The following is a 52,336-nucleotide window of genomic DNA, read 5'->3' as shown; positions in this document are numbered from 1 at the left end:
GGCCCGCGCGGCGACGCAGGAGTCCGCAACCACCGCATGAGCCCCTCCGCCCGGATGGGATCCGGTGGTAGATTCTGGACACCACCGGCGGGGCCACCGCACCGCCCGGGCGATGCCGCCGCGCCGCACTCGTGCCGAAGAGGAGCCCGCAGATATGAGCACCACCGAGCTGAAGGCCGAGTACTCAGGCGTCGGCGTCTGCCCAGGACGGGTCGTCGGACCGGTCCTGTCGATGCCGGACCCCGTCTCCCCACCCGGTGAGGCACGACGTGACGCCTCCGTCGGCGAGGAGCAGGCCGTCGAAGCGGTCACTCGGGCGACGGCGGCCGTCGCCGCCTCCCTGAAGGCCCGCGCGGCCGAGGCCGAGGGGGACGCCGCCGGCGTCCTCGAGGCCACCGCCATGATGGCCACCGACTCGATGCTGCTGAAGGCGGCTAAGAGGCGGATCGCCGACGGCGCCACCTCGGAGCGCGCCTTCTGGGACGCCGCCGAGGAGGTCACCGGGATGTTCGCCAAGCTCGGCGGAAAGATGGCCGAACGTCAGCGCGACGTCCGCGACGTCCGGGACCGGGTGGTGGCGGAGCTGCGAGGGGTCACTCCCCCGGGCATCCCGCACAGCGACCGACCCTTCGTCCTGCTGGCCGAGGACCTCGCTCCGGCAGACACGGCCACATTGGACCCTGCGAAGGTCGTCGCTCTCGTCACCTCCGAGGGCGGACCGCAGTCCCATACTGCGATCATCGCGCGGTCGCTGAGCCTGCCGGCCGTGGTCGCCGCCCGCGGGGTGTTGGAGGTCCCCGACGGCACCGAGGTCCACGTCGACGGCGGCGCCGGTGCGGTGCACACCCAGGTCACCGAGGAGCTGCGTGCCGAGGTCGAGGCCTTCGCCGCGCGCCGTGCGACGATCCAGGCCTTCGACGGCGACGGCCGGCTTGCGGACGGCACGGCCGTGCCGCTGCGCGCCAACGTGGGCAACGGCGCCGACGCCCGGGCGGCGGCCGAGCAGCTGGCCCAGGGGGTCGGACTGTTCCGCACCGAGTTCCTGTTCTTCGACCGCGACTCCGAACCCGGTCACGACGAGCAGGTCGCCGCCTACCGCGAGGTCTTCGAGGCGTTCTCCGGCCGTGAGGAGCCGGCCGGCGACGCTGAGGAGCAGGCCGGCGGTGAGGGGAGCGCCGCACCGAAGGTCGTGCTGCGCACCCTGGACGCCGGTGCTGACAAGCCGCTGCCCTTCCTCACCGACGCCGAGGAGCCCAACCCCGCCCTGGGGGTGCGCGGCTTCCGCACCGAACGCTCCGTACCCGGTGTGCTGGCCCGGCAGCTGGCCGCCGTCGCTGAGGCCGCCGCCGCGGTCCCCGACGTGGAGGTCTGGGTCATGGCCCCCATGATCGCCACCGCGGACGAGGCCGCCGAGTTTCGCCGCCTGACCGAGGAGGCGGGTCTGGAGACTCCGGGAGTCATGGTCGAGGTGCCGGCGGCCGCACTGTGCGCCGACCGGATCACCGCAGAGGTCGACTTCGTGTCCATCGGGACCAACGACCTCACGCAGTACACGATGGCCTCGGACCGGATGCTGGGCTCACTGGCCGAGCTCAACGACGCCTGGCAGCCCGCGGTGCTCAATCTGGTCGGTGCGACCGGTCAGGGCTCCTCCGGGCCGGTCGGAGTGTGCGGCGAGGCGGCCGGCGACCCTGTGCTCGCTCCGGTGCTCATCGGACTCGGCGTGACATCCTTGTCCATGAGTCCGGCCTCGTTGGCCGATGTGGCCGCCGTGCTGCGCACACTGACCGCCGAGCAGACCCGCGAGCTCGCCGCGGTCGCGACCGCAGCGCGCGGATCGGACGAGGCCCGGGCCGCCGTCGCCGAGCGCATCCCGGCCCTGACCGAGCTCGGGCTCGGCTGATCCGGAGGACCGGCGCGCGGGTGACCGCCGTCGGCTCCGGTCGGAACGTAGAATCACAGCACCACGACACCATCACGACTACATCAGCACGACGGCACCGTCGAGAAGGAGCATCACCATGGCAGAGAGGACCGCGACGATCGGTTCGAAGGCCGGCCTGCACGCACGGCCCGCAGCAGTCTTCGCCGAGGCCGCCGGCCAGCAGCCGGTGGAGGTCAGCATCGCCAAGGCCGACTCCCCGGAGGAGAAGTTCGAGGCCGGAAGCATCCTGGGCCTGATGGGCATCGGCGCCGAGCACGGCGAGAAGGTGGTGCTCACCGCCGAGGGCGACGGCGCGGAGGAGTCCCTCGACAAGCTCGTCGAGATCCTGGAGACCGAGCAGGACGACTGACCCGGACGGGCGGCGTCCCCCCTCAGTCCCAGAAGTCGGTGAGCCGCGCGTCGCGGCCGTCGAGCTCGGCCCACGGGCCGTCGACCTCGAACCGGGCCAGCCCGGAGGTCGGGAACGAGCCTGCCATCCGCAGGACCGGGTCCTCCTCCGACTCCGGTGCCGCCAGACGCATCGACAACTCCTGGACACCCGGCATGTGGGCGACCACCAGCAGCGTGCGCACCGTCTCCGGAGTCTCATTGATCACCGCGAGCATGGTCGCGGGATCGGCCAGGTAGAGCCGCGGGTCGAGGTAGGGGGTCGAGGCATCCTCCCCCAGTTCGTGACAGACCCACACGGCGGTCTGTCGGGTGCGCATGGCATCCGAGCAGATGATGTGGTCGGCATGGAAGCCCTCGTCGGCGAGCCTGCGACCGACCGTCCGGGCCTGGTCGGCCCCGCGGTCGGTCAGGGTGCGGGCGGCATCGTCGCCGTCGAAGGCGTGGCCGGCCTTCGCGTGGCGCAGGATCAGCAGCTGAGCGGGCGCAGTCATGCCTCCAGGCTACCGAGCGGATTCAGATGCTGTACTCGGGTGCGGCCCAGACGACGACCTCGGGGTGCTCGTAGAAGCGGTATCCCTGCCCTCGTACGGTGCGCACGGTGTTGGCCAGGCGTCCCAGCTTGGAGCGCAGGCGCCGGATGTGCACGTCGATGGTCCGCTCGTTGGGCATCTGGTCGGGGTCGGTGCTGCGCCACAGCGTGTGCAGCAGCTCCTCCCGGCCGACGGTGCGCGTACCGTTCTCGACCAGGAAGTTCAGCAGCTCGAACTCCTTAAAGGTGAGGTTCAGGGCCTCGCCGTCGAGCTTGACCTCCCGACGCGAGAGGTCGATGAGCACACCGACGTTGCTCGGCGTCTGCGGAGCGGCCACGGCGACCGGTTCGCCCACGCGGTGTGTGACCGTCGGATCTCCGAGCGCCTGGCGGACGACGTCGAGATCGCTGCCCTCGGCGGCCGCCGAGGCCATGGCCATCGCGATGTGGACCTGGGAGTCGGCGGACAGGGTCTCCACGTAGTCGCGCAGTTCGGAGGCGATCTTGTGCAGCGAGGTGCCGGCGGCCGAGGCCGAGTCCTCGTCGAGGCCGACGTAGACCACGAAGCCGCGCGCGACGACGTCCGACTGGACCATCTGGGGCCCTCCTCCGTTGTGGGCCATCACAGGAACCGGGGCGTCCGATCCACGGCGGCGGCCGCGGTCGGGCCCGCTGCGGACCCGGCGGGCGAGCTCAGCTCGGCGCGCGGCGTTGCGCACTGAGATGTGCACGTACCCGGGGCTGTTGACCTGTTCCTGGTGAGCGGACATATCACTCGGTTCTGTTCGACAGACGGCGTTCGTCCGGGACCTCCGCGGACGGGCGTCCCAGCACTGTGCCTCCCAGAGTCGCCGTCACATTCCAGATACGCAAGTAATATTGGAGCATCTGTCCCACATCCTGAGACGAACCCCGTGTTTGTGACGAGAGGCACACGCCGAGGCGCAGTCGGAGCGGCTCACCGCGCACTGAGGCGACGGGTCACTCCGTGAGGCCGTAGAGCCTGTCTCCGGCGTCGCCGAGCCCGGGGACGATGTAGGCGTTTTCGTCCAGACCCTCGTCGATCGCACCCAGGAAGAGTTCGACGTCGATGTCGCCGACCTCCCGCTCCAGCCGCTCGATGCCCTCCGGGGCGGCCAGCAGGCAGATGCAGCTCACCCGCGCGGCGTTGCGCTGGGTGAGGAATCGGATGGACTCGGCCAGGGTGCCGCCGGTGGCGAGCATGGGGTCGAGCACGAAGACGTGGCGTCCGGTGAGGTCGTCGGGCAGACGCTCGGCGTAGGTGATGATGTCGAGGGTCTCTTCGTTACGGGCCATCCCCAGGAACCCGACCTCGGCGGTGGGGATCATCGCGGTCATCCCCTCGAGCATGCCCAGTCCGGCCCGCAGGATGGGCACCACCAGCGGCGTGGGACCGGCCAGCTGTGTGCCCTGGGCCTCGGTCATCGGGGTGGTGATGGTGACCGGTTCGGTGGCGATGGTCGCGCTGGCCTCATAGGAGAGCAGGGTCACCAGCTCACCGGTCAGCTGCCGGAAGTGGTTGGAGCTCGTCTCCGCCCGGCGCATCTGGGTGAGCTTGTGGGCGATCAGCGGGTGTTCGACGACCTGTACGCGCATGGGACCAAAGTATCAGCACGGACACGCCGTCCCGTCCGGGAGGGATACCCTGGGCCTCGATGGACAGCTCCTCGCCCCGCCCCTGGGATCCCCGCGACCACGACGCACAGCGTCGCCTCCTGTCGCAGTGTCTGGAGCTGGCCGCGCAGGCCGCCGAGGCCGGCGACGTCCCCGTGGGAGCCGTCGTCGTGGACCCGGAGGGCACGGTGATCGGCGAGGGCTTCAACACGCGTGAGGCGCAGAACGATCCCGCCGGACATGCCGAGATCGTCGCCCTGCGGGAGGCCGCTCGGCGGACCGGGTCCTGGCGCCTGCTCGACTGCACCCTGGCGGTGACGTTGGAGCCGTGCCCGATGTGTGCCGGCGCGATCGTCCAGACCCGGGTGCGCACCGTGGTCTTCGGCGCCTGGGACGAGAAGGCCGGAGCGGCGGGATCGGTCTTCGACGTGCTGCGCGAACCACGGCTGAACCACTGGGTCGAGGTGCATCCCGGCGTGCTCGCGGATCGGTGCGCCGTGCAGCTCGGCGACTACTTCGCCGCCAGGCGCAGCTGAGCGCCCCGCCCCCGTCCTCCCCGCGTTCATCTGCACGTGAGAGCCTGATGACGGACCGATGCCGTTCCCATCTCTCACTCTCACGAGGAGGCCACCATGATGAAGGCTCTGCAGTACGTCGAAGTCGGCGGCGCGCCGGAGGTTCGCGAAGTGCCCGTCCCGGATCCCGGTCCCGGAGAGGTGCGTCTCCGGGTGACCGCCGCGGGTGCCTGTCACTCCGACTCCTTCGTCATGGGGCTCACGGAGGAGCAGTACGGGCAGTTCGGCTACCCGCTGCCGATGACGCTCGGGCACGAGGGCGTGGGGGTCGTCGACGCCCTCGGTGCCGGAGTCACGACGGTGACGGAGGGCGATGCGGTCGCCGTATACGGGCCGCAGGGCTGCGGACGGTGCTACTCCTGCACCTTGGGCCGTGAGAACTACTGCCCGCATGCGGCCGCACTGGGCATCACCCCGCCCGGGCTCGGGTCCGACGGCGCCATGGCCGAGTACATGGTCGTCCGTGACCCGAGGGTCCTGGTGCCGCTGGGAGACCTCGATCCGGTCGCCGCCGTCGGGCTCACCGACGCGGGACTGACGCCGTACCACGCGATCCGCGGCTCGCTGGATCGCCTCGGGCCGGGAAGCGTGACGGTGGTCATCGGCGTCGGCGGTCTCGGACATGTCGCCCTGCAGATGCTCCGCGCCCTGTCGTCGACGACGGTCGTCGCCCTGGACATCTCGGATGAGAAGCTCGAGTTCGCCCGGTCGAGCGGGGCCCACCACGCATTCCGATCCGACTCCGACGCCCCGGCGCTCGTGGCGGAGATCGCGGGGTCGCGACCGGTGGCCGCGATCTTCGACTTCGTCTCCAGCCAGCCGGTGGCGGACATGGCCTGGTCCATGGCCGGCTTCGAGACCGATGTGGTCCTGGTCGGCGCGGGCGCGGTCAGGTCCAGACTCGGGCTGCTCGGCCAACCCTGGGGGTCCCGTGCCCGCGCACCGTACTGGGGCACCCGACCCGAGCTCATGGAGGTCCTCGAGCTGGCCCGCACCGGGCAGGTGCACGTGGACACCACGGTGTTCAGCCTCGAGGACGGGCCGGAGGCGTACCGGCGCCTGCATGACGGTGAGCTCCGCGGCCGCGCCGTCATCGTGCCCTGACCTGCACCGGAGCCTGGTCGACGCGTCTGCCGTCGGGGCCCTTGTTAGAGTGAGCGCGTGCTCTCCGACGACCTGAACCGCGCCGAAGCCCAGATCGCCCGGTACCCCGACCACCCCGAACCGGGGGTGCTATTCCGTGACATCAGCCCGCTGCTGGCCGACGGCACCTCTCTGCGGGCCGTCACCGACGCGATGTACCAGCCGTTCGCCGGCGAATTCGACATCGTCGCCGGCGTGGAGGCCCGCGGTTTCCTCCTGGCCGGGACCATCGCCGCCCTTGCGGGCACCGGCGTGCTTCCGATCCGCAAGGCGGGCAAACTCCCGGAACCGGCCGCGTCGATCGAATACACCCTGGAGTACGGCTCAGCCCGCATCGAGGCGCCCGGGGTGCTGTACCCCGGAACCCGAGTCCTGGTGGTCGATGACGTCCTGGCCACCGGCGGGACGTTGACGGCGTCCCAGCGCCTGGTCCGAGAGCTCGGCGGTGAGCTGGTCGGCGCCACGGTGGTCCTCGAGCTCGAAGGACTGGGCGGCCGCGACGCGGTCGGCGACCACGTCCACTCCGTCTTCACCGCGGCGACGGCATGACCCGTCCCCCGGACGGCCGGATCCGTCCGGCGCAGCTCACCGATCACCCGGCGGTCTGCGCCGCGGAGCAGGCCGCGGGGAAGCTGTTCCTGGACTATGACCTCGTGCGCATCGCCGAGGACGAGCCGGTCGATGCGGCCTCGTTCCGCGCCCATGTGGAGGCCGGGTCGGCCTACGTGTGGGAGGTCGACGACGTCGTGGTGGGCTACCTGCTGCTGCGGACCGTCGACGACAGCGCCCACATCGAACAGGTCACCGTGCACCCGCAGTCCGCCCGACGCCGGATCGGCGCCGCACTCGTGGACTTCGCCGAGACGTGGGCCCGCCGACGGGGGCTGGCGGCGCTGACGCTGACCACGTTCACCGAGATCCCCTGGAACGGCCCCTACTACCGTCGGCTGGGGTTCACCGAGGTGGCTGCCGCGGACCAGGGGCCGGAGCTGGCCGCACAGGTCGAGCATGAGGCCTCGCTGGGGCTCACCGTCCGGCCCCGCGCAGCCATGCGCCGAGAGCTCGGGCTGCGCTGAACGCCCGTCAGCCATGAAGTCGGCCCCCGCCCGACCTGTTCATGCAGGTCGGACAGGGGCCTCAGCTGGCGGTGACGGTGGGATTTGAACCCACGGTACGGGGTTACCGTACACGACATTTCGAGTGTCGCACCTTCGGCCGCTCGGACACGTCACCTCAGACCAGACGATGTTACCGGAGGCGCGGTTTCGGCTCCAAACCGAGGCTCTCGGACCCCGAACCTGGGCGGAGGGAGGTGCGGTGGGGTAGATTCTCTCCATTACTCGCAGGCATCGACATCGGAGGGGAACCATGTCCGAGCCGCACACCGATCAGGAGCGCGCCGCCGACCACGGGGAGAGGACGAGACGTTCACCCTGGAGGTGGTACCTCGACGTCCCGCTGATCTGGAAGCTGGGCGTGGCACTGGTGGCCGGCGTCGTCGTCGGCCTGATCGTGGGTCCGCCGATCACGGTCATCGAACCGTTGGGGGAGATCTTCCTCCGCCTGCTGATGATGCTGGTGATGCCGCTGATCCTGCTGACGCTGATCTCCGGAGTCGCCTCCGTCTCCCCGAAGACGCTGGGCCGGGTCGGGGGCAAGATCTTCGGCTTCTACATCATCACCACGGCCTTCGCCATCTCTCTGGGCATCGGTCTCGCGCTGCTCATCTCCCCCGGTGCGGGCCTCTCCCTCACCGGTGACGAGGAGGCCGAGTCCGAGGAGGCGCCCGGCATCGCCGAGGTCTTCACCGACATCATCCCGGACAACATCTTCGCCGCACTGTCCGAGGGACAGATCCTGTCGGTGATGTTCTTCGCCATCATCGCCGGCATCGCGCTGGCCTACATGCAGGACAGCGACGACGACCGGCTCACCGAACTGGCCTCACTGATACGCCGCATCACCGACGGCGGCCTGGAGATCGTCTTCCTCCTCATACGCGGAGTCCTGCAGTACTCGCCGATCGGCGTGTTCGCCCTCATCGCCGTCGCCGTCGGGGAGACCGGCGCCGACGCACTGCTCCCGCTGGCCACGCTCACCGGAGTGATGTACGGCGGGATCCTCCTGCAGATCGCCGTGTACACGGTGATCCTGCTGCTGTTCCGCGCCCACATCGGCCGATTCTTCAAGGCCGCCAAGGAGCCGATGCTCACCGCATTCGTGACCCGTTCGTCCGGCGGCACGCTGCCGGTGACCACGCGGGCCGCCCAGCAGCTGGGGATCCGCAAGGGCGTCTACTCGTTCACCCTGCCGTTCGGCGCGACGGTCAACATGGACGGCACCGCCATCTACGTGGGCGCAGCCACCGTATTCGTCGCCAACGTCACCGGCACCGATCTCACCGTGATGCAGATCGTGACCATCGCCCTGGTCGGGGTGCTCGCCTCCGTCGGCACCGCAGGGGTGCCGGGCGCCGGCCTGATCATGCTGACGATGACGGTCACCTCCGCGGGGCTGCCGATGGCTCCGGTCGCCCTGGTCGCAGGGATCGACGCCATCCTCGACATGGGACGCACCATGTGCAACGTGACGGGCGACCTGGTCGGCACCCGGGTCGTGGCACAGACTGAGGAAGGCATGCTGGTCGACGGCACGACCTTCGACGAACCCGACGACCTGCCCTAGGGCCGACGATCAGGTGCCGACGGCCGCGCTGCGCTCCCGCGGAGTAGTCGTGAACGCGACGGTGATCCAGTGGTTCGGGTCGTCGTCGGACAGGCGTCGGCGGACGTCGGCACGGATGCGGTCCCAGTGCTCCAACGGTCGGGCCGGGCCGCCCGGCGCCGCGTGGAAGATCATCTCGACCTGTCGGGCCCGCCCCACCTGGGCGACATACACCCGGTGGTCGACGAACCCCTCCGCCTCGGCGACCTCCGCCGCCAGGTCCTCGGCCTCGGCCCGCAGCTCCGGCGGCGTGACCAGGGCCATCTCGGCGACGGCACGCCGAAGCACCGGAAGCGGCACCGGGATGAGCACCCCGGCGACCACCAGCAGCACTACAGGATCCACATAGGGCATCAGGTGCTCGGCGCCGGTGCCCTCGAGCAGCATGCCGATGAGGAAGGCGACGAGAAGGGCTCCGGTCACGCCGCCGGCCATCAGCCACCCCTTGACGTCCATGGCGACGAGGGCTGAGTCCAGGCGGCGGTTCGCCCGGTGCTCCGCATATCCGACGGCGGCGGTCAGCACCAGCACGATCGCCGCATAACCCACCGCGGGACCGAACTCGATCTCCCGACCTCCGGAGAGCAGGGCCGCCACGGCCTCGGCCATCGCGTAGACGGCCACGGAGATCATCAGCACGGCGTTGACCATGAGCAGCAGGGGCTCGAAGTGCCAGAAGCCCATGGTGAAGCGCCGGCGCGTGCGCTCTGAGAGTCGGTTCGTCGTCGAGCGGGCGATGAGCCCGGCCAAGGTGATGGCGAGGATCGACATGACCGCGTCGAGCAGCGAGAAGACGCCGTCGAAGATGATCGCCGCGGATCCGGAGAGCACGCCGAAGGTGATCCCCAGCGCCGAGAGGATCAGCACGGCGACCAGAGAGACCTTCAGCGCCTGCTGTTCGGTGCGCACCAGCACTCCTGAGACGTCGGGGGCGTCGCTCGTCAGGACACGGGCGACGGGGACCCCGGCACTCTACCAGCGGTGTCGCGGCCCGACGCGAGCGCGATCAGTGCGGGTGCTGGTCTCCGGATCCGTCCTGGCGCCCGCGGCTTCGGCCGGACATACGGATCACCCTGCGTGCCAGGCGGACGAGTCGGCGGATGAGAAATGCGTACTGCATGCCCCCATCGTAGGGCATCCGCGCCTCACCGCAGGTCAGAGACTTCTGCGCCGCCGGCGCGCCGCAGTCAGTCCTGCGGCTCGAAGGTCATGTAGACCTCGTCGTCGTCGACCGAATCGGCGGTCACCAGCACGTCGATCTCCTCACCGTCCACCGTGACGGTGCAGTCGGTGGTCTCGCCCTCCTCCGCGGCCAGTCCGCCGTCGCAGGAGGCGTCCGAGACCTCGACTCCGTAGGTGCTCTCCATCTCCGTGGTCATCGTGTCCTCGATGTCCGATGCCGGCACTTCCCCGCCGCAGCCCACCAGCAGCAGCGTAGCGGCGGCCAGCGGCGCGATGCGTGTCAGGCGCATAGATCGTCCTCCCCCTGGAACGGCGTTCGATGGGCCTCATCCTAATGCCCGACGGCTCGGAACGGGTATGAGTCCGGCCGCCGTGGGGTCTCAGCGCGAGGGGATGCCCGAGGGCGAGACGACGACGTCGACCCGCTGGAACGACTTCAGGTCCGAGTAACCTGTCGCCGCCATGGCGCGGCGCAGACCGCCCATCAGGTTCGAGGAGCCGTCGGTGCGCCGACTGGGTCCCCACAGCACCGATTCGAGGGGACCGACTGTGCCGACGGGGGTCCGGTGGCCGCGCGGAAAATCCGGGTGCACGGCCTCGAGTCCCCAGTGCCGACCGCGTCCCGGCGCCTCCTCGGCGCGGGCCAATGTCGTACCCAGCATCACGGCGTCGGCTCCCATGGCGAGCGCCTTGACGATGTCTCCCGAGGTGCCCAGTCCGCCGTCGGCGATGACGTGCACGTACCGACCGCCGGACTCGTCGAGGTAGTCGCGGCGTGCCGCGGCGATGTCGCTGATCGCGGTGGCCATCGGGACCCTGATGCCCATCGAGCGGCTCGTGGTGGTCGCGGACCCTCCGCCGAATCCGACCAGCACTCCGGCCGCACCGGTGCGCATCAGGTGCAGCGCCGGGGTGTACCCGGCCGCACCGCCGACGATCACCGGCACGTCGAGCTCGTAGATGAACTCCTTGAGGTTCAGCGGGTCGCCCTCCTGGGCCACATGCTCGGCAGAGACGGTGCTGCCGCGGATGACGAACATGTCGACCCCGGCCTCGACCACGGTCCGGTAGAACTCCTGGGTCCGCTGCGGAGTCAGCGACCCGGAGACGACGACGCCGGCCTCACGGATCTCGGCGAGCCGGCGGGAGATCAGCTCGGCGCGGATGGGCTCGGCGTACAGCTCCTGGAGCCGACGGGTGTTCGCCGGGGAGATCTGCTCGTCGGCCAGCGCCGCGATCTCCTCGAACACCGGTTCGGGGTCCTCGTACCTGGTCCACAGGCCTTCGAGGTTGAGCACCCCGAGTCCTCCCATACGGCCCAGCGCGATGGCCGTCTGCGGAGACATCACCGAGTCCATCGGGGCCCCGATCACCGGCGCTCCGAAGGTGTAGGCATCGATCTGCCAGTCCAGGCTGACGTCCTGCGGGGATCGGGTCCGTCGGTTGGGCACGATGTTGACGTCGTCCAGGGCCCAGGCCCGACGTCCGTTCTTGGCCAGACCGATCGGGATCTCGTTGGTCACCTGTGCTGCTCCTCTCGGCCGCGCGGGCCGCGGCTCCAGTCCTCCATGGCGTGTGCGGCGGCCCAGAAGTGCCCCTCGTAGGCGCAGCCGCGTTCGAACGCGGCCAGCATCCGACTGCGGAGCGACTCGTCGGCCGCCTCGTAGAGCTCGTCGAAGATGCCGATCGCCTCTTCGACGGCGCGGTCGAACTCCGGGTCCGCGTAGACCTCCACCCACGTCCGGTACGGGTGGTCCTCCATGCCGTCCCCGATGGTGGCCACCAGGTGCCGTCCGACCTCCGCGTAGACCCAGAAGCAGGGCAGCACCGCGGCGACGGCGACCTCGTAGTCGTCCACCGCGGCCTCCGCGATGAGCCACGAGGTGTAGCCGAGGGTGGTGGGCGAGGGGGACGGCTCACCGTCCACGGTCATCGTCCGGGCGAGGGAGGAGAACTCCTCGGAGCTCATCAGCTGGGACTGCATGGTCTGCTCCTCGGCGATCGTGTCCGAGGTCGCCCGGGCCCAGAACCGCAGCTGCCCGGCGGTCCGGGCGCGGGCGGCCAACAGCGTCATCGCCCGTCCGTAGCCGGCCAGATAGGCCGAGTCCTGCAGGATGTAGTGGACGAAGGCCTCGCTCGACAGCGTCCCTGCGGCGAGCTCGTGCAGGAACGGCAGCGCGGCGATCTCCTCCAGGGCCTGCTCTGCGTGCCGCCACGCGGTGAGGCCGTGGGCTCCGGCGCGCAGGGCCGGGTCTCTCACGTACTGCGGTGTGGGGGGTGAAGTGGCCATGGTGCGTCGTATGCCTTCCGTCGGGGGCGCGGGATCGGCTCAGCGGCGGTAGTTCGGGGCTTCGACGGTCATCATGATGTCGTGCGGGTGGGACTCCTTGAGCCCGGCGGAGGTGATGCGGACGAACCGCCCCTTCTCCTTGAGGTCGGAGACCGTGTGCGCACCGACGTAGAACATGGTCTGGCGCAGACCGCCGACCAGCTGGTGCAGCACCGCGCCCAGCGGTCCGCGGTAGGGCACCTGCCCCTCGATGCCCTCGGGGATGAGCTTCTCGTCGTCGGGGACGTCGGCCTGGAAGTAGCGGTCCTTCGAGTAGGAGGTGTTCTTCCCGCGGGTCTGCATCGCGCCCAGGGACCCCATCCCCCGGTATGCCTTGAACTGCTTGCCGTTGTAGAACACCAGGTCGCCCGGGGACTCGGCCGCGCCGGCGAGCAGGGAGCCGAGCATCACCGAGTCCGCTCCGGCCACCAGTGCCTTGCCGATCTCCCCGGAGTGCTGCAGTCCGCCGTCGGCGATGAGCGGCACGCCGGCGGGGATCGCCGCCTTCGAGGATTCGTAGATGGCGGTGATCTGGGGGACTCCCACCCCGGCGACCACACGGGTCGTGCAGATGGATCCCGGTCCGACCCCCACCTTGATCGCGTCGGCTCCGGCGTCGACCAGAGCCTGCGCCCCTTCGCGGGTGGCGGCCTGTCCCCCGATGACGTCCACGTCGGCGGCGTGCGGCTCGGCCTTGAGCTTGGCGATCATGTCCAGCACGCCCCGGGTGTGCCCGTTGGCGGTGTCCACCACCAGGGCGTCGGCGCCGGCGTCGATGAGCGTCATCGCCCGCTCGAAGCCCTCACCGAAGAAGCCGACGGCGGCGCCGACCCGCAGCCGGCCCTCGTCGTCCTTGGTGGCGTCGGGGTACTGGTCCGCCTTGTCGAAGTCCTTGATCGTGATCAGACCGGTGAGCCGGCCCTCGTCGTCGACCAGGGGGAGCTTCTCCACCCGGTGCTCGGAGAACAGCCGGATGACCTCCTCGCGGGAGATGCCGACCTTCGCGGTGATCAGCGGCTGGGGGGTCATCTTCTCGTAGACCCGGGTGGTCAGGAAGTCCTCGTAGGGGACGAAGCGGATGTCCCGGTTGGTGATGATGCCCAGCAGCCGTCGGTCCTCGTCGACCACCGGCAGGCCGGAGACCCGATAGTGGGCGCAGATGTCGTCGAGGTCCTTCAGGGTGGCGTCCGGGGTGATGGTCACCGGGTCCGAGATCATCCCCGACTCGGAGCGCTTGACCTTGTCCACGTGGCGGGCCTGCTCGTCGATGGAGAGGTTGCGGTGCAGGATCCCGATCCCGCCCTGCCGGGCCATGGCGATGGCCATGGGGGCCTCGGTCACGGTGTCCATCGCGGCCGAGGCGACCGGGGCGTTGATCGTGATGCGCCGGGTCAGCCGTGTGGAGGTGTCGGCGTCGGAGGGGATGACGTCGGTGGCGCCGGGCAGCAGGAGCACATCGTCATAGGTGAGGCCGAAGAACCCGAAGGGGTCGTGGTGGTCTGCGGGGGCATCGGTCACAGCAGCGGCCTTTCGGTGGTGCGTCTGATCTCGGCGGATCTGCGGGCGGCCCGACCGGAGGCCCGGCCGGAGACCAGTCTACTGGCCCGGCGCGCGCCCCCGCTCGCGAGGCGTCCGCCCTGGGCTGAACGAACTCTTAGCACTCTGCTTGACCGAGTGCTAAGGCGGTCATAAAGTGAGGACCGACGCCCGAAGTCACCGGGCGTGCCTGCGGCTCCGGGCCCGTCAGCCCAGGGCCGTGAGCCTGACGGAGAGCCATCCGGCACCGCGACGACGGTTGGCCATCCCGAGGCGCACGGCATCAGTCGCCCGAGCCAGGCGTCGGACTCCGACGTCGTCGGGCCTGTGCATCGTACCGATCCGCTGATACGCAAAGGAGAGAACAGCAGTGTCTGTCTCCATCAAGCCCCTCGAGGACCGCATCGTCGTCCGCCCGCTCGAAGCCGAGCAGACCACCGCCTCCGGCCTGGTCATCCCCGACACCGCCAAGGAGAAGCCCCAGGAGGGCCAGGTCGTGGCCGTGGGCCCCGGCCGCTTCGACGACAAGGGCGACCGCCTGCCCGTCGACGTCTCCGAGGGCGACGTGGTCATCTACTCCAAGTTCGGCGGCACCGAGGTCAAGGTCGGCGGCGACGAGCTGCTGGTCCTCAACGCCCGCGACGTGCTGGCCGTCGTCGAGAAGTGATCCTGCGCCGGCCCCAGTGCCGGCGGATCCACCACACATCTCGTCTCATCAAGGAGAACGCATAGCTATGGCAAAGCAGCTTGAGTTCGACGATGCCGCACGCAAGGCCCTCGAGGCCGGCATCGACAAGCTCGCCGACACCGTGAAGGTGACCCTCGGCCCGAAGGGCCGCAACGTCGTCCTGGACAAGTCCTGGGGCGCACCGACCATCACCAATGACGGGGTGACCATCGCCCGCGAGGTGGAGCTCGAGGACTCCTACGAGAACCTCGGCGCCCAGCTCGCCAAGGAGGTCGCCACCAAGACCAACGACGTCGCCGGCGACGGCACCACCACCGCGACCGTGCTCGCACAGGCCCTGGTCAAGGAGGGTCTGCGCAACGTGGCCGCCGGTGCCGCACCGGGCGACATCAAGCGCGGCATCGAGACCACGGTCGCCGCGGTGACCCGCCGTCTGCACGAGATCGCCCGTGACGTGGAGGGCAGCCAGGTCGCCCACGTGGCCGCGATCTCGGCGCAGAACGACGAGGTGGGCGAGCTGATCGCCCGCGCGTTCGACGCCGTGGGCACCGAGGGCGTCATCACCATCGAGGAGTCCTCGACGACGTCGACCGAGCTCGACATCACCGAGGGCATGCAGTTCGACAAGGGCTACCTGTCCCCGCACTTCGTCACCGATGCGGACCGCCAGGAGGCCGTCCTCGAGGACGCGTACGTCCTGATCCACTCGGGCAAGATCTCCAACATGCAGGAGTTCCTGCCGCTGCTGGAGAAGGTCCTGCAGGCCAAGAAGCCGCTGTTCATCATCGCCGAGGACGTCGAGGGCGAGGCCCTGTCCACCCTCGTGGTGAACAAGATCCGCGGCACGCTGTCCGCAGTGGCCGTGAAGGCTCCGGGCTTCGGCGACCGCCGCAAGGCCATGCTGGAGGACATCGCCACGCTGACCGGCGGTCAGGTGGTGTCCCCGGACCTGGGCCTGAAGCTGGACCAGGTGGGCACGGAGGTGCTCGGCACCGCCCGCCGGGTCACCGTGACCAAGGACGCGACGACCATCGTCGACGGCGCCGGATCCTCCGAGGACGTCGAGGCTCGTGCCGCCCAGATCAAGGGGCAGATCGAGCAGACCGACTCCGAGTGGGACCGGGAGAAGCTGCAGGAGCGGCTGGCCAAGCTGGCCGGCGGCATCGGCGTCATCAAGGTCGGCGCGGCCACCGAGGTGGAGCTCAAGGAGCGTAAGCACCGCATCGAGGACGCCGTGTCCTCGACCCGTGCCGCGCTCGAGGAGGGCATCGTCGCCGGCGGCGGCACCTCGCTGATCAATGCGCTGGCCGTGCTGGACGAGGACGAGTCCGTCAGGGCGCTCTCCGGCGACGCCGCGGCCGCGGTGGGCATCGTCCGCCGCGCCCTGGTGCAGCCGCTGCGCTGGATCGCCCAGAACGCCGGCGAGGACGGCTTCGTCGTCGCCTCCAAGGTCGCGGAGCTGGAGCCGAACCACGGCTTCAACGCCAAGACCGGCGAGTACGGCGACCTGATCGCCGACGGCGTCATCGACCCGGTCAAGGTCACCCGGTCGGCCCTCCAGAACGCGGCCTCCATCGCCGCACTGGTGCTGACCACCGAGACCCTGGTCGTGGAGAAGAAGGACGACGAGGAGGAGTGACCGCTCCCCCGACGTCGGGAGCCTGACTCCCCGGCGGCAGGACGGAGGCCCCGCATAGGACGCATGAGTCCGGTGCGGGGCCTCCGTCGTGCGCGCCGATCCCCTGCCGCCCTCTCCCCCGCCGCATCAGCCGTCGGGGGAGCGAATCTGGTCACGACTCGCCGACTCGGGGCACGAGGTTCTCTCCCTCGACGGGTAGGGGGAGGCGGCCGTGTCTCAGGTGTAGGTGTTGACGATGTGCACGTCGCACTGGGCGTTGTGGGCCACGGAGGAGGCCACGCTGCCGAGCACTCGGGCCATGCCGCGCATGCGCTGGTTCCCGACCACGATCATCTGCGCCCCCTCGGACTCGGCCAAGGCCGCCAGGGCCTCAGAGGGACGACCGCGCGCGGCGCTGGGACGGATCTCGACGTCGTCCCGACGCAGCCGCCGGGCCACCTGCTCAGCGACGTCGTGGGCCGTCCCCGACTCGGAGACGCGGTACTCGTCGGAGCCGACGACCACCGTCTGCGTACGTTCCTCGCTGTGGGCGGTGACCACCAGCAGCGACACCTGCAGGGCGGCCGCGAGGTCCCTGGCACGTTCTGCGGCCCTGAGCGCCGTGTCGGAGCCGTCGACTCCGACGATGACCGGTCCGGTGGTCTGAGATGTCATATCTTCCTTCCCTCCTGGGCTGAGCCGTCGACGTCGTCGTCGTGGCCTCCGTCGACACCACAGTGTTCCAGATCACTCCACAGAGCGGAAACCGACCCACCGCCCCGCGGAACGGCCCCTCGCCTCTGCCCCCTGAACACGAACGTCTCCCCCGGATGCTCGTGTCTCCCGTGCTTCCACGGGGGACACGAGCATCCGGGGGAGACGCACGGTCGGTGACCCGGAACGGGTCACCGGATCATCGGATCACCGGTCCGAGCCGACGCGACGGTCGGAGTCCAGCGGCTCCGGGTCGTCCATGAGGCGGCCGGCGCGGCGGTCGGCGAGGTACTGCTTCATCTCCTCCTTGACCTTCGGCGCGAGGATCACCAGACCGATCACGTTGATGAAGATGCACATGAACAGTGCGGAGTCGGCGAAGTCGATGATGTTGCTGAAGGTCATCATGCAGCCGACGACCACGAAGAAGCAGATCAGCAGACGGAAGATCATGTCACCGACCTTCGACTTGCCGAACAGGTGCCTCCAGGCCTGCATGCCGTAGTAGGCCCAGGTGATCAGGGTGGAGAAGGCGAACAGGAAGACCGCCATCGCCAGGACACCCGGGAACCACGGCAGCACCGTGGCGAAGGCGTCGGAGGTGATGGCGACGTCGCCCATGTCCTCACCGTCCAGAGCCTCCTGGTAGGAGGCCGGGTTGGCGATGATGATGATCAGGGCGGTCATCATGCAGATGACGACGGTGTCGATGAACGGCTCGAGCAGCGCGTTGAAGCCCTCCGAGACGGGGCGCTTGGTGCGCACCGCCGAGTGGGCGATCGGCGCCGAACCGATGCCGGCCTCGTTCGAGAACGCCGCACGCTGGACACCGATGAGGATCACACCGAGCACACCGCCTGCGATGCCCTCCGGGTTGAAGGCGCCCTCGATGATCGCGCCGAAGGCGGCCGGCACGTTCTGGAAGTTGATGGCGATGATCAGCAGACCGGCGGCGACGTAGACCAGAGCCATCGCGGGGACCAGCTTCGAGGTCACAGAACCGATGGACTTGATGCCGCCGATGATGACCAGGGCCACCAGGAGGGCGAAACCGATGCCGAAGAGGAACGCGGCCATGTCGCTGCCGAAGATGCCGTCCTCGCCGCCGGTGACCGCGCGGACCTGGGAGAAGGCCTGGTTGGCCTGGAACATGCCGCCTCCGGCCACTCCGAAGAGGATGATGGCGATGGCGAAGAGGCCGGTGATGATGGCGACCGGGATCCGACCGAGCTTCTTGAACGCGACCGGCAGGTACTTGAACGGACCGCCGTGGACGGTGCCGTCCTCATCGATGGTCCGGTACTTCACACCAAGGGTGCACTCGACGAACTTGGTGCACATGCCGAAGAAGCCGGCGATCATCATCCAGAACGCCGCTCCGGGACCGCCGAGTGTGACCGCGACGGCCACACCGGCGATGTTCCCGAGGCCGACGGTGGCCGAGAGCGCCGAGGTCAGCGCCTGGAAGTGGCTGACCTCACCGGGGTCGGTCGGCTTGGACCACTTGCCCCTGACCACCTCGAGGGCGACCTTGGGCGAGCGGAACTGGACGAAGCCGAAGTAGATGGTGAATCCGATGGCCGCGAGGATGGACCAGAGGACGACGACCGGGGCGTCGTGACCACCGATCGGGATGGTGCCGAAGATGATACCGGCGAACCATTCGGTGATACCGGCGAACCAACCGTCGATCGTGTCGGCGATGCCCTGTGCGCCGGTTTCGACCTCCTCCTCGCCCACGGCGAGGATGAGTGACTCTTGTGTACTCATTCAGTTTTCCCCTCAAGGATTGCGCGGTGACCGTGTGCTGGAGATCACACGATGCCATGATGCTAGGAGAGTACCCCCTAGACGAGTGACAATCTACTCACGACGCGTTTCAGAGAGATTTCGCCGATGCGGATTCATCTGGTCGTCATTCCAGACAGCCGGCGTCCGGGCCGGGACTCCTCCCGTTCCGGACTGCAGGAGTCACCACCGCTGAAGGTCGCCGTCCTCCCCACCGTTCCTCACCGAGCCGTGCTGCGGATATCGCGCCACGTCAGCGAGGAGTACCGTATGCAGAATGACGACGACCGACTCCTCCGTGCGGCTGCCGACCAGTCGCCGGTTCTTCGTGTGGGAGGTCGCCGTCGTGCTGGCCCTGTCGCTGGGGCGCAGCGCGGTCTACTCGGTGGTGGCGCTGGCCGAGCGACTCACCGAAGGGGCGCTCGGCGAGCAGCAGGCGACACTGCACAGCGCTCGGTCGGAGCTCGCCGTCTTCGACGTCGTCTACCAGCTCCTGGACATCCTGTTCGCCCTGGTGCCCGTGGTCCTGGTGCTCTACATCGTCTGGCTGCACGGACAGAATCCGTTCCGACGGTTCGGCTTCGATCTGCGCCGACCCGTGAGCGACACGCTGCTGGGCATAGGGCTGTTCGTGCTCATCGGGGCCGGCACCCTCGTGGTCTACGGGGCGGGACGCAGCGCGGGCATCACCGCGGAGCTCATCCCCGCGGACCTCGGCGACGAGTGGTGGAACGTGCCGCTGCTGCTGCTCTCCGCCGCGCGGCACGGCCTGATCGAGGAGATCGTGCTGATCGCCTACGTCTTCGACCGCTTCCGTCGGATCTGGCCCCGCACATCGATGTGGGTGATCATCGTGGCCGCGGCCGTGCTGCGCGGCTGCTACCACCTGTACCAGGGCATCGGCCCCGGCATCGGCAACCTGCTCATGGGGATCATCTTCGGGTGGATCTACACACGATACGGCCGGGTCATGCCGCTGGTGATCGCCCACTTCCTGCTCGACGCCGTCGCGTTCCTCGCATTCCCCCTGGTGATGGGAGCGGTCGGGGTCCGCTAGCGCTGCGTCACCTCAGCCCCGGACGGCCCGGACCAGCGCCTCGATGGGGCCGCGCAGCTGCTCGAAGGACTCGTCGTAGGCGCCCTCCCCCATCATGTACGGATCCAGGATGTCGTCGTCGGACCCTCCGGACCGGGCCGAGGCACGGAGGTCGTCGAGCCGCTGCGTCAGGAACGCCAGGCGCTCGGGAGGGCGGGCCTCGGGGCCGACCGACTGCTCGAGGTCGTCTTCACCCAGACCGTCGAGCAGCCGCGCCGCCTCACGCAGGGTGAAGATCCGGGCGCCCGCGTCGGGGGCGTGGCGCAGCAGCTCGCGACGGTGGTCCCGCGTGGCGGTGAGGATCAGATCGGACTCGCCGATCAGAGCGGCGTCGACCTGATCCCCCGCCGTACCCTCGGCGTCGGCCCCGTAGGCCTCCACCCGGCGCCGCATCGGCTCCTTCATCTCCTCTCCGACGTGGGCGAAGACCCCGGCGCCGAGGACGCGCACCGCGTCGTCGGCGAAGTGGTGTGCGAGGAGGCGCTCCATGGCGGGCGAGCGGCAGATGTTGCCGGTGCAGATGGTCAGGATCGTGAACTGGTCAGCCATGGTCCCATCCCATCACAGGCTCAGGACCCGCTCCGCCGCGTGAAGGGTCGCACCGCGGTATGCCGTCCCGAACAGCGCCCGGTGGGCGGCGAGGCAGAACAGCTGGTGCATCGGGATCCTGTCCCGCCACCCCTGGCGGAGCGGAACCTCGGACTCATAGCCGACCATGGCGTCGTCGAGCCCCGGCAGCCCGAACAGGTGGAGGAATCCGATGTCGGTCTCCCGATGGCCCAGGTGGGCGGCCGGGTCGATGAGCACGGCTTCGACGTGCGTCGGCCCGCCCTCGCCCAAGCTCTCCCCCTCACCCTCGTCCTGGGCGCGCCACAGGACGTTGCCCGCCCAGAGGTCGCCGTGGATCAGCGCCGGCGGTTCGTCGTCGTCGAGCTCTCCGGAGGCGATCCGGCCCCTCGCGGCCCGCAGGAGGCGCAGCTCGTCGGGGTCGCCGGATCCGTGCAGCAGCTCGATGAGCGGATCCAGCCGCTGGGAGGCGTGGAAGGCGCCCCAGCCGGGGGCCGTCGACGCACCCATGGGCAGAGGATGGTCGGCGGGGCCGAACAGCGGTGCGGCGCCGGTCGGATGTTCGGGAGGGAGCATGCCGAACTCCAGGTCCGCATCGTGGGCCAGCGAGCGGTGGGTCCGGGCCAGACGCCGACCGAAGTCATGGGCGGCCGCCTCGTCCGGGACGGCGGGCTCGATCCGTTCGAGGGTGAGTCGACCCGGCCGCACCGCCTGCACCTGTGCGACGGCGACTCCGTCCACCGACCGCGCGGCCTCGTCCAGCCAGCGCAGCCCGGCGGCCTCGATCAGGGCCGCCTCCGGGTGCCCGGCGGGCGTCTCCTTCTCGAACACGGTCATCCCTCGATGCCGAGCTTGGCGAGTACGATCTCGCGCACCTTCCCGGCGTCGGCCTGCCCCTTGGTCTCCTTCATCACCGGGCCGATGAGCGCCCCGATCGCCTTGAGCTTGCCGCCGGCGACCTTCTCGACGACGTCGGGGTTCTCCGCCATGGCCTTCTCCACCGCGGCGGTGAGGGCGCCGTCGTCGGAGACCACCTCGAGGCCTCGGTCTTCGACGATCTGCGTCGGCGCGCCCTCGCCGTCGACGTGCAGCTCCAGCACCTGGCGCGCGATCTTGTCGTTGATGCGCTCCTCGCGGATGAGCCCGTCGAGTTCGATGATGGTCGCCGGCTCCACCCCGAGCGCGGCAGGCTCGAGGTCCCGCTGGTTGGCCAGACGGGAGATCTCTCCCATCCACCACTTGCGGGCGGCGGCCGGCGAGGCCCCAGAGTCCACCGTCTCCTCGATCTGGTCGAGCAGACCGGCGGCGACGACGTCGCGGAACTCCTGATCCGAGTATCCCCAGGCCTCACGCAGCCGACGACGGCGCTCGGCGGGCGGCTCCGGAAGCGTGGCGCGCAGGCGCTCGATCCAGGCGGCGTCGGTCACCACGGGCACCAGGTCCGGCTCCGGGAAGTAGCGGTAGTCGTCGGCGTCGGACTTCGGCCGACCGGAGGTGGTGGTGCGCGTGTCCTCGTGCCAGTGGCGGGTCTCCTGCGTGATGGATCCTCCGGCCGAGAGCACCCCGGCGTGCCGACGCATCTCGTAGGTCACCGCGTGCTCGACCGCGCGCATGGAGTTCACGTTCTTCGTCTCGGTCCGGGTGCCGAACGTCGAGGCGCCCTTCGGCATCAGCGAGACGTTCGCATCGCAGCGGACGTTGCCGCGCTCCATACGCGCATCCGAGATGTCCAGAGCCCGGACCAGGTCGCGGATCGCTGAGACGTAGGCCCGAGCCAGCTCCGGGGCGCGCTCCCCGGCACCCACGATGGGCTTGGTCACGATCTCGATCAGCGGCACCCCGGCACGGTTGTAGTCCACCAGGGAGCTCTCGGCGCCCTGGATGCGCCCCGAGGATCCCTGGTGAGTCAGCTTGCCGGCGTCCTCCTCCATGTGGGCCCGCTCGATCTCCACCCGGAAGACCTCACCGTCGTCGAGCTCGACGTCGATCCAACCGTCGGAGGCGATCGGCTCGTCGTACTGGGAGGTCTGGAAGTTCTTCGGGGTGTCCGGGTAGAAGTACTGCTTCCTGGCGAATCGGCAGTGCTCGGCGATGGTGCAGTTCAGCGCCAGGCCGAGCCGGATCGCCGACTCGACGGCGGTCCGGTTGGCCACCGGCAGCACGCCGGGCAGACCCAGGTCCACCTCGTTGACGTTGGTGTTGGGCTCATCGCCGAAGGCGTTCGGCGCCGAGGAGAACATCTTGGTTGCCGTGTTCAGCTCGACGTGGACCTCGAAGCCGAGGACCGGGTCGAAGGTCTCCAGCGTCTCCTCGAAGGACAGCGGCCGGGCCTCTGCGGTGGTGTCAGTCATCTGCGGTCCTCACTCTCCGGAGGTCGGGGTCGCGGCGGCGGTCGGCTCGGGCACCTGGGCCCACAGCGGACCGTCCTGGCCCTGCATGAGCCGTTCGATCACCGCGCCGACGTGGTAGGTCCGGGCATCCTCGCGCACCGGCGCCAGCACCTGCGCACCCACGGGCAGGCCCTCGGCCAGGCCGATCGGGACCGAGATCCCCGGGACGCCGGCCAGGTTGGCCGGGATGGTGGCGACGTCGTTGAGGTACATGGCCAGCGGGTCGTCGAGCTTCTCGCCGAAGCGGAAGGCCGTCACCGGCGACGTCGGGGTGACCAGCACGTGGACGTCGTCGAAGGCGGCCTCGAAGTCCCGCTGGATCAGCGTGCGGACCTTCTGCGCGGAGCCGTAGTAGGCGTCGTAGTAGCCGGCTGAGAGGGCGTAGGTGCCCAGGATGATGCGGCGCTTGACCTCGTCGCCGAATCCGGCCGCGCGGGTGGCACCCATGACCCGTTCGATGGTGACCGGTCCGTCCTCCGGGAGCTCCCGGGTGCCGTATCGGACGCCGTCGAACTTGGCGAGGTTCGAGGAGGCCTCGGAAGCCATGATCAGGTAGTAGGCGCCCAGGGCGTAGTCGAAGCTGGGGCAGTCGACCTCCACGACCTCCGCCCCGGCCTCCCGCAGCGCGTCCAGGGTGTCCTCGAAGCGGGCGGCCACCCCGTCGGAGTTGCCCTCCCCGCGCAGCTGCTTCACCACTCCGATCCGCAGGCCGGCGACGTCGTCGCGGCGGGCGGCGTCGGCGAAGGGGGCGACCTCGTCGGGCAGGGAGGTGGCGTCCTTGGGGTCGTGGCCGGCGATCAGCTCGTGCAGCAGCGCCGCGTCCTCCGCGGTGCGGGCGCACGGGCCGATCTGGTCCAGAGAGGAGGCCATGGCGATGGCTCCGTAGCGGGAGACGGAGCCGTAGGTGGGCTTGGTGCCGACGGTGCCGGTCAGCGCCCCGGGCTGACGGATCGAGCCGCCGGTGTCCGTGCCCAGCGCCAGGGGCGTCTCGAAGGCGGCGACGGCCGCGGCCGACCCGCCGCCGGAGCCCCCGGGCGTCCGCTCCAGGTCCCAGGGGTTGCGGGTCGCGCCGTAGGCGGAGTGCTCGGAGGAGGACCCCATGGCGAACTCGTCGAGGTTGGTCTTTCCGAGGATGGGCATCCCGGCCTCACGGATCCTGGTCACCACGGTGGCGTCGTACGGACTCATCCAACCGTCGAGCATCTTCGACGCCGCAGTGGTGGGCTGCCCGACGGTGACGATCAGGTCCTTGACCGCGATCGGCACACCGGCCAGGGGGTGCAGGGCCTCGGCCGCGGCTCCGCCGGAGGCGCGGACCGCGTCCACCTCGGCGGCGGTGGCCAGGGCCTCCTCGGCGGAGACGTGGAGGAAGGCGTGGACGCCGTGGTCCCCGCCGTCGACGGCGGCGATCCGGTCCAGGTGGGCCCGTGTCAGCTCCACGGAGGTGATCTCGCCGGTCCGGAGCTTCTGGGCCATCCGGGCTGCGGTGAGGCAGATCAGGTCGTCGCCGGAGTCGGTGCTGCTGTGCTCGCTCATGTCTGGGATCACTCCTCGTCCAGGATGGCCGGGACCCGGAAGCGCCCGTCCTCGGAGTCCGGGGCGTTGTGCAGGGCCTGCTCGGCGGTGAAGGTGTGACCGACGACGTCGTCGCGGAGCACGTTGGTCAGCGGCAGGGGGTGGCTGGTGGCGGGCACGTCGTCGGAGACGGCCTCGGAGACCGTCTTCACGGAGTCGACGATGACCCCCAGTTCGGAGGCCATGCGGTCCAGCTCCTCCTCGGTCAGACTCAGATGCGCCAGCTTCGCCAGATGCTCGACGTCGGCGCGCGAGATCTCAGACATCCATCTCCTCGATCGGCTGTTTCGGCGGGTGCGTCGCGGGCTCGGCGTCGCGCCGGTGCGGCGGACGCGGCGGGCCGCGGTGTCAGTCGGCCAGTCTAGTCGCTCCCGCGCCCTGCGGCTCCGGCCGCCGCCGGCCGCAGCAGGTGCACGAAGGTCGGGAATCGACCGATCCCGTCGATGACCAGGTCACGGTCGGGGCGTCGGACGAACCCCTCGGCGATGTAGAGCGCGTGGGCGGCGACCATGGTGTCCATCGAGCAGATGACCATGGCCTCGGCTCCGTCCTCGGCGGCGAGTCTGAGCAGGTGCCGCACCAGGGCGCGTCCCACTCCCCTGCCCTGGAAGGCCGGGTCCACGGCCAGGACGCGGAACTCGAGCTCCCCGGGGCGCGCCAGTTCGGCGAAGTCACCCTCGGCCCGCGCCAGGACCACGGATCCGGCGACGGCGCCGTCGACCTCGGCGACGAAGAGCTCCCCGCCGCGCATCCGCGCCTCGGCATCCGAGATGACGGTGAGGTAGCGGGAGTCCTGCACGAGGTGCCCGCCGTCGAGGTAGGCGGCGCGCGAGATCTCGGAGATGCGCGGCAGGTCCGTCTCTCGGGCGCGCCGGACGTGGACGTGTGTCGTCGTCATCGGCGTCCCAGCGGCGCGGGGTCGAGCCGATCGCCCGGGGCGCCGAGGTCTCCGGCGATGAGCCAGTCGGGCCGTTCGTCCGAGTTCGGGTGCTGCGGGCGGCGCACCGCCGCACCGGCCTCTTCCACGATGAGCGCCCCGGCCGCCCAGTCGTGCTCCCAGGTGCCGTACTCGGCGTAGGCCTCCACGGCGCCGTCGGCGACCAGGCACAGGTCGATCGCGGCGGAGCCGAGGCGGCGCAGGTTGCCGAAGCCGTCGAGGAGCTCGGCGACGGTCTCGGCCTGGCGACGTCGTCGGCCCGGATCGTAGCCGAAGCCGGTGGACAGCAGTCCCGACCCCGTCGCCCCTGAGGGCCCGGTCAGCCGCACCGGTTCGGGGAGGTGTTCGTCGGCGCCCTGCGTACGGGCGGTCCACGCACCGCCACCCCGGAGGGCCCACCATGTCCTTCCCAGTGCGGGTGCGTGGACCACGCCGGCCAGCCAGTCGCCTTCAGGTCCGACGACGGCGACGGAGGTGGCGTAGTAGACGATGCCCCGGACGAAGTTCGTGGTGCCGTCCAACGGGTCGATGGACCAGCGGAAGCCGCTGGGATCCTCAGGGCTGGTGGTCCCGTACTCCTCGCCGGTGACCGCGTCCCGGGGGCGCCGGGTGGTCAGCACCGTGCGCACCGCCTCCTCAGCCCGCCGGTCGAAGTCGGTCACCAGATCGGCCTCGGAGGACTTGGTGTCCTGCCCGATCTCGGCCGCCGCCAGCGGCAGTCCGGCCGGCGACACCTCGGAGCGTGCGGCCAGCACGGCGGCTCCGGCGGCCGCGGCCTCCCGGGCGATCCCGAGCAGCTGCTCGGCAGTGGTCATCCGTCCTCCCCCTCCTCCTGCACGTCCTCATCCTGCACGGCGCTCGGGCCGTGCTCCAGCAGGGCCGTGAAGCCGTCCTCGTCCAGCACGGGGACGCCCAGGGACTCCGCCTTCTCCAGCTTGGATCCTGCGTTGGCCCCGGCGACGACGAAGTCCGTCCGCTTCGACACCGATCCGGCGGCCCGGCCTCCGCGGGCGATGATCGCCTCCTTGGACTCGTCCCGGGAGTATCCCTCCAGACCACCGGTGACGACCACGGTGAGGCCCTCCAGGGTGCGGGGGGTCTCCGCGTCGACGTCGTCGACCATCCGCACCCCGGCCTCGGCCCACCGGTCGACCAGGCGGCGATGCCAGTCCACCGAGAACCACTCCGTCACGGCGGCGGCGATGGTGGGGCCCACCCCGTCGACGCCGGCGAGGTCCTGCTCGTCGGCCTGCCGGATCCTCTCCATCGACCCGTAGGCCGCGGCCAGCGCCCGGGACGCCGTGGGGCCGACGTGACGGACGGACAGCGCGACCAGCACCCGCCACAGCGGCTGGGACTTCGCCTTCTCCAGCTCGTCGATCAGCCGCAGGGTGTTCGCCGTCGGCGCGGAGCCGTCCTTGGTCCAGAAGTACGGGACCAGCTCCGTCTCACCCTCGCCCGCGCCCCGCCCGCGCTTCCGGCGGCGGATCCGGACCTCACGGAGGTCCTCGGGGGTGAGTGTGAACAGGTCGCCCTCGTCGGTCAGGGGTCCGGGCACCGGCACCTCCGGACGGGTCAGCGCCCGGGCCGCCTCCTCGCCGAGCGCCTCGATGTCGAGGGCGCCGCGGGAGGCGACGTGGAAGACCCGCTCCGAAAGCTGGGCCGGGCAGCTGCGGGCGTTGGGGCACCGGACGTCGACGTCGCCGTCCTTCGCCGGCCGAAGCGCGGTCCCGCAGGAGGGACAGTCGTCAGGGAAGACGAACTCACGCAGCTCATCCTCGCGGCCCTCACGGGCCGGCATCACCGGGCCGAGGATCTCCGGGATCACGTCTCCGGCCTTGCGCACGAACACGTCGTCGCCGATCAGCACTCCCTTGGCCTTCACCACGTCCTGATTGTGGAGCGTGGCCAGTGAGACCTCGGAGCCCGCCACGCGGACAGGCTCGAGGACGGCGAAGGGCGTGACGCGGCCGGTGCGTCCGACGTTGACCTCGATGTCCCGCAGGCGGGTGGTGACCTCTTCGGGCGGATACTTGTACGCGGCCGCCCAGCGCGGCGTGCGGGAGGTGTGGCCCAGGGCCCGCTGCAGAGCGAAGTCGTCGACCTTGATCACCGCGCCGTCGATCTCGTGGATCAGGCTGTGGCGTCGCGCCTCGTAGCCGTCGAGGTAGGCCTCGATCTCGGCGAAGCCGCTCAGCAGCTCGGTGTAGGGACTCACCGGCAGCCCCCATCCGGAGAGCAGATCGTAGACCGCGTGCTGGGAGTCGGCCTCGAGCCCCTCGCGGGCGCCGAGGCCGTGGACGAACATCGACAGGGGCCGCTGGGCTGTCTTCGTCGGGTCCTTCTGACGCAGCGAGCCGGCCGCGGCGTTGCGCGGATTGGCCAGCGGGGCATGGCCGGCGGCGACCAGCTGTTCGTTGTAGGCCTCGAAGTCCGCCCCGGGCATGAAGACCTCTCCCCGGACCTCCATCTCACGCGGATGCCCGGTCCCGGAGAGTCTGCGTGGGACGTCCCCGATGGTCAGCACATTGTGGGTGACGTCCTCACCGGTCGCTCCGTCGCCGCGGGTCGCCGCGCGCACCAGCACGCCGTCGCGGTAGAGCAGGCTGACCGCCAGGCCGTCGATCTTGACCTCGGCCAGCCACTTCGACCCGGCCCCGGGGCTCAGCCGCTCCAGCGAGGCCACGGTGCGGTCGTACCACGTGCGCAGCTCCTCGCGGGAGAAGAGGTCCTCCAGGGAGTACATGCGCTGAAGGTGCTGCACCGGCGAGAAGGCCTCGGACACCTCGCCGCCGACCTCCTGGGTCGGGGAGTCGGTGGAGACGATCTCCGGGTGCTCCGCCTCGATGCGCTCCAGGCGGCCGAACATCTCGTCGAACTCGGCGTCGGAGATGAGCGGGGCGTCGTCCTGGTAGTAGGCGACGCGGTGGCGGCGCACCTCATCGATCAGCTGCTCGTACTCCTCGCGGAGCTCGAGCGGGGGCGCAGGCGGGGACTTCTCGGTCACTCAGCTGAGTCTAGTGGGTGCCGCTCCGAGGAGGGGCGGGGTCAGCCGCGGCGGACGTCGACGACGACGACGGTCACGTTGTCCCGGCCGCCGGCGCGCAGCGCGGCATGGATGAGCCAGTCCACGGTGTCCTGCGGCGACCGCCCGGCACCGAGGATGTCGGAGATCGCATCGGCCTCCAGTTCGCCGGAGAGGCCGTCGGAGCAGATCAGCAGACGCTGGCCGGCCCGGACCGGCACGACGACGACGTCGGCGCCCGCGGCGTCGCCGGCGCCGACCGCGCGCGTGACCACGTTGCGCTGCGGGTGGTGCTGCCGCTCCTCGGCGGTGATCATCCCGGACTCGTAGAGCTCCTGGACCTGAGAGTGGTCGACGGTGACCTGTTCGAGCACTCCCTCGTGATGGACGTAGGTGCGGGAGTCGCCGATGTTGAAGACCAGCCAGTCGAGGCCGTCGTCGGAGTCTCCGCCCGCACGCCGGGAGACCACCGCGCCGGTCAGGGTGGTGCCGGCACGGCCGGAGGTCTGACTGCGGATGCGGGCGTCCGCGTCCGCGACGATCCGCGGGACGTCGTCGGCGGTGAGCCCGTCCTCGGCGTCCTGCCAGGCCTCCGCGAGGACCTGCACCGCCAGGGAGGAGGCGACCTCGCCGGCCTCATGCCCGCCCATCCCGTCGGCCACGGCGAACAGCGAGTCGGTCACCACCGAAGAGTCCTCGTTGAGCTCACGGCGCAGACCGACGTGGGATCCGTATCCGTAGTCCAGATACAGACCCTGCGTCTGTTCGATCTGATCGCTGCTCATGGATGTGCTCTCCCTGCGGGACGGTCGGCACCGCGTGGGTGCCGGTTCGGGCGCTGGACCGCACGGCGGAGCGGGGCGGCCCGCCCCACGGCCGTTGCTGGATCAATCTTCGCACGGGGATCCGGGGATCTCCATGCTCCGACCGACCCCCGGTCACGTGTCGAGGCGGATCCCGTCGCCGCCGGCGCGCAGCAGCATGTGCGGCTGGACCTCGCCGAAGCCGCGCACCATCCGCGGAGGCTGCGGGACCAGCATGTAGTCATCCTCGTCGAGAGTCTCAGCCGTGACCGTGTCCACCAGGACCGAACCGGGGTCCGCGAGCGCGGTGAGCCGTGCGGCGAGGTTCACCGTGGGTCCGTAGATGTCGCCCATGCGCGAGAGCACCCGTCCCCACACCACGGCGCCGCGCGCCTGCGGGAGGACCTCGTCTGCGGCGATGGTCTCGGCCAGCGCCAGTGCGATGTCGGCCCCGGCCTCGGGCGTCTCGGCGTTGAAGAGGACCTCGTCCCCCACGGTCTTGACCAGCCGCCCGCCGCCGATGGAGATGATCTCCGCACACACCGATTCGAAGCGCTGGACGGTCTCGGCCAGGGTGCGTTCGTTCATGGTCCGGGACAGCGAGGTGTACGAGACCAGGTCGACGAACCCCACGGCGCGGGCCAGCGGCAGCGGGGCGTCGTCCTCGGAGCCGTCGCGCCCGGCCGCGCTGGCCGCCAGCCCGGACTCGACCCGCACGGTGAGCCGCTGCAGGGCCGCCGAGAGCTGGCGACGCCAGGCGTAGGCCGTCAGCTGCTGCAGCGGGTCGATGAGGCTGGGCAGCGTCTCGATGACCTGGCTGCGCGCGGTGGCGTCGGGGAGGCGCTGCTGGGTCATCCGGTCCTCGACCAGCGCCTCGATCTGCCACACCACCATCCGGTCGGTCATCTGGCCCACCGAGCGGGTCAGCGAGATGGCCGTCTGTTCGTTCAGGTGGCCGGCGCGGACGAGCTCGATCATCGCCGCCAGCGCCTCGACGTCGGCGTAGGTGAAGGCCTTGACGTCGTCGTCGAGGTTGGGGAAGCCCAGGGCCCGCCACAGTTTGCGGGCCGAGACGGTGGAGACGCCGAGCTCCTTGGCCATCTCCCGGTAGGTCAGGCTGCGTTCGGCGCCGAGCAGCCGATGCTCCAGGTCGCGGATCCGCCGGTGCCAGTCATGCTGCTCGATCTGCTCCATCCGGGGGATGGGGATCGCCGCGGTCAGCGGGGTGCGCTCATCGGCGTAGTGCTCATGGTCCTCCCCCGTCTCCGGGTAGGGCCTGCCGCCGGGACGCCGCACGGACGGCTCGGGCGCCTCCGCACGGCGGGCGCGCGGAGAGTCCGGGTCGATGGGGGTCGCCGCCGACGGGGCACCTTCGGCGGTGCCCGGCACCGGCGGCGCGGCGCGCGAGGCGGTGGGAGAGGGGAAGTCGCTCCAGTCGCGGCGGGCCGCGTCGAGGTCCTCGCGGCTGTAGTCGCGCCCGTCGCCGAGGACCTGCGGGTCGACGTCGTCGTCGCCGAGCACATCAGGGGTCACCGGCACGATGCCGACCGTGCGCTCCTCGGCGCCGAAGCCGCGGCTGCGCTCCTGCTCCCACGCCGCACGACCGGTGTCCGCGCGGGATCCGGGAGGACCGGAGCCGACGGCGCCGCGGGACGGGTCATCCATCCCTCACCCCGGGGTCGTGGGCGTAGGGGCGGCTGTCCCCCGGGCCGCTGCGGCCGCCGTACCCTCCGTGGCCTGCGTACCCACCGTGGTTCCCGTATCCGCCGGGAGCCGCGTAGCCGGCCGGACCGAGGCGTGAGGCCTGCTGCTCGGCCGCCCGACGGCGGTACTCCCCCAGCTCCTCGGCGGCCACGGTGTGGAAGTGTGCGGCGTCGGGCATGTCCGCCAGGACAGTACGCTGCTGCTGCCCGTAGGCCCCGGAGAGCACGATGAGGTCTCCGGCCCCTGAGACCGACTGTATGCGTCGGGTCCGCAGCTGCACCTCTGAGATGAGCCCCAGCGGTGCGACGATCGGCTCAGGCGGGCCGACGAGGTTCTTCTGCACGATGCGCAGGTTGGTCAGGAACGTGAGGCGGTTCAGCCACTGCAGGAAGGGGCGGACCGTCCCGAAGAACAGGGTCAGCGCCCCCAGCGACCACACGACGAAGAGCCCGAGCCCGCTGAACTGGCGGACGAACTCCGGCTGGGACCCGCGGGAGAGGTACCCCAGCAGGAAGCTGACCACCGCGGCGGCGATCAGGAGGTTGACCAGGGCGGGGATCAGCGTGCGTCGGTGCGCGCGGGTGCGGACGACGACCTGTTCCCCGTCGACGAGCTTCAGCCTTCCCACATGCACCCCTCACGTTCTGGGACCGTTCCTGCCACCGCGGCGCCACCGCACCACGGATGTGGACCACGTCTCAGTCTACCCGGCGGTACGCACGAGGGGTCGAGGGGGCCGAGGATCACGACTCCGGACGCAGATGGACCACGTCGACGGCGGAGAAGCTCTGCCTGACCGGGTCGACCCGGGTCCACGCCCCATCGGCGCGGTCACGCTCTTCGGCGACCTCGACGATGATCGCCCCGTCGTCACCGAGGCCGACGGCGTCGCCGCGTCGGGCCCGTCCGTCGGGAAGCTCCACCCGCACCCGTCGGCCGACGGTGTCCATCATCGCCAGCAGGCGGCGGCCCAGGGCCGTGCGGGGCAGCGGGGTCCCCGATGCGGAGGCGCTGAGGCGGTCGACCTCTCCGAGATGCTCGGCGAGGCGCCCCAGCACGCCGATGAGCAGCTCGGTCCGCAGGTCCTCGGGACCGGCCGAGCCCAGGCGCCGCAGCTCCAGCAGCACCGAGGTGGAGGTCTCGGTCGGCAGCCGATCCTGCTCCAGCAGCGCATTGACCCCCATCCCCAGGACCACTGCGAACCTTCCCGCCGCACCGGGGACCGCGAGAGCCAGGATGCCGCTGATCTTCCGGTCGGCGACGTGGACGTCGTTCGGCCACTTCACCCGGGCGGGGATCCCGTACTCCTCGTCCAGAACCTCGGCGAGGCTGAGAGCGGCCAGCAGGGAGGCCCACCGCAGGTGATCGGGGTCCCAGTCGGGCCGCAGCACCACCGAGGTCGACAGCGCGGTCCCGGCCGGCGAGGTCCACGTCCGGTCCACGCGGCCCCTGCCGGCCGTCTGCTCCTCGGCCGTCAGCACGGACAGATGCGGCCATTCGCGTGCGAAGGCGTCGGGATCTGCCCCCGCACGCTGCAGGAACAGATTCGTGGAGTCCACACTGTCGAGCCGTTCGACGCGGGAGAACGGCCCACCGTCGACGAGGCTGCACCGCAGCCTCGCCTCATCCAGCCGTCGCGGCCGCTCCGCCGGTCCGAGGTCTTCGGTCATACGATCCCTGTCCGCCCCTTCTGCCCGTCCGCCCCGTCTAGAGGAAGATGTCCGGCGTGAGCCGCTGTGCAGGATCCACAGCGTACCCGCTGAGGTCCTCCAGACCCGCGTGGGCCAGCACCTGCTCGTCGGTGAGGAACTCGCCGCGGTGGACCCCGGCGGCGCCGGTCAGCAGCGCCAGCGCGGCGTCGGCCATGATCTGCGGGGACCGGGCGGTCTGCGCCAGGGCCTCGCCGTCGGGCATCGCTCGGATCGCCGCGGTGTCGATGAGCGTGGCCGGCCAGAGCGAGTTGACCTCGGCGCCGACGTCGGCGAGCGTCCGGGCGAATCCGAGGGTGGTCATCGTCATCCCGTACTTGGCCATCGTGTAGCCCAGGTGGCGGCCGAACCACTCGGGGTCCAGGTTCAGCGGAGGCGCCAGCGTGAGGACCTTCGGCGCCCATCGGTCTCCCCCGCCCTCTTCTTTGGCCGCTCGGCCGGCCGAGGTCCGCAGGTGCGGCACGGCGGCCTGGGTCAGCCGGTAGGTGCCGCGGACGTTGATGTCGTGCATCAGGTCGTACCGCTTCATGGGCAGATCGGGCGCCGGAGTCAGGTCGATCGCCGACGCGTTGTTGATCAGCACGTCGATCCCGCCGAAGGTCTGCACGGTCTCAGCCACGGCACGGTCGACGTCCTCGTCGCTGCGGACGTCGCCCACCACCGCCAGCCCGCGTCCCCCGGCGGCCTCGACGTCGGCGACGGCGGTGTGGACGGTGCCCTCGAGGCTCGGGTGGGGCTGGTCGGTCTTGGCCAGCAGGGCGATGTGGGCTCCCCGGGCCGCCAGTGCGACGGCGATCGCATGCCCGATCCCTCGGCTGCCTCCGGAGATGAGTACGGTGCGGCCCGCCAGAGACTGCGGGCCCTGGAGCTGATGAGCTGACGTGTTCTGGGTCATACCCGCAGTCTACTCACCGGTAACAGGACCGCCCGCCCGCGGTTCGGAGATCGGTGGGACCGACGGCACCCATGTTGTAGGTTTCCTACAGCTGGACCACCCCTGTGCCCGGTTAGACTGATCGCTGATTTGTAGGAACCCCACCGACACCTGTGAGGAAAGGTTCGCCCGCAGAACCATGACGAACTCGCCGCAGCACGACGCCGACGCCTCGCCGGGATCCTCCCGCGACGCCTTCGACCTCACCACCACCGCCGGCCGGCTGGCCGAGTTCCGGCACCGCCGGGACCAGACCGACGCGCCCGCCGGCACGGCGTCGGTGGAGAAGCAGCATGCCCGCGGCAAGCACACCGCGCGCGAACGCATCGAGCTGCTGATGGACCCCGACTCCTTCGTCGAGTTCGACGCGCTGGCCGTCCACCGCTCCACCGCCTTCGGCATGGAGAGGAAGAAGCTGCTCGGCGACGGCCTGGTCTCCGGATACGGCACCGTCGACGGCCGGATGGTCGCGGTGTACTCCCAGGACTTCACGGTGTTCGGCGGCTCCCTGTCCAACGTCAACGGCGAGAAGATCGTCAAGGTCCAGGAGTTCGCCGCGCGCAACGGCTGCCCGGTGATCGCCATCAACGACGGCGGCGGCGCCCGCATCCAGGAGGGCGTGGCCTCGTTGGCCATGTTCGCCGACATCTTCCGGAACAACGTCCACTCCTCCGGGGTGATCCCCCAGATCACCCTGATCATGGGACCCGCCGCCGGAGGTGCGGCCTACTCGCCGGCGCTCAACGACTTCGTCATCATGGTCGACGAGTCCTCACACATGTTCATCACCGGTCCCGACGTCATCAGGTCGGTCACCGGTGAGGACGTGGACATGGAGACCCTCGGCGGAGCGAAGGTCCACAACCAGCACACCGGCACCGCCGCCTACCTGGCCAAGGACGAGACCGACGCGCTGGAGTTCGTCAAGGACCTCCTCGAGTTCCTCCCGCTGAACAACCTCGCCGAGGCGCCCATGGAGCCGTTCGAGGACCGGGCCAAGATCGAGATCGAGGACGAGGCGCTCAACACCCTGATCCCGGACTCGGCCAATCAGCCCTACGACATGCGCACCGTGGTCGAGCAGATCCTCGACGAGGGATACTTCCTGGAGCTGCAGGCCCTCTACGCGCCGAACGTGGTCATCGGCCTGGGACGCATCGAGGGCCGCAGCATCGGCGTGGTCGCCAATCAGCCCTCCCAGCTCGCCGGCACCCTGGACATCGCCGCCAGCGAGAAGGCCGCCCGCTTCGTGCGCTTCTGCGACGCCTTCAACATCCCCATCGTCACCCTCGTCGACGTGCCGGGCTTCCTGCCGGGCACCGATCAGGAGTTCAACGGCATCATCCGCCGCGGGGCCAAGCTCCTCTACGCCTATGCCGAGGCCACCGTCCCGAAGATCACCGTCATCACCCGCAAGGCCTTCGGAGGCGCCTACATCGTCATGGGGTCGAAGAAGCTCGGCGCGGACATCAACCTCGCCTGGCCCACCGCCCAGATCGGCGTCATGGGGGCCCAGGGTGCGGTGAACATCCTCTACCGCCGGGACCTCGCCGCAGTGGAGAAGTCCGGAGGCGACGTCGAGGCCCGGCGCAAGGAGCTCATCGACGACTACGAGGCCGAGCTGCTCAACCCCTACCAGGCCGCGGAGCTGGGCTACATCGATGCGGTCATCGAGCCGGCCGAGACGCGGTGGCAGGTGTCCAAGGCGCTGCGCGCCACGTACCACAAGCGCGAGACCCTGCCGGCGAAGAAGCACGGCAACATCCCGCTGTGAGCGAGGCACCCATGACGGAACGGACCGACGAGAGCACAGAGGCGGAGGCCCCCGACCACACCGAGGGCGAGGGACCCGTGGACATGCACCTGGGCGGCACGCGGCTGTCCGACGACGAACTGGCCGCCGTGCTGGCCGTCCTCGGCCGACTCGCCGGCTCCGACCCCGTCAACGACCGCGGCCAGGGCACTGCGGGGCCCACCAACCGCGCCCGCTACCGACGCCGTCGGCTGGGCCTCCATGAGCGCCACGGAGCCGACGCCTGGCAGTTCGCGGCGGGGGTGCGATGACCACGCCCTCCCACCCCACCGAGCACGCTGAGGACCCCGTCAGGCACTCGGCCCGGTCCTCTGCGGATCGGGTCCCGCTGATCCTGGCCTCGGCCTCCCCCGGCCGCGCCCAGGTCCTCGAGGGTGCCGGCCTGGACTTCTCCGTCGAGGTCTCCTCCGTGGACGAGGACGAGGTGCTCTCGGCCGCCCGCGCGCTGGCCGACGCCGAGGACGTCCCGGCCGAGGAGGTCGCTCTGCTGCTGGCCCGCGCCAAGGCTGAGGACGTGGCCGCACGTCCGCCGGGACGCGGTGCGCTCGTGCTGGGATGCGACTCGGTCTTCGAACTCGACGGTCAGACCTACGGCAAGCCCTACGAGCCGGAGATCGCCGTGCAGAGATGGCTGGAGATGCGGGGGCGCACCGGAACCCTGCACTCCGGCCACTGGCTGATCGGGCCCGACGGGGACGCCGTCGGGCGCACCGTCTCCACCCGGGTGAGCTTCGCCGAACCCGCTGAGGAGGAGATCCGCGCCTACGCAGAGTCGGGCGAGCCCATGCACTGCGCCGGAGCGTTCACGATCGACGGACGAGGGGCCGCCTTCGTCACGGGAGTCGAAGGTGATCACCTCTCGGTGATCGGAGTCTCCCCGCACGTCCTGGCCCGGCTGCTCGCCGAGCTCGGCCGTGGGATCACCGACCACTGGCGCGGGGCCGCCAGCTTGCCGAACCAGAACCGAGAGCAGGAGCCGAGGGAACGATGAACGACTTCAGCAAGGTGCTGATCGCCAACCGCGGTGAGATCGCCGTACGGGTGATCCGGGCGGCCAACGACGAGGGGCTCACCGCCGTGGCCGTCTACGCCGACCCCGACCGGGACGCGATGCATGTGCGGATGGCCGACGAGGCCTACTGCCTGGGCGGCAGCACCGCCGCCGACAGCTACCTGCTCTCCGAGAAGATCCTGGAGGCCGCGCAGGCCACCGGTGCCGACGCCGTCCATCCCGGATACGGGTTCCTCTCCGAGAACGCCGACTTCGCCCGGGAGGTCATCGCCGCGGGACTGACGTGGATCGGTCCCTCACCCGAGGCCATCGAGCGTCTCGGGGACAAGGTGTCGGCCCGCCAGCTGGCGGAGAAGGTCGGCGCCCCGCTGGCCCCCGGCACCAAGGAGCCGGTGAAGTCCGCCAAGGAGGTCGTGCGGTTCGCGGAGAAGCAGGGGCTGCCCATCGCGATCAAGGCGGCCTTCGGCGGGGGCGGGCGCGGCATCAAGGTGGTCCGCGACTCCGAGGAGATCGTCGAGCTCTACGAGTCGGCGGTGCGTGAGGCGACCGCCGCCTTCGGCCGGGGCGAGTGCTTCATCGAGAAGTTCCTCGACGCCCCCCGCCACGTGGAGACCCAGTGCCTGGCCGACGCCCACGGCGGAGTCGTCGTGGTCTCCACCCGCGACTGCTCGCTTCAGCGCCGGAACCAGAAGCTCGTCGAGGAGGCTCCGGCACCCTTCCTCACCCGGAACCAGCAGCGTCAGCTGTACCGGTCCTCGAAGGCGCTGCTCCGTGAGGCCGGATACACCGGTGCGGGGACCTGTGAGTTCCTCATCGGCGCCGACGGGACGATCAGCTTCCTCGAGGTCAACACCCGGCTGCAGGTCGAGCACCCCGTCAGCGAGGAGGTCACCGGGGTCGACCTGGTCCGCGAGCAGTTCCGCATCGCCCGCGGCGAGCGTCTCGGCTATGAGGATCCCGAGGTCCGCGGCCACAGCTTCGAGTTCCGCATCAACGGGGAGGACGCCGGACGCAGCTTCCTGCCCTCCCCGGGGACGCTGGAGCGCTTCGACCTGCCCACCGGTCCCGGCGTGCGCGTGGACTCCGGGGTGGCGGCCGGCGAGACCATCTCGGGCTCCTTCGACTCGATGATCGCCAAGCTCGTCGTCACCGGTTCGGACAGAGAACAGGCCCTGCGCCGCGCCCGACGCGCGCTGGCGGAGATGACCGTCGAAGGCATGCCCACCGTCATCCCGTTCCACCGCACCGTCGTGGAGGACCCGGCCTTCGCCCCGGAGCTGGCCGAGGACCAGGTCTCGGACGACGGGCGACGGCGCCCTTCGCGGTCCGCCCGCACCCGGCGGGAGCCGCAGCCCTTCTCCGTGCACACCCGGTGGATCGAGACCGAGTTCCGCAACACCATCCCTCCCTACAACGCGCTGTCCGCCCACGCCGCACCCGAGCAGGCCGAGCAGCGCGAGGACGTGGTCATGGAGGTGAACGGCAAGCGGATCACCGTCTCGCTGCCGACGTCGCTGGCGGCCGGGAAGCTGGCGACCAGTCAGCAGCGCTCCAAGCGGCGGCGCAAGCGCACGGCCGCAGTCTCTGCAGTCTCGGGCGATCAGCTGGCCTCGCCGATGACGGGCACGATCGTCAAGGCCCATGCCAAGAATGGGGACAAGGTCGCCGAGGGCGATCTGATCCTGGTGCTGGAGGCCATGAAGATGGAGCAGCCGCTGACCGCGCACAAGTCGGGGAAGGTCAAGGGCCTCAAGGCGGAGCCGGGCACCACGGTGACCGCCGGTGAGGTGCTCGCAACCATCGAGTGATCCGGCCGGCGCCCGTGGTCCGGGCTGTTCGCCGAACGTTAACCTGATCCGGGCAGTGTGGACTCTCGATGGCTCAGCACACTCCACCCGATGACGGGCACGACGCCGCGTCGTCCGGGGACGACGACCGCCGCGGCGGCGTGCTCGAAGTGTTCCTCGTCTTCCTCCGGCTGGGGCTGACCTCGTTCGGCGGCCCGGTGGCCCATCTGGGCTACTTCCGCGAAGCGTTCGTCGAGAGACGCCGGTGGCTCACCGAGCGGGCCTACGGAGACCTGGTGGCTCTGTGCCAGTTCCTCCCCGGGCCGGCCTCCAGCCAGGTGGGCATGGCATTGGGGATGCGCCGCGCCGGGACCGGAGGGCTCTTGGCCGCATGGGTCGCCTTCACCCTGCCCTCGGCGGTGCTCATGGGCGCCTTCGCCTATGGGATCTCCGAGGCCGGGGACCTCGCCGACGCCGGCTGGGTGCTCGGGCTGAAGGCCGCCGCCGTCGCCGTCGTCGCCCACGCGGTCCTCGGGATGGGGCGCACGCTGACTCCGGACCTGCCGCGGCTGCTCGTCGCCGCGGCAGTCCTGACCGCGGTGCTGCTGGTCCCCCACCCCTCCGCCCAGGTCCTGGTCCTCGCCCTGGCGGGTCTGGTGGGACTGCTGGTGCTGCGCCCCGACCCGCCCGACGCAGAGGAGCTCGACTCCCTCGGCGGCGGGATCTCACGGCGCACCGGGGCCGTGCTGCTCGGCACCTTCGCCCTTCTGCTGGCGCTGCTCCCCCTGGCCGCCGCCTTCCTCGACGACCCGTCCCTGCGGCTCGCCGACGTCTTCTACCGAGCCGGATCGCTGGTCTTCGGCGGCGGACATGTGGTGCTGCCGCTGCTGGAGGCCGAGACCGTGCAGACCGGGATGCTGGGACAGGACGAGTTCCTCGCCGGCTACGGTGCCGCCCAGGCCCTGCCCGGCCCGCTGTTCACCCTGGCCACGTTCCTCGGCGCCGCCGCCGAGGGAGGCGGCCTGCTCGGGGCCGTCGTCGCCACCGTGGCGATCTTCCTGCCGGCCGGACTGCTGACGGCCGGTGCGCTGCCGTTCTGGGAGCGGCTGCGCACGAGCCTGCGGGCACGCCGCGCGCTGGACGGCCTGAACGCGGGGGTGGTGGGCATCCTCACCGCGGCGCTGATCACCCCGGTGTTCACCGCCGGCGTGCTGGAGACCGGATGGATCGCCGCCGGCATCGCCGCCGCCGGATTCCTCGCCCTGCAGTTCGGGAAGGTGCCCGCCTGGGCGGTGGTGCTCGCGGCGGCCGGCATCGGCTGGGCGGTGCTGTGACCGGGCGCCGTCGGCCCTGATCCGCGAGCCTGAACCGTCGGCCGATCCGCCGGCCCAGCGCCCCGGTAGGCTGAGCCCGATGACCGACCCCTCCCCACCCTCTCCCCTCCGCCCCGTCCTGACACCGGAGGGGTGGGAGATGCTGAACAGCCTGCCGCCGTACGACGCCGAGCAGTCGCTGACGCTCAATCAGCGGCTGCGACGCCAGGGCCATCCGCCCGACACCGTCTCGGCGGCGCTGACCCAGTCCCGGCTGCGGGCCGCTGCCGAGGCCAAGTTCGGCGACTTCGCGTCCCGGATGCTGTTCACCGAGGACGGTCTGCAGCAGGCGACCCGCCTGTCGGTGGCGGCCCGGCACGCCGAACGGTTCCGCGACGCCGGAGTCGCCGTGGTCGCCGACCTGGGCTGCGGCCTCGGCGGCGACGCCCTGGCGGCCGCGGCGCTGGGGATGCAGGTGATCGCTGTGGAGGCGGACGAGACCACCGCCGCCGCGGCCACGGTCAACCTCTCCCCCTTCCCCGAGGCACGGGTCCGACACACCACGGCCGAAGAGTTCATCGAGACCCAGCCCACCGAGGAGGCGCAGCGGACCGGCCTGTGGTTGGACCCGGCCCGCCGGGATCCCCACGGCGCGCGGACCGCCGAGGGCTCGGCACTCCGCCTGACCGACCCCGAGAGCTTCTCCCCGCCGCTGAGCCTGGCGGTGGACCTGGCCGCCGCGGGGCGGGCGGTCGGGGTGAAGCTCGGACCCGGGATCGCCCACGGACTCGTCCCGGAGGGGTGCGAGGCGGAATGGGTGAGCGTCGACGGCGACGTCGTCGAGGTCGCCCTGTGGTTCGGATCCCTCGCCCGCCCGGGCGTCCGGCGGGCGGCGACCGTGCTGCGCCGGGACGCGCCGCCGGTCCAGCTCACCGACGAGGACGACTTCGGCGCCGAGCCGGCGCACCGGCCCACCGGCGTCGAGGGCCTGACCGGCATCATCTGGGAGCCCGACGGCGCGGTGATCCGTGCAGGACTGGTGGCCGAATGCGCCGAACTCTGCGGCGGCCGGATCCTCGATGAGCACATCGCCTACTTCTGCGCGCCCGAAGGGGCACCGGTGCCGGAGGAGGCCGTGGGCCTGGCCCGCGGCTACCGGATCCTGGAGCGCCTGCCGTTCTCGGTGAAGCGGCTGAAACGCTGGGCCGCGGAACACGGGGTGTCGCGGCTGGAGATCAAGAAGCGCGGGGTCGACGTCGCACCGGAGCAGCTGCGCACCCAGATCCTGGGCTCCGCCCGGCGACGGCCGGCGGAGGGCGTCTCCCGCACCCTGATCCTCACCCGGCTGGGCGAGGAGCGCGTCGCCGTCGTGGCTGAGCCGCTGAACGGCTGAACCGCTGAGCCGACGGTCCGCGACGACGGCTCAGGGCGGTGCCTGCAGCAGTGCCTGCAGCGGTGACTGCAGCGGTGACTGCAGCGGTGCCTGTATACGAGTGCGGCGGGGCCTCGCACCGGGCCCCGCCGCTTCCCGTATTCACTTATCGCACCCAAGAGCGGCACAGATCGCTGTGCCTGGTCCCCCGACCGCGTTCGCACCCGTCGGTCGGAGGATCTGCCGGCGACGAGGAGGATGAGGGGGTCGGTCCATCGACCGACGCCCACCTTCAGGTCGACCTGATGCAATTAAACAACATCGCTGTTCGCTAATCAACTGCGGGTGACGGACATCACCTCAGCGGCATCGGGAGAACCCCGAGGCATACCCGCCCGCCGGCGTCGGCAGCGCACCCGGAGCGACGCCGCCCTCGAGCACGTCGACCAGCACCTCGAAGGACTCCTCCGTGCGCCCGTAGAGCGCGATCTGCGTCTCGGCGTCCGAATCCGCCAGCGCCTCCGGTCGGTCGAGGGCGACGGCGACGTCCCCTCCGGGTTCGCCGCGGGAACCGCCGAGGAGCCGGACCACCGTGCCCGAGTCTCCGACGTCGACCCCGGCGTCCTCAGCGGCGGCGCTGAGGCGGGACCTGTCCGTCTCATCTCCTCCGACGATCTGTATGCCGTCGTCGACGAGCTCCGCCTCGCACTCCCCCTCGACCAGGGTGACCGCATCACCGCTGATCCGGCGGCTGAGATCCTCCGGAGGATCGGTCGCCTCCTCGGCGTCCGCATCGACCCCGGTTCCCGGACCGGCGGCGAGCTCGCCGGCGGCCAGGTCCCGCTGCCAGAGCATCATCGCGACGACGCGCTCGGCGGCCTGATCGAGGCGCTCCTCCTCCAGCTCCCCGGAGTCGACGGCCGCGACGATCGACTCGTGGGCCCCACGGACGTCGGAGGGCATGAGCAGCAGATCCGCCCCCGCGGCGAGAGCCTGCACCGGCGCCCCGTCGGCACCGTGCTGCTGCACGACGGCCCCCATATTGAGCGCATCGGTGACCACGACGCCGTCGAAGCCGAGACCGCGCAGCTGCGAATAGGTGGCCGAGGACAGCGACGACGGCACGCCGTCTTCGAGCGCGGGGACCTCCAGGTGACCGACCATCACCATCGGAGCCCCCTCCTCGGCCGCCTCACGGAACGGCACCCAGTCCTCGTCCCACAGCTGATCCAGGGTCTTCTCCTGGATCGGCAGCGTGTCGTGCGAATCCTCGTCGACGGATCCGTGCCCCGGGAAGTGCTTCATCGACCCTGCGACGCCGGCCTCCGCCAGTCCGCGCAGTCCGGCCATGCTCAGCTCGGTGACGGAGTCGGCGTCGGAGCCGAAGGAGCGGGTGCCGATCGTGGGGTCCTCGACTCCGACGGTGACGTCGCCGTTCGGGGCGAAGTCCACAGTGAATCCGAGCTCGGCGAGGTCCGCGCCCATCGCCGCATGTCCCGCGCGCGTCTGTTCCTCACCCGCGTCCTCCGAGGAGCCTTGGGCTCCGGCCCCGTAGGCCATCGGCGTGGGCCACTCGGTGAGCGGCTGGCCTATGCGGGTCACCAGTCCGCCCTCCTGGTCGACCGAGACGACCGCGGGGTAGCCCCGGTCCGAGGCGGCCTCCTGCATCGCGTCGATCTCCGCGGCGAGCGCGTCGAGGTCGGCCTGCCCGTCCCGGGTGGGGACGTTCTCGCCCATGACGATGGCTCCGCCGAGGTGCAGGTCCTCGATGAGCTGCGCCATCTGTGAGGCGTCCGTGCCGGAGTACTCGCCGACGATCACCTGTCCGGCCTTCTCCCGCAGCGACATCTCCGCGACCAGATCCTCCGCCTCGTCGCGGTGGTCCTGCGAGGGGCCGGCGAGCGCGGCGGCCGCCTCGGCCTCCCGCTGGGCATCGTCACCGCCGCCGTCGTCCTCGCCGTCGTCCTCGCCGTCACCGTCGCCCTCGTCGTTCTGCCCCTCGCCCTGGTCGGCGCCGTCCTGCTGGTCGGAACCGTCGTCGTCATCGCCGGCGCCGCCGGTGCCGCAGGCGGTGAGCAGGAGCACGGAGGCGGCGGCGAGCAGCCGGAGACGGAGCGGCCGCGAAGTCTGGGGAGTCGTCGACATGCGGTACAGACTAGCCCCCGCATGAGGGGAAGAGGCTGACCTCGCAGTATCCTGAACTCTCCGACGTCGACGTTCCGACGACGCGCAGCGCCACCGCACCGACACCGCACCGACACCGCAGCGAGACTGCTCACCGTCCTCCCGAGGAGACCCTATGGATCTTCCCTTCGCCCGATCGGGTCGCTCCACACTCGGCCTCGAGTGGGAGCTGGCGCTGGTCGACGCCCACACCGGCGACCTCCGCTCCGTGGCCGACCGCGTCCTCGAGGCCTGCCGAGAGGCCGAGCCCTCCTGCGGACCCGAGGATGAGCACCCCTTCGTGAAGCAGGAGCTGCTGACCAACACGGTCGAGGTCATCACCGATGTGTGCCGCAGCGTGGGCGAGGGGGTCGACCAGCTGCGCGAGGTCTCACGACTGGTCCTGGAGACCTGCCGACCGCTGGAGGTGGACCTGTACTCCCAGGGCTCGCACCCGTTCGCACCCCCGCGCGAGCAGCCGGTCACCGACAAGGAGCGGTACGCGGAGCTGATCCGACGCACCCAGTGGTGGGGCCGCCAGATGGTGATCTACGGCGTGCACGTCCATGTGGGGCTCGAACGGCGTGAGTACGCGGTGCCGGCGATGCACGCCCTGACCGTCTATCACCCGCATTTCCAGGCGCTGACGGCCTCCTCCCCGTTCTGGTCCGGGGAGGACACCGGCTACGCCTCGCAGCGGGCCCTGATGTTCCAGCAGCTGCCGACGGCGGGCCTGCCGTTCGGGATCTCCGACTGGGCGGGCTTCGAGACCTACGTGCGCGACATGCTGCGCACCGGTGTGATCGACGACGTCACCGAGGTGCGCTGGGACGTGCGCCCGGTCCCGCGGCTGGGCACGGTGGAGATGCGGATCGCCGACGGCCTGGCCACCGTCGAGGAGATCGGGGCGGTCGCCGCACTGACCCAGTGCCTGGTCCACCGCACCGTCGAGGACCTCGAGGCCGGCCGCGAGACCCCGCGGATGCCGCAGTGGTACGCCCAGGAGAACAAGTGGCGGGCCGCCCGCTACGGGATGGACGCGATCATCATCCTCAACGCCGACGGCGACGAGATGCTGGTGACCGACCACCTGGACCAGCTCCTCGAGGAGCTGGCGCCGACCGCCGAACGGCTGGGCTGCGAGGCCGAGCTGGCCTCCGTGCGGGACATGATGGGCGGCGAGGTCGGGTATCAGCGGCAGCGCCGGGTCGCTGAGGCGCACGACGGGGATCTGCGCGAGGTGGTGCTCGACTCCACCGAGCGGACCCGTCGATCGATCCTCGGGGAGCTGGTCGGACCCCCTGCCGGTGACTTCCGGCTCAGGCCGTGATCCGCTCCACCGGCTGGGAGGAGTCGGCCGGGACGTCCGGCGACGACGGCGCGGCTCCGGCGACGACCAGCTGAGCACCGAGGGCGGCCACCATGGCGCCGTTGTCGGTGCACAGGCTCACCGGCGGGATGCGCAGGTCGATCCCGGCCTCGGCGCAGCGTTCGGCCAGGAGGGCGCGCAGGCGTCGGTTGGCCGCCACTCCTCCGCCCAGCAGCAGGGTGTTCAGCCCGTGCTCTCGGGCGGCTCTGACCGCCTTGGAGGTGAGCACGTCCACCACGGCCTCCTGGAAGCTCGCGGCGATGTCGGCCCGGGGCACCGGTTCTCCGGCACGTTCGAACTGCTTCACCGCCCGGGACACGGCGGTCTTCAGCCCGGAGAACGACCAGTCGTGCCGGTGCCTGCCCGGCTCCTCGGCCGATCCCACGAACTTCGGCAGCGTCAGCCCCCGCGGGAAGCGGAAGGCCCGCGGGTCCCCGTCGGCGGCGAGCGCGTCGACCTTCGGCCCGCCGGGGTACCCGAGGTCCAGGAGGCGGGCGACCTTGTCGTAGGCCTCCCCGGCGGCGTCGTCGATGGTCGAGCCGAGCAGTTCGACGTCGTCGGTCAGCGAGCCGACGCGCAGGATCTCGGTGTGCCCTCCGGAGACCAGCAGCGCGCCGGTGTGCTCGGGCAGGCCGGTGGGCTCCCCGTCGTCGACCCGGAGCAGCGCCGCCCCGATGTGGGCGACCAGGTGGTTGACGCCGTAGAGCGGCTTCCCCGCGGCCAGCGCCAGGCCCTTGGCCGCCGACAGGCCGACCATCAGAGCACCGGCGAGCCCCGGACCGGAGGTCACCGCGACGGCGTCGAGCTCTTCGACGGTCACCCCGGCGGTCTGCAGGGCTTCGCGCAGCGTGGGGACGAAGGCCTCGAGGTGGGCCCGGGCGGCGATCTCAGGGATGACCCCGCCGAATCGGGCGTGCTGCTCCATGGAGGAGGAGACGGTGTTCGCCAGCAGATCGGTGCCGCGGACGATGCCGATGCCGGTCTCGTCGCAGGAGGTCTCGATGCCCAGGACGAGGGGGCCGCGGGCTCCGGCGGGGCTCGCCGTCGGGGTGCTCATGCGTCTGGGCTCCTCAGTCGGCTCGCGCTGGTGGGGGCCTCGAGGTCGGCCAGCGGCAGACGCATGATCAGCGCGTCGCAGCCGTCGCGGTAGTAGCCCCGGCGGGTGTGGATCACGGAGAACCCCTCCCCTCGGTAGAGGTGCTGGGCACCGTGGTTGTCGATGCGGACCTCGAGGAGCACCTGCTCGGCGCCGCGGTCACGTCCCTCCTCGATCAGTGTGCGCAGCAGGAGTCGCCCCAGACCGCGGCGCCGGCCGGCCCGGGCCACGGCGAGGGTCTGGACGTCGGCGAAGGGAGGCACGCACATCAGGCCCACGTAGCCGAGCAGCTGCGCGGCGCCGTCGTGAGGGGTGCCTTCTTGCACGGCGCCTTCTTGCACGGCGCCTTCTTGCACGGCGCTTTCTTGCACGGCGCCCTCGGCGACCCAGTACCGGCGGGTCCCGGTCTGGGAGAGCTCCTGGCGGAAGAAGCGCTCGGGCCAGGCGTCGACGGGGAACAGCACCTGCTCCAGGGCGGCCACCGCAGGCACGTCCTCCTCGGTCATCTCCCGCACGGTGACCGCGCTCCCGTCCGCGGCGCAGACCCCCTCATCCCGGGCCGCCTCGCCGCCGCTCACGGCTGTGCCCGCTTCCGGGGAGCGGGGACCTTCGCGTCGGAGTCCCGCAGATAGAGGGGGCGGGGGTCGAGTCGGTGGACCGGATGGGCGGCGAGCCGACCGAGCTCCACGGCGTCGGCGGTCCAGGTCTCGGTGCCGGGGACCGGGGTCAGGCTGTCGGGGTAGAGCTCGGCGCCCACACCGATCACCGCCAGGTCGGGGAGCTCGTGGGCGGGGCCGACCTGCGGCGCACCGAGCCGTACGACGCCGGAGCTCCCGGGATCCTCGGAGTCGTCGCCCGCGCGATATCGGGCGGAGTAGACCTCGCGGCGACGGGCGTCCACCGCCACCTGGAAGTCACGGTCCGTGTCGACGAGTGCCTGTTCCACGGCGCGGAGGGCCAGGCCGTCCAGGCCGGAGACTCCGTGCAGCGGCAGCGACCAGACCTCCGCCAGGGCGTGGGCGAGGACCAGTCCCACCCGCAGCCCGGTGAACGGTCCCGGGCCGACGCCGACGACGACGGCCTCCAGACCCTGACCGGTCCGCCCGGCGGGTCGCTGCGGGGCCGTGGGCTCGAGCTCGGCCTGCGCGAGGACCTCCTGCACGCCGGTGGCCAGCACCTCGGCGTGGGTGGTCGTCGCGTCGGTGCGCCAGGACCCGACGGCCGTCCCGGCATCCAGGACAGCGGCGGAGGCGCCGGCGGAGGAGTCGATCGCGAGGAGCACCCCTCCATGGTAGTGGTCCGCCGCGCATCGAATCCCCGATCCCAGCTGCAGTTCACCCCGATTCCGACCCGACACGCCGCAGGAATCGGGGATTCGATGAGGGGTGAGGGTCAGGAGACGGATGAGTGGGCGGTCCTGCCCGACTCACCGTCGGGGCAGGCTGATCCGGGGCGCCACGGACCACCGAGGGCCGAATCCTCTCAGTACCGCCCGACGAGCGGTGCCGAGGTCGTCATCCTCCGACTCGGAGAAGTCGGTCACCAACTCGCCCTCGACACCGACCTGGGCACCCTCAGGATGCAGCTCGAGGTCGAGCCAGGAGCCGGAGGCGCCGGTCAGCGCCGCTTCGGCCAGTCCGCGTCCCCATTCGACCACGGTGACGGCGTCGGCGGAGGAGCCCAGAAGGTCCAGGTCCTCGAGACCGGCGGCGTCGGTGCGGTAGGCGTCCACGTGGATCAGATCCGGCCCGCCGGACCCCCGATGGACCCGCGAGATCACGAAGGTGGGAGAACTGACCCTGCCCTGCACCCCGAGCGCTTCGGCCAGCGCCTGGGTGAAGGTCGTCTTCCCGGCGCCGAGATCCCCGGTGAGGATCAGCAGGTCACCGCCTCGCAGCCGAGCGGCCAGGTCCCGGGCCAGACGCGCGGTGTCCTCGAGATCCTCGAGCGCCATCGTGACCGACCAGTGCGGCACCTCGTGGAGCTCGGGGCTCATGCCGTGGTCCCGGCGACGACGTCAGCCGGACCGGCCTCGGCCGCCTCTGGTCGGACCTCGGCATCGGAGTCCCTCACCAGGCGCGGGACACGGGGGCCGATCCGGGTGATGATCTCGTAGTTGATGGTCTGGGCGGCCGCGCCCCAGTCGGCGGCGGAGACCCCGGAGTCCCCGCCGAACAGGACCACCTCGTCACCGACCCGGACCGACGTCTCGGGGTCTTCGAGGTCGACGACGAACTGATCCATTGCCACACGACCCACTGATCGGTAGATCCTGTCACCGATGCGGACCGGGGCATGCACGGCGATGCGCGGCACACCGTCCCCGTAGCCCATCGGGATCAGCCCCAGGGCGGTGGGGCGGTCGACCCGGTGGGTCAGCCCGTAGCTGATGCCCTGCCCCTCGGGGACCACCTTCACATGGGCGACCCGGGTGCGGACCTCCATGGCCGGACGCAGTCCCAGGTCCTCGGCGGTGCGGTCGGCGAAGGGGCTCTGCCCGTAGACGCCCACGCCGACCCGGACCATGTCGAAGTGGGCGTCGGGGCGGGACAGCGCCGCGGGCGTGTTCGCCGCGTGACGCAGCGAGGGGTGCACTCCGACCGACTCGGCGACCTCGAGCGCCCACCGGTAGGTGGCCAGCTGTTCGTCGGTCTCCCGCCGGTCCGGCTCGTCGGCGACGGCGAAATGGGTGAAGATGCCCACCACGGAGATGAGGCCCCGGTCCTGGAGTTCGGCCGCCCGGGCCATGAGCGCGGGCCAGGCCTCTGCCGTGCAGCCGTTGCGACCCAGACCGGTGTCGATCTTCAGGTGCACGTGCGCCGGGGTCTGCAGCCCCTCGGCGGCCTCGGCCACCGGGTCCAGCTCCCAGCCGGAGATACCGATGTCCACGGAGCGCCGCACGGCCTCGGCGAAGTCGCTGTCGGGGGTGTGCAGCCAGGCCAGCATCGGCGCCTCGACGCCGGCGTCGCGCAGGGCGAAGGCCTCGGTCAGGTGGGCGACGCCGATCCAGTCGGCCCCGGCCTCCCATGCCGCCTGCGCCGCGGTGACCGCACCGTGCCCGTAGCCGTCGGCCTTCACCGCGACCATCATCTTGGCCGGCCGGACGTACCCGGCGATGGTGGAGACGTTGTGGCGGACGGCCGCCGGATCGATGACGGCGACGCGCTCGAGTTCCTCCGCTGTGGTCATGGGCGCAGTCTATCGACCGGCGGAGACCTCGCCGGCGGGTCCCAGGGCTCCGATCAGCGACGACGCTCCGAAGCGTCCGCGGCCCTCCGGATCCAGCCGATGGGCGGCCTGTGCGTGCCGGTGCACCGCCGAGGCGGCCAGGCGCGCCGTCGTCACCCGGGCCGGCGCGGTGGCCGCCGAGGCGGCGAGGATCCCGGTGAGCACGTCCCCGCTGCCGGCCGTGGCCAGCCCGGGCGCCGAAGTCCGGTGGATCAGCGTCTCAGCGGCGGGTGCGGCGATGATCGTACTCGGGCCCTTGAGCAGCAGCGTGCAGCCCAGATGGCAGGCCAGCGACTCCACGGCGGTCACCGGGTCAGACTCCAGCGAGTCGAGCAGATCGGTCCGGCCCGCGGCCCGCAGCAGGGCGCGCATCTCTCCCAGGTGCGGGGTGAGCAGCGTGCCGACCGGCAGGGGAGGCGCCGCGACACGGTCCCGGAGCAGTCCGAGGGCGGAGGCGTCGAGGATCAGCCGCCCCCCGGTGCGTTCGGCCCAGTCCAGGCAGCGGTGCAGGGCGGCGACCTGACCGGGGTCGTCGCCGATCCCGGGACCGACCGCCGCGGCCCGCACGCGCTCCGAGATGTCGTGATCGGCGCCGACGACCTCGGGGTGTCGGGCGATCGTCCGGTCCAGGATCGGACCGGAGGCGTGCAGCGCCACCATGCCGCAGCCGGTCCGGACCGCCGCGCCGACGGTCAGCGCGGCGGCTCCGGGGTAGCGCGGCGATCCGGCCACCACCTGCGCAGTCCCGCGGGAGTACTTGTGGTCGCGGGCATCAGGGCCGCCGGGCATCGGGTCCGCGACGACGAGCATGCGTCGGCGCGCGGACCGTTCCGCGACCTCGGCGAGATGGTCCCCCAGCCCGATGTCCACGGGCACCACCGTGCCGCAGAGCTGGGCCCCCTCGCCGACGGCGAGCCCGAGCTTCGTCCCTCCGAAGGTGACGGTGACGTCGGCCCGGACGGCCTCCCCCGCCACGGCCCCGGTGTCGGGGGCGACGCCGGAGGGCACGTCGCAGGCGATCACCGCGGTGGAGGTGCGGCTCAGGGCCTCGGCGAGGCCGCGGACCTCGGGCAGGGAGAAGCCGCCGGAGGTGCCGGTGCCGATGATCGCATCGACGACGACGTCGGCGACCCGGACGACGGTCTCGTCGATCCGACCCCCGGCGGCCCGGAAGGCGGCCAGGCCCTCGGCGTGCGCCCGATCGCGCAGCAGCACAGCTCGCGCGTCGACCCCGCGTCGGCGCAGGGCGGCGAGCGCGAAGAGGCCGTCGCCGCCGTTGTTCCCCGGGCCGATCAGACCGGTCACCGTCGTCCCGTAGACCCGGCCGGTCCGTTCCCGCAGGGTGCGGAGCACCGTGAGCGCCAGACCGTGGGCGGCGCGGGACATCAGGCCGGGACCATGTCCGGCGTCCAGCAGGGGTGCCTCAGCGTCCCGGACCTGACGGCCGGTGTGCAGCGGGATCAGCGCGTCCGAGGTCACTGCGGCGAAGTCAGGCCTTCTCGGCCACGACCATGGCGGTCGCGATGTCGCCGTCGTGGCTCAGGGAGAGGTGCCAGCGGACCGCTCCGCGCCGTTCGGCCACCTGCGCGACGGTCCCCACCACCTCGATCTGGGGCGCACCGTCGGCGTCGGGGACGACCCGGCAGTCCTGCCAGTTCATGCCGGCCGGAGCACCCAGCGCCTTGGCCACGGCCTCCTTGGCTGCGAATCGGGCCGCCAGGGATCGGGTGCTGAGCTCCCGCTCCGCGGGCGCGAACAGACGCTCGCGCAGGGCCGGCGCCCGGCGCAGCTGTTCGCCGAAGCGCACCACGTCGACCACGTCGACTCCGATTCCGGCGATCATGGGCTCACTCCACGGTGACCGATTTGGCCAGGTTGCGCGGCTGGTCCACGTCGTAGCCCTTCTCCGAGGCCAGGGAGCAGGCGAAGATCTGCAGCGGCACGGTGGTCAGCAGCGGCATCAGCAGCGGCTGGGTCTCCGGGACGTGGAACACCGACTCGGAGAACCTCTCGACCGCGTCGTCGCCGCGCTCGGCCACGGAGATGGTCTTCGCCCCGCGGGCGCGCACCTCCTGGATGTTGGAGACGACCTTCGCGTGCAGCGAGTCGCGGCCGTGGGGCGAGGGCACGACGACGAAGACCGGCTGGCCGTCCTCGATCAGCGCGATGGGCCCGTGCTTGAGCTCACCGGCGGCGAAGCCCTCGGCGTGGATGTAGGCGAGCTCCTTGAGCTTCAGCGCCCCCTCCATGGCGACCGGGTAGCCGATGTGGCGGCCGAGGAAGAGCACCGAGGGGGTGTCCTTCATCTCGGCGGCCAGCTGCTTGACCCGATCGGCGTCGTCCAGGATCTCCTGGATCTTGCCGGGGATCTTGTGCAGGTCGGCGAGGATGTCCCGGATCTGTCCGGTGAAGAGCTGGCCGCGCAGCTGACCGAGGTACAGGCCCAGCAGGTAGGCGGCGGTGATCATCGCCAGGAACGCCTTGGTGGAGGCCACCGCGATCTCCGGTCCGGCGTGCAGGTAGAGCACCGCGTCGGACTCGCGGGGGATCGTGGAGCCGTTGGTGTTGCAGATGGACAGCGTGCGGGCCCCCTGCTCCTTGGCGTAGCGGACCGCCATCAGGGTGTCCATGGTCTCGCCCGACTGCGAGATCGACACGATCAGAGTGGACTCGTCGATGATGGGGTCGCGGTATCGGAACTCGTGGGCCAGCTCCACCTCGACGGGGATGCGGCACCAGTGCTCGATGGCGTACTTGGCCACGGTGCCGGCGTAGGCGGCGGTGCCGCAGGCCAGCACGATGATCTTGGAGGTGCTCTTCAGCTCCTCCGGGTCGATCCGCAGCTCGTCGAGGGCGAGGCGGCCCTCGGCGTCGGTGCGTCCGAGCAGGGTGTCCTCCACGGCCTTGGGCTGCTCGTGGATCTCCTTCTCCATGAAGGTGTCGTAGCCGCCCTTCTCGGCGGCCGCGGCGTCCCAGTCGACGCGGAAGCGGCGCCCCTGCGCCTCGGAGCCGTCGAAGGAGATGATGCGGAAGTCGTCGGTGGTGATGGTGACGATCTGGTCCTGCTCCAGCTCGACGGCGTCGCGGGTGAAGTCGATGAAGCCGGAGACGTCGGAGCCCAGGAAGTTCTCCCCCTCGCCCAGACCGATGACCAGCGGAGAGTTGCGGCGGGAGGCGACCACACGGTCGGGCTGGTCCGCGTGGACGGCGAGGATGGTGAAGGCGCCTTCGAGCTGGTTGCTGGCCAGGCGCACGGCCTCAGTGAGGTCGCCCTGCGCGTCGCCGGCGAAGAGCCGGCCGATGAGCTTGGCGGCGACCTCGGTGTCGGTCTCGGAGTCGAAGGTCTCGCCGTCGGCGAGCAGCATCTCCTTCAGCTCGGCGAAGTTCTCGATGATGCCGTTGTGGATGATGGCCAGACCGCCGTCGTCGCCCAGGTGCGGGTGGGCGTTCTGGTCGGTGGGGCCGCCGTGGGTGGCCCAGCGCGTGTGCCCGATGCCCAACGACGCCGGCGCCATGGCCTCGGCCTCGATCTCTCCGATCAGGTTGGCCAGCTTGCCCGACTTCTTCCGGGTCTCGACGACGCCGTCGGCGACGGTCGCCACTCCGGCGGAGTCATAGCCGCGGTACTCGAGTCGACGCAGCCCCTC

At 70.9% G+C, this 52,336-nt stretch carries 50 protein-coding genes and 1 tRNA gene (1 of these 51 running past the window's edge); 17 read left to right on the top strand and 34 right to left on the bottom strand.

Annotated elements, in window-relative coordinates; translation table 11 throughout:
* The first annotated feature begins 154 nt into the window (after window positions 1-154).
* Window positions 155-1,903, top strand: a complete 1,749-nt coding sequence (locus N7E59_RS06895; protein WP_261624182.1) for a putative PEP-binding protein — start codon at window positions 155-157, stop codon at window positions 1,901-1,903.
* A 118-nt stretch (window positions 1,904-2,021) separates the two neighbouring features.
* Window positions 2,022-2,294, top strand: coding sequence for an HPr family phosphocarrier protein (locus tag N7E59_RS06890; RefSeq protein WP_261624181.1), 273 nt, complete (start codon window positions 2,022-2,024; stop codon window positions 2,292-2,294).
* 22 nt (window positions 2,295-2,316) lie between these two features.
* Here N7E59_RS06890 and N7E59_RS06885 read toward each other — a convergent pair whose 3' ends face one another.
* The 3 genes from N7E59_RS06885 to upp form a co-directional block, all read right to left on the bottom strand.
* A complete protein-coding gene (locus N7E59_RS06885; protein WP_261624180.1) occupies window positions 2,317-2,826 on the bottom strand; it encodes a SixA phosphatase family protein in 510 nt (169 codons plus the stop codon).
* 22 nt (window positions 2,827-2,848) lie between these two features.
* Window positions 2,849-3,634 carry a winged helix-turn-helix domain-containing protein gene (locus tag N7E59_RS06880; protein WP_261624179.1) on the bottom strand — a complete coding sequence of 262 codons (786 nt, stop codon included), beginning with the start codon at window positions 3,632-3,634 and terminating at the stop codon, window positions 2,849-2,851.
* 211 nt (window positions 3,635-3,845) lie between these two features.
* On the bottom strand, window positions 3,846-4,481 hold the full coding sequence (upp, locus tag N7E59_RS06875; protein WP_261624178.1) for a uracil phosphoribosyltransferase: 636 nt from the start codon (window positions 4,479-4,481) through the stop codon (window positions 3,846-3,848).
* 59 nt (window positions 4,482-4,540) lie between these two features.
* Here upp and tadA point away from each other — a divergent pair, with 59 nt between their 5' ends.
* The 4 genes from tadA (at window position 4,541) to N7E59_RS06855 (ending at window position 7,293) form a co-directional block, all read left to right on the top strand.
* Window positions 4,541-5,035, top strand: coding sequence for a tRNA adenosine(34) deaminase TadA (tadA, locus tag N7E59_RS06870; protein ID WP_261624177.1), 495 nt, complete (start codon window positions 4,541-4,543; stop codon window positions 5,033-5,035).
* Between the two features lie 96 nt (window positions 5,036-5,131).
* Window positions 5,132-6,178 (top strand): NAD(P)-dependent alcohol dehydrogenase, encoded by a 1,047-nt coding sequence (locus N7E59_RS06865; protein ID WP_315942997.1) that lies wholly within the window; start codon window positions 5,132-5,134, stop codon window positions 6,176-6,178.
* A gap of 57 nt (window positions 6,179-6,235) precedes the next feature.
* Window positions 6,236-6,766, top strand: a complete 531-nt coding sequence (locus N7E59_RS06860) for an adenine phosphoribosyltransferase (RefSeq protein WP_261624176.1) — start codon at window positions 6,236-6,238, stop codon at window positions 6,764-6,766.
* Complete coding sequence (locus tag N7E59_RS06855; RefSeq protein ID WP_261624175.1) at window positions 6,763-7,293, top strand: GNAT family N-acetyltransferase; 531 nt, start codon at window positions 6,763-6,765, stop codon at window positions 7,291-7,293. Before N7E59_RS06860 ends, N7E59_RS06855 begins: the two co-directional genes overlap by 4 nt.
* Window positions 7,294-7,359: 66 nt before the next feature.
* Here the strand turns inward: N7E59_RS06855 and N7E59_RS06850 are convergent.
* A tRNA-Ser gene (locus N7E59_RS06850) sits at window positions 7,360-7,450 on the bottom strand.
* Window positions 7,451-7,585: 135 nt separating this feature from the next.
* Here N7E59_RS06850 and N7E59_RS06845 point away from each other — a divergent pair.
* A complete protein-coding gene (locus N7E59_RS06845; RefSeq protein ID WP_261624174.1) occupies window positions 7,586-8,902 on the top strand; it encodes a dicarboxylate/amino acid:cation symporter in 1,317 nt (438 codons plus the stop codon).
* 9 nt (window positions 8,903-8,911) lie between these two features.
* Here the strand turns inward: N7E59_RS06845 and N7E59_RS06840 are convergent, their stop codons facing one another.
* From N7E59_RS06840 to N7E59_RS06815, 6 genes are all read right to left on the bottom strand, one after another.
* Window positions 8,912-9,850, bottom strand: a complete 939-nt coding sequence (locus N7E59_RS06840; protein WP_261624173.1) for a cation diffusion facilitator family transporter — start codon at window positions 9,848-9,850, stop codon at window positions 8,912-8,914.
* Between the two features lie 278 nt (window positions 9,851-10,128).
* Window positions 10,129-10,413 carry a DUF4333 domain-containing protein gene (locus N7E59_RS06835; protein ID WP_261624172.1) on the bottom strand — a complete coding sequence of 95 codons (285 nt, stop codon included), beginning with the start codon at window positions 10,411-10,413 and terminating at the stop codon, window positions 10,129-10,131.
* A gap of 90 nt (window positions 10,414-10,503) precedes the next feature.
* Window positions 10,504-11,646: a GuaB3 family IMP dehydrogenase-related protein gene (locus N7E59_RS06830; protein ID WP_261624171.1), complete on the bottom strand. Its 1,143-nt coding sequence runs from the start codon at window positions 11,644-11,646 to the stop codon at window positions 10,504-10,506.
* Window positions 11,643-12,413, bottom strand: a complete 771-nt coding sequence (locus N7E59_RS06825; protein ID WP_261624170.1) for a TenA family protein — start codon at window positions 12,411-12,413, stop codon at window positions 11,643-11,645. The genes N7E59_RS06830 and N7E59_RS06825 overlap by 4 nt, the downstream gene beginning before the upstream one ends.
* Window positions 12,414-12,452: 39 nt before the next feature.
* Window positions 12,453-13,970, bottom strand: coding sequence for an IMP dehydrogenase (gene guaB, locus N7E59_RS06820; RefSeq protein ID WP_261624169.1), 1,518 nt, complete (start codon window positions 13,968-13,970; stop codon window positions 12,453-12,455).
* Between the two features lie 225 nt (window positions 13,971-14,195).
* A complete protein-coding gene (locus tag N7E59_RS06815) occupies window positions 14,196-14,321 on the bottom strand; it encodes a hypothetical protein (RefSeq protein WP_261624168.1) in 126 nt (41 codons plus the stop codon).
* Between the two features lie 37 nt (window positions 14,322-14,358).
* Here N7E59_RS06815 and groES point away from each other — a divergent pair, with 37 nt between their 5' ends.
* Both groES and groL read left to right on the top strand, forming a co-directional pair.
* Window positions 14,359-14,655 (top strand): co-chaperone GroES, encoded by a 297-nt coding sequence (gene groES / locus N7E59_RS06810; RefSeq protein WP_261624167.1) that lies wholly within the window; start codon window positions 14,359-14,361, stop codon window positions 14,653-14,655.
* A 67-nt stretch (window positions 14,656-14,722) separates the two neighbouring features.
* Complete coding sequence (gene groL, locus N7E59_RS06805) at window positions 14,723-16,315, top strand: chaperonin GroEL (protein ID WP_261624166.1); 1,593 nt, start codon at window positions 14,723-14,725, stop codon at window positions 16,313-16,315.
* A 216-nt stretch (window positions 16,316-16,531) separates the two neighbouring features.
* Here groL and N7E59_RS06800 read toward each other — a convergent pair whose 3' ends face one another.
* Both N7E59_RS06800 and N7E59_RS06795 read right to left on the bottom strand, forming a co-directional pair.
* On the bottom strand, window positions 16,532-16,969 hold the full coding sequence (locus N7E59_RS06800) for a universal stress protein (RefSeq protein ID WP_261624165.1): 438 nt from the start codon (window positions 16,967-16,969) through the stop codon (window positions 16,532-16,534).
* 246 nt (window positions 16,970-17,215) lie between these two features.
* Entirely contained in the window at window positions 17,216-18,778 is a 1,563-nt protein-coding gene (locus tag N7E59_RS06795) for an alanine/glycine:cation symporter family protein (RefSeq protein ID WP_261624164.1), read from the bottom strand.
* A 295-nt stretch (window positions 18,779-19,073) separates the two neighbouring features.
* On the opposite strand from N7E59_RS06795, the gene N7E59_RS06790 reads away from it, so the two are divergent.
* Window positions 19,074-19,853 carry a CPBP family intramembrane glutamic endopeptidase gene (locus N7E59_RS06790; protein ID WP_261624163.1) on the top strand — a complete coding sequence of 260 codons (780 nt, stop codon included), beginning with the start codon at window positions 19,074-19,076 and terminating at the stop codon, window positions 19,851-19,853.
* A 12-nt stretch (window positions 19,854-19,865) separates the two neighbouring features.
* On the opposite strand, the gene N7E59_RS06785 is transcribed toward N7E59_RS06790, so the two are convergent.
* From N7E59_RS06785 to N7E59_RS06725, 13 genes are all read right to left on the bottom strand, one after another.
* Complete coding sequence (locus tag N7E59_RS06785) at window positions 19,866-20,441, bottom strand: arsenate reductase/protein-tyrosine-phosphatase family protein (RefSeq protein WP_261624162.1); 576 nt, start codon at window positions 20,439-20,441, stop codon at window positions 19,866-19,868.
* 12 nt (window positions 20,442-20,453) lie between these two features.
* Entirely contained in the window at window positions 20,454-21,296 is an 843-nt protein-coding gene (locus N7E59_RS06780; RefSeq protein WP_261624161.1) for a fructosamine kinase family protein, read from the bottom strand.
* Window positions 21,293-22,810, bottom strand: a complete 1,518-nt coding sequence (gene gatB, locus N7E59_RS06775; protein ID WP_261624160.1) for an Asp-tRNA(Asn)/Glu-tRNA(Gln) amidotransferase subunit GatB — start codon at window positions 22,808-22,810, stop codon at window positions 21,293-21,295. Before gatB ends, N7E59_RS06780 begins: the two co-directional genes overlap by 4 nt.
* Window positions 22,811-22,819: 9 nt before the next feature.
* Window positions 22,820-24,385 carry an Asp-tRNA(Asn)/Glu-tRNA(Gln) amidotransferase subunit GatA gene (gene gatA, locus N7E59_RS06770; RefSeq protein ID WP_261624159.1) on the bottom strand — a complete coding sequence of 522 codons (1,566 nt, stop codon included), beginning with the start codon at window positions 24,383-24,385 and terminating at the stop codon, window positions 22,820-22,822.
* 8 nt (window positions 24,386-24,393) lie between these two features.
* Window positions 24,394-24,690 (bottom strand): Asp-tRNA(Asn)/Glu-tRNA(Gln) amidotransferase subunit GatC, encoded by a 297-nt coding sequence (gene gatC, locus N7E59_RS06765; RefSeq protein ID WP_261624158.1) that lies wholly within the window; start codon window positions 24,688-24,690, stop codon window positions 24,394-24,396.
* Between the two features lie 95 nt (window positions 24,691-24,785).
* Window positions 24,786-25,322 carry a GNAT family N-acetyltransferase gene (locus N7E59_RS06760; protein WP_261624157.1) on the bottom strand — a complete coding sequence of 179 codons (537 nt, stop codon included), beginning with the start codon at window positions 25,320-25,322 and terminating at the stop codon, window positions 24,786-24,788.
* Window positions 25,319-26,176, bottom strand: a complete 858-nt coding sequence (locus tag N7E59_RS06755; RefSeq protein ID WP_261624156.1) for an inositol monophosphatase family protein — start codon at window positions 26,174-26,176, stop codon at window positions 25,319-25,321. The genes N7E59_RS06760 and N7E59_RS06755 overlap by 4 nt, the downstream gene beginning before the upstream one ends.
* Window positions 26,173-28,368 carry an NAD-dependent DNA ligase LigA gene (gene ligA, locus N7E59_RS06750; protein ID WP_261624155.1) on the bottom strand — a complete coding sequence of 732 codons (2,196 nt, stop codon included), beginning with the start codon at window positions 28,366-28,368 and terminating at the stop codon, window positions 26,173-26,175. The genes N7E59_RS06755 and ligA overlap by 4 nt, the downstream gene beginning before the upstream one ends.
* Before the next feature lie 41 nt (window positions 28,369-28,409).
* The gene (locus tag N7E59_RS06745) at window positions 28,410-29,171 is read right to left on the bottom strand and encodes a PP2C family protein-serine/threonine phosphatase (RefSeq protein ID WP_261624154.1); all 762 of its coding nucleotides are present in this window, start codon (window positions 29,169-29,171) and stop codon (window positions 28,410-28,412) included.
* 153 nt (window positions 29,172-29,324) lie between these two features.
* On the bottom strand, window positions 29,325-30,383 hold the full coding sequence (locus N7E59_RS06740; RefSeq protein WP_261624189.1) for an adenylate/guanylate cyclase domain-containing protein: 1,059 nt from the start codon (window positions 30,381-30,383) through the stop codon (window positions 29,325-29,327).
* Window positions 30,384-30,846: 463 nt separating this feature from the next.
* Entirely contained in the window at window positions 30,847-31,521 is a 675-nt protein-coding gene (locus N7E59_RS06735) for a hypothetical protein (protein WP_261624153.1), read from the bottom strand.
* 115 nt (window positions 31,522-31,636) lie between these two features.
* Window positions 31,637-32,563 carry a biotin--[acetyl-CoA-carboxylase] ligase gene (locus tag N7E59_RS06730; RefSeq protein WP_261624152.1) on the bottom strand — a complete coding sequence of 309 codons (927 nt, stop codon included), beginning with the start codon at window positions 32,561-32,563 and terminating at the stop codon, window positions 31,637-31,639.
* 37 nt (window positions 32,564-32,600) lie between these two features.
* Entirely contained in the window at window positions 32,601-33,497 is an 897-nt protein-coding gene (locus N7E59_RS06725; protein WP_261624151.1) for an SDR family oxidoreductase, read from the bottom strand.
* 178 nt (window positions 33,498-33,675) lie between these two features.
* Between N7E59_RS06725 and N7E59_RS06720 the strand changes: the two genes are divergently transcribed.
* The 6 genes from N7E59_RS06720 to N7E59_RS06695 all read left to right on the top strand — a co-directional run bounded on the left by N7E59_RS06720 (window position 33,676) and on the right by N7E59_RS06695 (window position 40,854).
* Window positions 33,676-35,310, top strand: a complete 1,635-nt coding sequence (locus N7E59_RS06720; protein WP_261624150.1) for an acyl-CoA carboxylase subunit beta — start codon at window positions 33,676-33,678, stop codon at window positions 35,308-35,310.
* Window positions 35,307-35,600: a hypothetical protein gene (locus N7E59_RS06715; RefSeq protein ID WP_261624149.1), complete on the top strand. Its 294-nt coding sequence runs from the start codon at window positions 35,307-35,309 to the stop codon at window positions 35,598-35,600. The genes N7E59_RS06720 and N7E59_RS06715 overlap by 4 nt, the downstream gene beginning before the upstream one ends.
* Window positions 35,597-36,340 carry a Maf family protein gene (locus N7E59_RS06710; RefSeq protein WP_261624148.1) on the top strand — a complete coding sequence of 248 codons (744 nt, stop codon included), beginning with the start codon at window positions 35,597-35,599 and terminating at the stop codon, window positions 36,338-36,340. The genes N7E59_RS06715 and N7E59_RS06710 overlap by 4 nt, the downstream gene beginning before the upstream one ends.
* On the top strand, window positions 36,337-38,169 hold the full coding sequence (locus N7E59_RS06705; protein ID WP_261624147.1) for an acetyl/propionyl/methylcrotonyl-CoA carboxylase subunit alpha: 1,833 nt from the start codon (window positions 36,337-36,339) through the stop codon (window positions 38,167-38,169). The genes N7E59_RS06710 and N7E59_RS06705 overlap by 4 nt, the downstream gene beginning before the upstream one ends.
* Window positions 38,170-38,237: 68 nt before the next feature.
* Entirely contained in the window at window positions 38,238-39,482 is a 1,245-nt protein-coding gene (gene chrA, locus N7E59_RS06700; RefSeq protein WP_261624146.1) for a chromate efflux transporter, read from the top strand.
* 79 nt (window positions 39,483-39,561) lie between these two features.
* Complete coding sequence (locus N7E59_RS06695; protein ID WP_261624145.1) at window positions 39,562-40,854, top strand: THUMP-like domain-containing protein; 1,293 nt, start codon at window positions 39,562-39,564, stop codon at window positions 40,852-40,854.
* A gap of 339 nt (window positions 40,855-41,193) precedes the next feature.
* Here the strand turns inward: N7E59_RS06695 and N7E59_RS06690 are convergent, their stop codons facing one another.
* A complete protein-coding gene (locus tag N7E59_RS06690; protein WP_261624144.1) occupies window positions 41,194-42,978 on the bottom strand; it encodes a glycoside hydrolase family 3 protein in 1,785 nt (594 codons plus the stop codon).
* Window positions 42,979-43,132: 154 nt separating this feature from the next.
* Here N7E59_RS06690 and N7E59_RS06685 point away from each other — a divergent pair, with 154 nt between their 5' ends.
* Window positions 43,133-44,326 (top strand): glutamate--cysteine ligase, encoded by a 1,194-nt coding sequence (locus N7E59_RS06685; protein ID WP_261624143.1) that lies wholly within the window; start codon window positions 43,133-43,135, stop codon window positions 44,324-44,326.
* Here the strand turns inward: N7E59_RS06685 and tsaD are convergent.
* From tsaD to glmS, 8 genes are all read right to left on the bottom strand, one after another.
* Window positions 44,316-45,422, bottom strand: a complete 1,107-nt coding sequence (gene tsaD / locus N7E59_RS06680; RefSeq protein WP_261624142.1) for a tRNA (adenosine(37)-N6)-threonylcarbamoyltransferase complex transferase subunit TsaD — start codon at window positions 45,420-45,422, stop codon at window positions 44,316-44,318. The two genes, N7E59_RS06685 and tsaD, sit on opposite strands and share 11 nt — an antisense overlap.
* Complete coding sequence (locus N7E59_RS06675) at window positions 45,419-45,967, bottom strand: GNAT family N-acetyltransferase (RefSeq protein ID WP_261624141.1); 549 nt, start codon at window positions 45,965-45,967, stop codon at window positions 45,419-45,421. The genes tsaD and N7E59_RS06675 overlap by 4 nt, the downstream gene beginning before the upstream one ends.
* A gap of 68 nt (window positions 45,968-46,035) precedes the next feature.
* Complete coding sequence (tsaB, locus tag N7E59_RS06670; RefSeq protein ID WP_261624140.1) at window positions 46,036-46,743, bottom strand: tRNA (adenosine(37)-N6)-threonylcarbamoyltransferase complex dimerization subunit type 1 TsaB; 708 nt, start codon at window positions 46,741-46,743, stop codon at window positions 46,036-46,038.
* Between the two features lie 144 nt (window positions 46,744-46,887).
* Window positions 46,888-47,457, bottom strand: coding sequence for a tRNA (adenosine(37)-N6)-threonylcarbamoyltransferase complex ATPase subunit type 1 TsaE (gene tsaE, locus N7E59_RS06665; protein WP_261624139.1), 570 nt, complete (start codon window positions 47,455-47,457; stop codon window positions 46,888-46,890).
* A complete protein-coding gene (alr, locus tag N7E59_RS06660) occupies window positions 47,454-48,650 on the bottom strand; it encodes an alanine racemase (protein ID WP_261624138.1) in 1,197 nt (398 codons plus the stop codon). Before alr ends, tsaE begins: the two co-directional genes overlap by 4 nt.
* A 9-nt stretch (window positions 48,651-48,659) precedes the next feature.
* A complete protein-coding gene (locus N7E59_RS06655) occupies window positions 48,660-50,168 on the bottom strand; it encodes a bifunctional ADP-dependent NAD(P)H-hydrate dehydratase/NAD(P)H-hydrate epimerase (protein ID WP_261624137.1) in 1,509 nt (502 codons plus the stop codon).
* 10 nt (window positions 50,169-50,178) lie between these two features.
* Complete coding sequence (locus N7E59_RS06650; RefSeq protein WP_261624136.1) at window positions 50,179-50,532, bottom strand: holo-ACP synthase; 354 nt, start codon at window positions 50,530-50,532, stop codon at window positions 50,179-50,181.
* A 4-nt stretch (window positions 50,533-50,536) separates the two neighbouring features.
* Window positions 50,537-52,336: the 3' portion of a glutamine--fructose-6-phosphate transaminase (isomerizing) gene (gene glmS, locus N7E59_RS06645; protein WP_261624135.1), read on the bottom strand. It continues 72 nt past the right edge of the window; 1,800 of the gene's 1,872 nt are visible here — the last part of the coding sequence; its start codon lies off the right edge, out of view; the stop codon is at window positions 50,537-50,539.

This window comes from Nesterenkonia marinintestina, assembly GCF_025420485.1.
In the GTDB taxonomy this organism is placed as follows: Bacteria; Actinomycetota; Actinomycetes; order Actinomycetales; family Micrococcaceae; genus Nesterenkonia; species Nesterenkonia marinintestina.
Note: the sequence above shows the minus strand (reverse complement) of the source record. Positions and strands in the feature narration are given on the sequence as shown.

Coding starts and splice junctions, on each gene's coding strand:
- chrA (WP_261624146.1), top strand. CDS start 38,238: ATGGCTCAGCACACTCCACCCGATGACGGGCACGACGCCGCGTCGTCC.
- N7E59_RS06650 (WP_261624136.1), bottom strand. CDS start 50,532: ATGATCGCCGGAATCGGAGTCGACGTGGTCGACGTGGTGCGCTTCGGC.
- N7E59_RS06725 (WP_261624151.1), bottom strand. CDS start 33,497: ATGACCCAGAACACGTCAGCTCATCAGCTCCAGGGCCCGCAGTCTCTG.
- gatA (WP_261624159.1), bottom strand. CDS start 24,385: ATGAGCGAGCACAGCAGCACCGACTCCGGCGACGACCTGATCTGCCTC.
- N7E59_RS06895 (WP_261624182.1), top strand. CDS start 155: ATGAGCACCACCGAGCTGAAGGCCGAGTACTCAGGCGTCGGCGTCTGC.
- gatC (WP_261624158.1), bottom strand. CDS start 24,690: ATGTCTGAGATCTCGCGCGCCGACGTCGAGCATCTGGCGAAGCTGGCG.
- N7E59_RS06780 (WP_261624161.1), bottom strand. CDS start 21,296: ATGACCGTGTTCGAGAAGGAGACGCCCGCCGGGCACCCGGAGGCGGCC.
- N7E59_RS06795 (WP_261624164.1), bottom strand. CDS start 18,778: ATGAGTACACAAGAGTCACTCATCCTCGCCGTGGGCGAGGAGGAGGTC.
- N7E59_RS06740 (WP_261624189.1), bottom strand. CDS start 30,383: ATGGAGCAGATCGAGCAGCATGACTGGCACCGGCGGATCCGCGACCTG.
- tsaD (WP_261624142.1), bottom strand. CDS start 45,422: ATGAGCACCCCGACGGCGAGCCCCGCCGGAGCCCGCGGCCCCCTCGTC.
- N7E59_RS06800 (WP_261624165.1), bottom strand. CDS start 16,969: ATGACATCTCAGACCACCGGACCGGTCATCGTCGGAGTCGACGGCTCC.
- N7E59_RS06790 (WP_261624163.1), top strand. CDS start 19,074: ATGACGACGACCGACTCCTCCGTGCGGCTGCCGACCAGTCGCCGGTTC.
- N7E59_RS06825 (WP_261624170.1), bottom strand. CDS start 12,413: ATGGCCACTTCACCCCCCACACCGCAGTACGTGAGAGACCCGGCCCTG.
- N7E59_RS06815 (WP_261624168.1), bottom strand. CDS start 14,321: ATGCACAGGCCCGACGACGTCGGAGTCCGACGCCTGGCTCGGGCGACT.
- gatB (WP_261624160.1), bottom strand. CDS start 22,810: ATGACTGACACCACCGCAGAGGCCCGGCCGCTGTCCTTCGAGGAGACG.
- N7E59_RS06690 (WP_261624144.1), bottom strand. CDS start 42,978: ATGTCGACGACTCCCCAGACTTCGCGGCCGCTCCGTCTCCGGCTGCTC.
- tsaE (WP_261624139.1), bottom strand. CDS start 47,457: ATGAGCCCCGAGCTCCACGAGGTGCCGCACTGGTCGGTCACGATGGCG.
- tadA (WP_261624177.1), top strand. CDS start 4,541: ATGGACAGCTCCTCGCCCCGCCCCTGGGATCCCCGCGACCACGACGCA.
- N7E59_RS06760 (WP_261624157.1), bottom strand. CDS start 25,322: ATGACGACGACACACGTCCACGTCCGGCGCGCCCGAGAGACGGACCTG.
- N7E59_RS06890 (WP_261624181.1), top strand. CDS start 2,022: ATGGCAGAGAGGACCGCGACGATCGGTTCGAAGGCCGGCCTGCACGCA.
- N7E59_RS06705 (WP_261624147.1), top strand. CDS start 36,337: ATGAACGACTTCAGCAAGGTGCTGATCGCCAACCGCGGTGAGATCGCC.
- N7E59_RS06720 (WP_261624150.1), top strand. CDS start 33,676: ATGACGAACTCGCCGCAGCACGACGCCGACGCCTCGCCGGGATCCTCC.
- N7E59_RS06835 (WP_261624172.1), bottom strand. CDS start 10,413: ATGCGCCTGACACGCATCGCGCCGCTGGCCGCCGCTACGCTGCTGCTG.
- N7E59_RS06695 (WP_261624145.1), top strand. CDS start 39,562: ATGACCGACCCCTCCCCACCCTCTCCCCTCCGCCCCGTCCTGACACCG.
- N7E59_RS06675 (WP_261624141.1), bottom strand. CDS start 45,967: ATGACCGAGGAGGACGTGCCTGCGGTGGCCGCCCTGGAGCAGGTGCTG.
- alr (WP_261624138.1), bottom strand. CDS start 48,650: ATGACCACAGCGGAGGAACTCGAGCGCGTCGCCGTCATCGATCCGGCG.
- N7E59_RS06745 (WP_261624154.1), bottom strand. CDS start 29,171: ATGAGCAGCGATCAGATCGAACAGACGCAGGGTCTGTATCTGGACTAC.
- N7E59_RS06710 (WP_261624148.1), top strand. CDS start 35,597: ATGACCACGCCCTCCCACCCCACCGAGCACGCTGAGGACCCCGTCAGG.
- N7E59_RS06785 (WP_261624162.1), bottom strand. CDS start 20,441: ATGGCTGACCAGTTCACGATCCTGACCATCTGCACCGGCAACATCTGC.
- upp (WP_261624178.1), bottom strand. CDS start 4,481: ATGCGCGTACAGGTCGTCGAACACCCGCTGATCGCCCACAAGCTCACC.
- N7E59_RS06865 (WP_315942997.1), top strand. CDS start 5,132: ATGATGAAGGCTCTGCAGTACGTCGAAGTCGGCGGCGCGCCGGAGGTT.
- N7E59_RS06885 (WP_261624180.1), bottom strand. CDS start 2,826: ATGACTGCGCCCGCTCAGCTGCTGATCCTGCGCCACGCGAAGGCCGGC.
- groL (WP_261624166.1), top strand. CDS start 14,723: ATGGCAAAGCAGCTTGAGTTCGACGATGCCGCACGCAAGGCCCTCGAG.
- N7E59_RS06730 (WP_261624152.1), bottom strand. CDS start 32,563: ATGACCGAAGACCTCGGACCGGCGGAGCGGCCGCGACGGCTGGATGAG.
- N7E59_RS06855 (WP_261624175.1), top strand. CDS start 6,763: ATGACCCGTCCCCCGGACGGCCGGATCCGTCCGGCGCAGCTCACCGAT.
- N7E59_RS06685 (WP_261624143.1), top strand. CDS start 43,133: ATGGATCTTCCCTTCGCCCGATCGGGTCGCTCCACACTCGGCCTCGAG.
- N7E59_RS06880 (WP_261624179.1), bottom strand. CDS start 3,634: ATGTCCGCTCACCAGGAACAGGTCAACAGCCCCGGGTACGTGCACATC.
- N7E59_RS06755 (WP_261624156.1), bottom strand. CDS start 26,176: ATGACCACTGCCGAGCAGCTGCTCGGGATCGCCCGGGAGGCCGCGGCC.
- N7E59_RS06845 (WP_261624174.1), top strand. CDS start 7,586: ATGTCCGAGCCGCACACCGATCAGGAGCGCGCCGCCGACCACGGGGAG.